Below are 57,671 nucleotides of genomic sequence, written 5' to 3' on the forward strand. Positions count from 1 at the left end.
AACCGATTCTACTTCTACTTTTACCTTATCTAATTGGAAATTACGTAAAATTTTTAAAGACAGAGATAGTATCTTTTCAGGGAGTAAAATAGATACTGTTTTTAACTTTACACCAAGAGATTTAATTTATAAATCTGCCTTAGCACAAGAAATGCCTTCTGGAGAATTACAAGAATTTATTGGTGTTTCTAAAAAGAGAGGTGTTAAAAACTTAAATGCATATCTAGTAGAGTTTTATAAAAGAACAAGCTTACCAATAGCTTCTTATATTTTAACAATTATTGCTGTTGCTTTGGCTTTTAGAAAAAGAAGAGGTGGTACTGGAGTCAATTTGGCTATAGGAATTGGGCTCATGTTTATGTACGTTTTCTTAATGAAAATAGCTGAGGTTTTAGGTGCTGTTGCTGGTGTTAACTCTCTACTTTATGTTTGGCTTCCGAATATTGTTTTTGGCTGCGTAGCTATTTATCTCTACTATAATGCAAGAAAATAAGTTAAACAATTATTTACAGTTACACCTTATCGTTTTTATTTGGGGGTTTACTGCAATTTTAGGCGCATTAATTAGCTTAGATGCCATACCGTTAGTTTGGTACAGAATGTCTTTAGCGGTACTTTTTATTGTACTTTATTTTATTATCAAAAAAAAATCATTTAAAGTTGACAAAAAAGGACTTTTAAAGTTCTTTGTAACAGGAGTTATCATTGCCCTACATTGGATTTTTTTCTTTAAAGCCATAAAGGTTTCTAATGTTTCTGTTGCGCTAGTAACTATAAGTACTGGTGCATTTTTTGCCGCTTTAATAGAACCTATTTTCTATAAAAGAAGAATTAATCCATTAGAAATGGTGTTGGGCTTAATTGTTATTTTGGGGCTTTATATCATCTTTAATTTTGAGAGTCAATATAAATTAGGAATTATCTATGCGTTAATTGCATCCTTTTTAAGTGCATTGTTCTCTGTGTTTAATGGTCTTTTTATTAAAGAATATGCTGCAAATACAATATCATTATATCAATTAGTTTTTGGGGTGCTTTTTATAACTGTTTATCTTTTAGTTACAAATGGTTTCTCTGTCTCTTTTTTTATAATTCCAACTTCAGATTGGATATACCTTTTAATTTTAAGTAGTATCTGTACTGCGTATGCATTTATAGCTTCTGTTAAAATAATGAAATATATATCGCCATATACGGTAATGCTAACCATTAATTTAGAACCTATTTATGCAATTGTTTTAGCATTATTTATATTTGGTGAAAAAGAAAAAATGAATCCAGAATTTTATTTTGGAGCATTTATAGTACTCTTTGTAGTTTTATTAAACGGAATTATAAAGAATAAAACGGTGATAAGAAATAAGATTAAAGCAAAGACTGTTAGAAAAAAGTAACTTCTTTTTAAAAAAAACAACTAATTTTATAGTATGTTTGTCTATTCAAACAACTAAAATCAAATAATTACAATATGGAATATTTAGATTTTGAAATGCCTATTAAAGAGCTTTTAGATCAACTAGATAAATGCCAAATAATTGGTAAAGAAAGTGATGTAGATGTAAGTGCTACTTGTAAGAAAATCGAAAAGAAATTAGACAAAGCTAAGAAAGATATATATAAGAATTTAACACCTTGGCAAAGAGTTCAATTATCTAGACACCCTAATAGACCTTATACTTTAGATTATATTAAAGCTATTTGCGGAAACACCTTTATGGAGCTTCATGGAGATAGGAATGTAAAGGATGATAAAGCCATGATTGGTGGTTTGGGTAAAATTGGAGATCAATCTTTTATGTTTATTGGTCAACAAAAAGGGTACAATACAAAAACGCGTCAGTATAGAAACTTTGGGATGGCAAACCCTGAAGGTTACAGAAAAGCGTTGCGTTTAATGAAAATGGCAGAGAAGTTTGGTATTCCTGTGGTTACTTTATTAGATACACCTGGTGCATATCCTGGTTTAGAAGCAGAAGAGCGTGGGCAAGGTGAAGCGATAGCTAGAAATATTTTAGAAATGACTCGTTTAAAAACACCAATTATTACCGTTGTTATTGGAGAAGGAGCTTCTGGTGGTGCTGTAGGTATTGGAGTAGGTGATAGAGTTTATATGATGGAAAATACTTGGTATACTGTTATTTCTCCGGAATCTTGTTCTTCTATTTTATGGAGAAGTTGGGAATATAAAGAACAAGCTGCTGCTGCATTAAAGTTAACAGGTACAGATATGAAGAAGTTAAAATTAATTGACGGAATTATAGCTGAACCAATAGGTGGAGCGCATACTGATAGAGAAGGAGCTTTTAAAGCGGTACAAGAACAAATTCTTACTGCATTTGATGAGTTAAAAGATTTAAATGATACGGATTTAGTTTCTCAAAGAATGGATAAATATGCTGCAATGGGAGTTTACAAAGAGTAATCTCTTATTACTAAGCACAAAAAAGGCGAAATCTACATGTAGATTTCGCCTTTTTTAGCAATTTATATTTAATTATATATTATCTAAAGACTCTAATAAAGATTTTAATCTAGGATCTGAAGGTCTTGGTGCATTTGCTTCTACAATATTTCCTTGTGGATCAATTAAAATAAATCTTGGAATACCAGAAATTTGATACGCTTGCTGAAAACTAAAATCTTGTCCTGCCCAAAGTTGAACACCACTTAATTCTTTGTCTTTTACAAAGTCTCTCCATTTTTTTTCTGCAGCTTCCCAAGAACCACCACTTCTTCTAGACTCATCAGTAGAAATACTAACAAATTCTATATTTTTATTATGAAATTCTTTTTCTATACTTTTTAAAGACGGTATTTCTCTAATACAAGGTCCGCACCAAGTTGCCCAAACATCTATATATACATATTTTCCTTTAAAAGAATCTAAAGATTTTTTACCTCCTTTAACATCTACATAATCTTCAAATTTAGGAGAAACGTTTCCTTTTCCCATACTTTTATTTGATACATACGTTTTTTCAAAGTACTCAAACATTTGTGTATTTTGTTTAGAAGCCATATCTACTAAAGAACTATCTAAATCATCATAAGACGATAAAATACTATCAAAATCTTTTTTTAATGAGGTCATTTTAGCTTCAAAAGCTTCTTGGTCTAAAGCAAAAAGATCTGCAGGGTTTCCTATATTCTCACTTTGTTCTAATTGTGCAATGATAAAATTAGAGTTAGAAGATCCAGCTCCTGAATACTTGAAACTTTTCATGAATTCTTCAGAATCACCTTTTACCGTAATGTCAAACCCATTTTTTAAATATAATGGAGCTCTTTTTTGAGCACTAGTTTGAAATGTATAAACATCTACTTTTGGCACTTTTAAGGAGTCTTTAAAAGAACCATCTTTATTAATTGTAATTGTTTTAAGGATACCTGTTCTACTAGAAATTGTTAGAATAGAATCTGTGTTATTTTCTAATTTACCAGATAAAGAAACGTATTCTTTAGAATGTTCTTTTGTACAAGAAGCAATTGCTAATAGTGTAAAAAGTGCAAGTGTTAATTTTTTCATTTTTTTTATGCTTAAATTTAATTACAAATATATGGTATATGTGTAAATAAAATAGTTAAATAATTTACAAGAATGCAATCGAAATTACTTTTAGAATAGCAATTAAAAAAATTAGCAACCTTTTTATTTAAATTCTCTTCTATTAGATTTTACTAAAATTAAAGAATTTTTTCTTCGGATAAAAAAGTTGGCACTTTTGAATACTGAAATGAAAAGAATAAAAAAAAACTCTAGTTCTTATTTAGGTGATAAGATCTAGAGTTTTATAGTAGAAGAAAAGGTGCTTTATAATATGATATTATTGCAATTTCTTAATTTGTTGCTTTTTTAATTATTGGTTTAAGGCAATTGCTTAAGTAAAACTTTAAACTATTTATTTTTTACAAAAATTAATTTGTGTCTGCTCTTAGAATTTTCTCTTTGGTCTAAGTCAAATTTACCAATAGACTTAATAAGCGGAGTTAATTTGTCAAAACCATAATTTCTTGAATCGAAATTAGGTTGTTTTTTCTGAAGTAAACTACCTACATCACCAAGAAATGCCCAACCTTCTTCATCAGATAAATCTGAAATAGTAGAAGAGATTAGTTTAATTACTTTTGACGTTATTTTGTCAACGCTATCTTTTTCATTTTCTTTTGTGCTAACACTTTCTTTCTTTTCGGTTTGCTTTCTAAGAATTTCTATATAGATAAATTTATCACAAGCAACAATAAAGGGAGTTGGGGTTTTTTTCTCTCCAATACCAATAACTTGCTGACCTGCTTCTCTTAATCGAGTTGCTAGTTTTGTGAAATCGCTATCACTAGAAACTAAGCAAAAACCATTTACCTTTTCTGAATATAGAATATCCATCGCATCAATGATCATGGCAGAGTCGGTGGCATTTTTTCCGGTAGTATATGCGTATTGCTGTATAGGAGTAATCGCATTTTGTAACAGTAAATTTTTCCATTTAGACAAATGCGGACTCGTCCAATCTCCATAAATTCTTTTAATAGTTGGGTTGCCATACTTTGCAATTTCTTCCATCATTTCCTTAACGTGAGCAGACGGTATGTTGTCTCCGTCTATAAGTACTGCTAAATTTATATTGTTTTGGGCCATTTTTTTGTTTTGTAATTGTAGCGAACAAAAGTATGTTCGGCGTCTTCAATTCTATTAATTATAATTTAAAAAGTAAAGTTAGTTTTTTGGTTTCATAAAATCAACAAGTACTAAATATTTGTTTTTTATCAAAATTGAATAATCAAACTAATTTAATGCTTTCATTTTTACTTTAAACATTTTTGCTGCAGATGTGTAGCCTCCTTCTGTACCATCTACAAAGTGTGCATGTTTTGTTTTTCTATCTAACACGTAACAAGACATTACGGAAGCGTGTGTTACATGGATGCCATAAATAATTTTATTTTCTTTTTCTAGTTGATTTAGGTAGGTTGTAAAAAGATCTATTTTAGGTTGTTCTGCTGTAAATATTGTATTAATCATGCCGTCTAACATAAAAGTATGTGATAATTGACCAATTTGATTTAAGTATTGCTTTCCATCTTCAGACATGTTAAAGTACCATTTACCAATCAAAGTTTTAAACCAATTTTTTAATAAATATTTTAAGTTATTATTGGCAAGTGTAACTTTCATTTCTTCCCATATTTTAGAAATGCTAAAATTTAATTTTAAATTTTTCGATTTTATAGGTTGCCTATTGTTGAAGGTGCCAAAAATAGTATCCATTTTTATAAGTACATCTCTATAAATAGCTCTTTGATTATTTTCGTTTACCGTATCTAACAATAAACAAATCACTTTCTTTTGGGTTTGTCTTGGGTTTATTTCTTTCCACCTACATTCCATTCCTTCTAAGTTTAAAAGGTCTTTTTTAAAATCAATATCTTCTATTTTTGTAAAAGTACTTTTAATGATTTCTTCTGCTTTTTTTAAACCGTTTCCTAAAATAATAGGAATTGCTAATTGATCTGTTAGTTGGTGTTTTACTATTTTTAGATTAGCTTTTTTTTCTGATAATTCTTCTATAGAAATATGTCCAACCCTAAGTATTAAATCGATGTTTTTTTTAATATGAAGACTGTAATTTTCTAAAACCAAGGTAATTTTATTTAGAAGTAACGCTGGTATAATAAAAGTAGCGCCATCTCCTCCAAAAAAATATGGGATTTCTATGTTTTTCTTCTCTTTTCTAATCGTGTTTAATACAGAAATTATTGCTCCGGTTGCTGTTAAGTTTATTTGATGATGTTTTCCTTCATCAACAGCTTTGGTAGAATTTTTAATATCAACAACTACTACATGCCAAGTATTTGGTAATTCTGAGAAATCAGATTCATCTGCTAATAAATCAACGAGTGTTTTACTAGAACTTTTTAATTGGGTGTAATATTTTATATTTTCCATTATTGTAAATACAGATTAATGAGATATATGTGTCGTTTGCTAAGTTAGTTTTTTTTAAAATAAATAAGAAGTTAAATAAGATGTGGGTTTGTTATTATAATGAAAAGGTTGAAACAAAAAAAACTCAAAATGTATATTTTGAGTTTTTTTGAAACTAATTTTATGTTTTAAAAAAGGAACGTTTTTATTCTTTAATTATTTTCTTAGAGATATGTAATCCGTTTGCAAACGTAAAGTTGATAAAATATACTCCAGAATGCAATGTACCTATTCGAATGTTTTGATTTTCGCCTACGTTATTCATTTTTTTCTGAATCAATTGCTTTCCAGAAATATCACTAATAAACACGTTATAGTCTTCATTATTGTTGGTAACATCAAAATATAAAATATCCTGAGTTGGGTTTGGAAATAGTTTGATGTCAAAATTGTTTGTAGAGATATCATCGATACTTAAAGTACTAGAATTGATATTCCAAAGTGTCGTAGAAAAATGTACGGTTTCATGATTGTCAACTTTAAGTAATGTAGTTTTATCTTCAATAGTTGCTAGTAGTTGATTATTTCCACTCGTTAAATCTTCTTTTGAAATAGAGACCGTATAGTCTTCACTATTTATTACTGTTCCGTTTAAAGTCCATGAAATGTCTAAGGTGTTTGGAAGTGGATTTATAGTGTTTATTGTAAAATCTATAGGTGTAGATAAATCTATAGAACCTGTATTTTGTGGTGAATAGTTTTCTATTACCGAAGTTAAAGAGTGTATTTGCTCTATAGTTCCCTCTGTACAAACTGAACAAAAAGGACTATTTAAAGATTCCATTTTACAATTTTGATGAGGCTTATACCAGCTTGCAGCCGTTCCGGATGTGCCATGCGGATAAATGCCAACTCCATTTAGGTTCATCCAATTTTTCCATTTTACATTTGTAGGGTTCGTCTCTTGGGTCATGTTTATGCCTTCTCTTACATAAATATCTCCGGGGTAATATTCATCAATAAGATTTGCAAAAGAGTGTCCTAGTTCATGTATAGCAATTTGGTTAGCTGACGCATGTAAGGATGCTACTGCAATTTCACCACCACTACCACCATAATACGGACTGTTTACTAACACTAAAACAATGTCGTAATTAGGGAAATTATTAGCTAAAACAGTGTTTACTTTAGCGTTGTTAGCAACCAAAAGTCGATGAACGCCATACGCATCAAAAGTCGATTCAAAATAATTGTCTACAGTAGCTGCAGGTTGATTGTTAGAAGTAGCTTCATCTGATGCTGTACGAGGATGTTTTGCGCCACTCTCATTAGATGGTACTTTTATGGCATGCACATTAAAATAATTTTTATATTCTTTATAAGGTGTTTCTGCAAATAGAGCATTTGAAAAATTAGTAGCATCTGTTATAAATTGATTCAGTTCCGTACTTTGATATCCGTCTGATAGAATTACAACATTAATTCTACTATCATTAGAGCCAGATTGTGTAATTGTTGTCACATCAAAAGTTTGTGCGTTAACAGATGCGCACAAAAATAGAATAGATAAGAGTAGAGTTTTTTTCATAATTGTATTTTTAATAGACTGTTATTGGTTTCTCTTAGTAATTTAAGTGTTATAAATTTTGTTTGTGGTTTTAAATCCATTCGAATAGATAGGGTAGTGCTATCTAATTCAATTGTTTTTCGACTTAATTTACCAGAATCATCTGCGTACTCGAAGTTTTTTATTAATGGATTTTCTATCTGAATACTATCAATAGCTACAGAATTTACATCTTGTTGAATACAGATTAAATCTCCAGGACTACTGCTAGTTCTTTTTTTGAAATTCTTTTTAAGACTTCCTACTGTAATTATTTTATCAATAAAAGTAAGTTCTATATTTTTATCCTTAGAAACTTTATAAGTTAAGAAAATAATTTGAGAGTCTATAGGTTTAGTTTCCTTAATGGTAGAATTGTTCGTAGTATTCTTTTTTATAGAAGTACAACTTGCTAAAACTAGAAATAAAAGTAAGTAAATAGATTTCATTTTAATTATAAATAAGCAAAGTTAGCCTATTTCAATTAAAAGACAATAGAGAGTAAAATGTTCTTTTATAGAAAAAAGAAATCCCAAACTTTCGTTTGGGATTTTTATAGTTTTTAAGATTCCTTTTCGGTCTCTGTCCTTGTTTCAGGTTTCTTTTCACCTTTTTCAATGGTAATGGTGAGTTTGTTTTCCTTCTCATCCAAATCCATATTTATAGTGTCACCTTCATAGAGTTTAGAGTTTACAATTTCTTCTGCTAAAGCATCTTCAATGTATTTCTGTATCGCTCTTTTAAGTGGTCTTGCTCCATATTTTTTATCAAAACCTTTGTCTGCAATGTAATCTTTTGCTTTTTCGCTTAAGTTTAAAGTGTAGCCTAAATCTGATATTCTATGTAATAATTTATCTAACTCGATATCTATAATTTTATGAATATCATCTCTTTCTAAAGCGTTAAATACAATTACGTCGTCTATTCTGTTTAAAAACTCCGGTGCAAAAGACTTCTTTAAAGCACCTTCTAGTACAGATTTTGCGTGTTCATCTGCTTGTGCTGCTTTAGTAGCTGTACCAAAACCTACACCACCACCAAAGTCTTTTAATTGACGTGCACCAATGTTAGAAGTCATAATAATTATGGTATTTCTAAAATCGATTTTTCTACCTAAACTATCGGTAATGTGACCGTCATCTAAAATTTGTAGCAACATATTAAACACATCTGGATGCGCTTTTTCTATCTCGTCTAACAAAACTACAGAATATGGTTTTCTTCTCACTTTTTCAGTTAACTGTCCGCCTTCTTCATAACCAACATATCCTGGAGGCGCTCCAATTAAACGAGAGATAGCAAACTTCTCCATGTATTCACTCATGTCAATTCTAATTAAAGAATCGTCAGAATCAAATAATTCACGAGCTAAAACTTTAGCTAATTGTGTTTTACCAACACCAGTTTGTCCTAAGAAAATAAAAGAACCAATTGGTTTGTTAGGGTCTTTTAACCCAACTCTATTACGCTGTATTGCTTTTACTACTTTGGTAACCGCTTCATTTTGTCCAATTACTTTTCCTTTAATTAAGGCAGGTAATTCGTGTAATCTATTAGTTTCTGCTTCTGCAACTCTATTTACAGGAATTCCTGTCATCATAGAAACAACTTCTGCAACATTATCTTCAGTTACAATTTCTCTATTTAATTTAGAATCTTCTTCCCATTGGTTTTGAGCAGAATTTAAAGCAGCTTCCATGTTTTTTTCATCGTCACGTAACTTAGCAGCTTCTTCATATTTCTGTCCGTTTACAGCTTTGGTTTTTTGATCTCTAATAATTTCTAACTTAGATTCTAACTCTAAAACTTGTTGCGGAACAACGATGTTTGTAATATGAATTCTAGATCCGGCCTCATCTAAAGCATCAATAGCTTTGTCTGGTAGGTATCTATCGGTCATGTATCTGTTTGTTAATTTTACACAAGCTTCAATAGCATCATCTGTATAATTTACATGGTGATGTTCTTCGTATTTATTTTTTATATTTTGTAAAATCTGTATCGTTTCTTCAACTGAAGTTGGATCTACAATTACCTTTTGAAAACGACGTTCTAACGCGCCGTCTTTTTCGATATTCGTTCTAAATTCATCCAACGTAGTTGCACCAATACATTGTATTTCTCCTCTAGCTAAAGCAGGTTTTAGCATATTAGATGCATCTAAAGAACCGGTTGCTCCACCAGCACCAACAATGGTGTGAATTTCATCTATAAAAAGAATGATATCATCATTTTTTTCAAGTTCATTCATTAAGGCTTTCATGCGTTCTTCAAACTGACCACGGTATTTTGTGCCAGCAACTAAGCTTGCTAAATCTAAAGAAACAATACGTTTGTCGAATAAAATTCTTGACACTTTTCTTTCAATAATTCGCAAAGCTAAACCTTCTGCAATGGCAGATTTACCAACACCTGGTTCTCCAATTAACATTGGATTGTTTTTCTTTCTACGACTTAAAATTTGAGAAACTCGTTCTATTTCTTTTTGTCTACCAACTACCGGATCTAATTTTCCTTTTTCTGCTAAATCTGTTAAATCTCTACCGAAATTATCTAATACCGGAGTCTTCGATTTTTTTACAGTTTTTCCCTTTTGAGGTTGGTCAAAAGGATTCGATCTTTCTGAAGCAAATTCATCATCAGAAGGCGTTTCTGCAATAGGGTTTGTCGGTAAATCTATATCATCTACATGTAGTTGTTTGTAAAGCGTTTTAGCTTCATCATAATTTACATGGTATTTGTGAATTAACTTTGTAGTTGGGTCGTTTTCATTTCTTAAAATACAAAGTAATAAATGTGCCGTATCTATAGATTCGCTCTGATATAATTTAGCTTCTAAAAAAGTTGTTTTTAAGGCTTTTTCAGCTTGTCTTGTTAATCGTAAACTCGGCTTATCTGTGCTTTCTGTAAACGTTGGGGTTACAGGGTTTAATTGTTCTAATTTTTTACGCAATAAAACAAAATCAACATCAAATGCTGTTAATATTTCTATTGCTTTTCCTTCTCCTTGTCTTATTAAACCTAGTAAAAGATGTTCTGTTCCAATAAATTCTTGCCCTAAACGTAGCGCTTCTTCTTTACTGAAAGTAATTACATCTCTAACCTTTGGTGAAAAATTATCGTCCATATTTCTATCTGTCTATTATTGATGTGTTGTAAATTTAGTCCTTTTTTTTGTAGATAATTACAAAAAAGATGCCAATGCTAAAAAAACTGACAGTTTGACTAAGATACCAAGGTAGAAAACTCTTGTAAATCAAGCAAATAAATTCTTGTTAAAAATTATGAAATAATGTTGATAACTCTACTGAATTACAAGTGCTAAAACCTTTGTAAAAACAAGTAAAAATAGTAACTTGCCTTGTTTTAAAAAAATGACGTAAAATTAATCAAATATAAATATGGCAGACGGAGAAAAGTTAATTCCGATTAACATTGAAGAACAGATGAAAGCTGCGTACATCGATTACTCGATGTCAGTAATTGTTTCAAGAGCATTACCAGATGTAAGAGATGGTTTAAAGCCAGTTCATAGAAGGGTTTTGTTTGGTATGCACGAGTTAGGGATTAAAGCTACAGGTTCATATAAGAAATCCGCAAGAATTGTTGGGGAAGTTTTAGGTAAGTATCACCCACATGGAGATACTTCTGTATATGATTCTATGGTACGTATGGCACAAAGTTGGAGTGTACGTTATATGATGGTAGATGGTCAAGGGAACTTTGGTTCTGTAGATGGAGATTCGCCAGCAGCAATGCGTTATACTGAGGTTCGAATGCAAAAAATATCAGAAGACATGTTGGCTGATATTGAAAAAGAAACTGTAGATCATCGATTAAATTTTGATGATACTTTGCAAGAACCAACCGTTTTACCAACTCGTATTCCTAATTTATTAGTAAACGGAGCTTCTGGTATTGCAGTAGGTATGGCAACAAATATGGCACCACATAACTTAACAGAAGTTATAAATGGTACCATGGCATATATTGATAATAGAGATATTGAGATCGATGAATTAATGCAGCACATTACCGCACCAGATTTTCCTACAGGAGGAATTATCTATGGTTATGATGGTGTAAGAGATGCATTTCATACAGGTCGTGGACGTATTGTAATGCGTGCTAAAGCTATTATTGAAGAGGTTAAAGGACGTGAGTGCATTGTTGTTACAGAAATCCCTTACCAAGTGAATAAAGCAGAAATGATTAAAAAAACTGCTGATCTTGTAAATGAAAAAAAATTAGAAGGAATTGCGAATATTCGTGATGAGTCTGATAGAAACGGAATGCGTATTGTGTACATTTTAAAACGTGATGCAATACCTAACATCGTTTTAAATAAATTATTTAAGTACACACAATTACAAACTTCTTTTAGTGTAAATAATATTGCTTTGGTTAATGGTAGACCAGAACAATTAAACTTAAAAGAGTTAATTCATTATTTTGTAGAACATAGACATGAAGTAATTGTTCGTAGAACTGAGTTTTTACTTAAAAAAGCAGAAGCTAGAGCACATATCTTAGAAGGATTAATTATTGCTTCGGATAATATAGATGAAGTAATTAAAATTATTAGAGCTTCTAATAATGCAGATGAAGCTAGAGAAAGTTTAATTGAGCGTTTTGAGTTATCTGAAATTCAGGCGAAAGCAATTGTAGAAATGCGTTTGCGTCAATTAACAGGACTAGAGCAAGATAAATTACGTGCAGAGTATGATGAAATTATGTTAACCATCACTGATTTAAAAGATATTTTAGCAAACGAACCAAGACGATACGATATTATAAAAGAAGAATTAGCACTTATTAAAGATAAATATGGTGATGAGCGTAGATCTGTAATAGAGTTTGCTGGTGGAGATATGCGTATAGAAGATATGATACCTGATACGAAAGTTGTGGTTACTATTTCTAACGCAGGATATTTAAAACGTACAAACTTAGAAGAATATAAGGTTCAGAATAGAGGAGGTAGAGGTCAAAAAGGAGCAACTACAAGAAATGAAGATTTCTTAGAGCATTTATTTGTTGGTACAAACCACCAATATATGATGTTCTTTACTCAAAAAGGAAAAGTATTCTGGATGCGAGTATATGAAATTCCAGAAGGTGGTAAAAACACCAAAGGTAGAGCAATGCAAAACCTTATTAATATAGAGCAAGATGATAGTGTAAAGGCATTTTTAGTAACTCAAGATTTAAAAGATGAAGAGTATGTAAATAACCATTATGTTATTATGGCAACAAAGAAAGGTCAGGTTAAAAAGACTTCTTTAGAGCAGTATTCTAGACCTAGAACAAATGGTATTAATGCAATTACTATTAAGGAAGGAGATGAATTATTAGAAGCGAAGTTAACTACTGGAGACAGTCAAGTAATGTTAGCATTAGCGTCTGGTAAATCTATTCGTTTCGAAGAAGCAAAAACGCGCCCAATGGGAAGAACTGCTTCTGGAGTAAGAGGTATTACTTTACAGCATGAAAATGATGAAGTAATAGGTATGGTTGCTGTAAATGATATGGAGAGCAATATACTTGTAGTTTCTGAAAAAGGGTACGGTAAACGTTCTAAATTAGAAGATTATAGAATTACCAATAGAGGTGGTAAAGGTGTTAAAACTTTAAATATTTCTGAAAAAACAGGTAATTTAGTAGCTATTAAAAATGTAGATGATTCTAACGATTTAATGATTATCAATAAATCTGGATTAACGATTAGAATGGCTGTAGAAGATTTAAGAGTAATGGGACGTGCAACGCAAGGAGTTCGTTTAATTAATATTAAAGATTCAGATAGTATTGCTGCAGTTGCTAAAGTTGCTCATGAAGAAGAGGTCGTAGAAGAGCTTGAAGGAGATGAGCTTGAAGACGAAACAGAAAATGGCACGGAAATTGAAAATGATTCAAATGAAAATCAAGAATAACAATAAATTAATAATTAGTAAAATGAAAAATCAAATATTAGCGTTAACAGTTGGTTTCTTATCAATAGCTTCTTTTGCGCAAAAAGATGAAATTAAAGCTGCTGAAAAGGCAATAAAAAAAGGTCAATTTAAAGAAGCAAAAGCAGCATTGGCTGGTTTAGAGGCTACAGAAGATTCAATGGATTCAAAATATAAAGCAAAATATTTCTTTTTAAAGGGATCTGCTTATGGTAAATCGAATGCAGAGAAAGCGGCGGCAGCTTATAATAAATTAATTGCTTACGAAAAGGAAATAGGGAAGCAGAAATACACTAAGGAAGCAGAGCCTAAGTTAAATGAATTGGTGCAGTTTGTTTCTAAAAATGCAATTAAGGCATATAACGAGCAAGACTATAAAAATGCAACAAGTGATTTTTATTTAACATACAAATTAAGTCCTAAAGATACTTCTTTCTTATACAATGCGGCTTTAAGTTCTTCTTTAGCTAAGGATTATGATGGGGCTTTAAAGTATTATAAAGAGTTACAAGATATTAACTATACAGGTATTTCAACTCAATATATTGCTGTTAATAAAGAAACAGGTGAAGAGGAAGATTTAGGAACTAAGGCTAATAGAGATGCAATGATTAAGTTTGGGAAATATACAAACCCAAGTGATAAAAATACCGAATCTAAGCAAGCAGAAATCATTAAAAATATTGGTTACATATACGTAAATCAAGGTAAACCAGAATTGGCTGTTGAAGCTTTAGAAGAAGCTAGAAAATCTAATCCTAAAGACATCAATTTATTATTAAACCAAGCTCAAATGTACATTGAACTTGAAAAAATGGATAAATTTGGAGAGTTAATGAAAGAGGCTGTAGAAATTGATCCTACAAACCCAACGTTGTTTTTTAACTTAGGTGTTGTAAATGCTCAGGAAGATCATATTGAAGAAGCAATTGGATTTTATGAAAAAGCGATTGAATTAGATCCAGAATACGGAGATGCTTATTTAAATTTAGGAGTTACTATTTTAAATAAAAGAATAGCTGTTATTAATGAGATGAATGAGAATTTATCGAATGAAAAGAAATATACAGAATTAGAAGGTGAGTTAAAAGTTATTTGTAAAGAAGCTTTACCTTACATTATTAAAGCAGATAAGCTTGATAGAACAGAAGGAACTGTAAGTTCTTTATTAAATATTTATGATACTTTAGAGATGACTGCTGAAGCAGATGCTTTAAGACCAGTTTATAAAGAGATGAGAGGTCAATAATTAAGACTTTTAATTTTATAAAAAAAAACCGAAACTAATTTTAGTTTCGGTTTTTTTTATATCATTTTTTTTATGATTCTTAACTTATGTGTATGTTTTTGAAGTTCGGCATTAAAAATACCACTATGATCTAAAGTGTCTATTCTTACTTTGCCATGGGCGTGTATAATATGGTAGTCACTTAAAATAATACCAACATGAATAATTTCTCCTTCTTCATTATCAAAAAAAGCCAAATCACCAGCTTCACTTTCTTCTATAAAACTTAAAACTTCACCTTGTGTAGCTTGTTGATTAGCATCTCTTAAAAGTCGGTATCCACAAAGCTTATATACCATTTGTGTAAAACCAGAACAATCAATACCAAAAGGTGTTTTTCCTCCCCATAAAAAAGGAGTGTTTAAATAATTAAAAGCAGTTTGTGCAATTTTATGTTTAGATTCTTCTTCTGATAAAATAGCACCTTCATATGTGTATAATTCTGAGTTTATTTGAAGCTTACCTGCATTGTAGAAAGGCAAATTAGATCCTAAAGGGATGGTGGTTAACTCATTTTTACTATTGGTGATAAAATCAATCATTTCACCTGAAAAATATTGTTTTTCAGTTTTTAGTTTTGAATAGAAATCAGCAGAGATTTCTGTATACTGTTTATTGTCTATAAATCCTTCATAGTTGTCAAAAGTCAAACGAATTTTACTCCATTCTTTCTGTTTTTCAGTCACTTCAAAAACTTCACCAAATAAAACTTGGCTAGTCATTTCTGATTGGTTTGATTCTTCTGCTCTTAAAGGAACAATGCTTAAATTACAAATGCCGTATAACAAGTTCTGGGTTTTGGTTTTTAATGTTAAATTAAATTTTTTACGAAATTCGCTCTATAACAAATGCACTTGCTCCACCACCACCATTACAAATAGCTGCAGCTCCAATTTTAGCATTATTTTGTTTTAATATAGAAGTTAAAGCAATTACTATTCTAGCTCCAGAAACTCCTAACGGATGTCCTAAGGAAACAGCACCACCATTTACATTTACCTTATCATCTGTAATACCTAAAATTTTCATATTTGCTAAACCAACAATAGAAAAAGCTTCGTTTAATTCAAAATAATCTACATCATCTATAGAAATATTTGCTTTCGCTAAGGCTTTTGGAAGTGCTTTGGCTGGTGCAGTTGTAAACCAATCTGGCTCATGTGCCGCATCTGCATAACTAATTACTTTTGCTAGAGGTGTAATGTTTAATTCTTTTGCTTTTTCTGCAGACATTAATACTAGTGCAGCTCCACCATCATTAATGGTAGAGGCATTGGCTGCAGTAACAGTTCCGTCTTTTGTAAAAGCAGCTCTTAAGGTTGGAATTTTATCCATTCTTACATTGCTGTATTCTTCATCCTCAGAAAAAATAATTGGTTCTCCTCGTCTTTGAGGAATTTCAACAGATACAATTTCATCAGCATATTTTCCATCACTCCAAGCTTTTGCAGAACGGTTATAAGATTGTATCGCAAATGCATCTTGATCTTCTCTAGAGAAACTATATTCAGTAGCACAAGTATCTGCGCAAACACCCATTGCAACATTGTTATAAGCATCTACTAAACCATCTTTTTGAAGTCCATCCTCCATTGTTATAGCTCCAAACTTAGATCCTCTTCTTGCATGTTGGTAGTGCGGAATAGAACTCATGTTTTCCATACCACCTGCAACAACAATATCAGAATCACCTAAAGCAATGGTTTGTGCTGCTAACATAATAGATTTCATACCAGAAGCACATACTTTATTTACGGTAGTACAAGGCACTGTATTAGGTATTCCTGCAAAAATGGCCGCTTGTCTTGCAGGCGCCTGACCTAAGCCAGCAGAAACGACATTACCCATAAAAACTTCTTCAACCAAATTAGGGTTTAAGTTTATTTTCTCTAAAGCTCCTTTTATAGCAATTGCCCCTAATTTAGGAGCAGGAATGGTAGATAAACTTCCCATAAAGCTTCCAATTGGAGTTCTAGCTACAGATACAATTACGACTTCTTTCATAAATATAGTGTTTATTTTGAGTAAGATTTGTTGTGCTAAATTAACTATTTTTAATCAATTTAAGTTTTATTATTCAACTTGAATTTTTGAGCTTAACTTTTTTATGGTAAGTTTGTAGTAAGAAGATATGTTCTATGAGTAATATAGTTAATAAACTGTACCAAAACAATGCCATTATTTATAAGGTAATTTTGTTTTTAGTTGCCACTATTGCAATTGTTTATTTGTTTCCAAAAGGAGGACAATTTAAATACGATTTTAATAATGGGCAACTTTGGAAATATGATAATTTATATGCGCCTTTTGATTTTTCTATTCAAAAAACTGCAGAAGAAATTGCATTAGAAAAGAAACAAATTTCAGAGAACTCAAAAGTTTATTTTTTACAAGATTTTGATGTTGAAAAGAGTGTAAAATCAAATTATAAAAGAAGGATTTCGCTATTAAAACAATCCGATTCTTTAAGTTCAGATGAAATTGTAAACATATCTAAAATTGGTCAAAATGTTATAGATAATATCTATAAACGAGGTTTTTTAGAGGTAGTAAGTCAAGAAAAGGTATCAAATAAAAACGAAATAGTTGCGCTTAGAAAAGGGAATGAGGTAGAAGATATATTGTTTAAAAACCTGTTAACGTCTAAAGAGGTTTTAGAAATAATTAGGAGTAATTTAGAAGCAGAAAGATCTTTTTATGGTAAAAAAATATTATTAGATTTATTATCAGAAATTATAAAACCCAACATCTATTTAGATACAATTTATACCGATAAAGTAAATGAAAATGCCATAAAAAATATTTCTTATACGAAAGGAATTGTAGAGGCTGGTAAACTAATTATCTTAAAAGGAGATATTGTAGAGGGAAAAAAATTAGCCATCCTAAATTCTTTAAAAACTGAATCTGAATCTCAGGTTTGGACGGACTCAAATTATAATTGGATTATTTTAGGGTATACAATCTTGGTTTCTCTTGCTTTATTGATGCTTTTATTATTCTTAAAAAAGTATAGAGTAGAAATATATGACAATAATAACCAGGTAACCTTTATCTTTTTCAATGTTTTTTTGATGATTTTTATACAAACGTTGGTTATTAAATATAATGCAGATTATTTGTATGTTGTTCCTTTAAGTGTACTTCCTATAGTTTTAAAAGCTTTTTTTGATGCGCGTTTAGGCTTGTTTACACACGTTTTAACAGTATTGCTTTTAGGGTATATTGTACCAAATAGTTTTGAGTTTATATATTTACATATCATTGCAGGTATGGTTACGATACTTACGGTTTCTGAGTTATATAAAAGAGGTAATTTGTTTATTTCTGTAGCGCAAATTACACTTATCTATATGGTAACTTATTTTGCTTTTTCTATTATTAAAGAAGGGAATGCTTCTCAAATAAACTGGAATTACTTTATGCTTTTTGCTGCCAATGGTTTGTTGTCCTTTTTGTCAATAATTATTATATATATGTATGAAAAGGTTTTTGGTTTGGTGTCTGATATTACTTTACTAGAGCTTTCTAATACAAATGCAAAGCTTTTAAGAGAGTTAAATGAAAAAGCCCCAGGTACGTTTCAGCATTCCATGCAAGTAGCTAATTTAGCAGAAGCAGCAGCTAATGAAATAGGAGCGAACTCTATGTTGGTTAGAACAGGTGCTTTGTATCATGATATTGGTAAAATATTAAACCCAATGTATTTTACAGAGAATCAATCTACAGGAGTTAATCCTCACAACGATTTATCTGCAAGAGATAGTTCTAAAATAATTACAGATCACGTTATTAAAGGAGTAGAGCTGGCTAAAAAGTATAAGTTACCAGATCGAATAATCGATTTTATAAGAACGCATCATGGTACAAGTTCTACCTATTACTTTTATAAGAAGGAACAAGAATTGAATCCAGATACAAAAGTAGATATAAAGAAGTTTCAATACCAAGGACCTATTCCTTTTTCAAAAGAGACAGCGATCTTAATGATGTGTGATGCATCGGAAGCAGCGTCTAAAAGTTTAACTAAACCAACAGCTTTGTCTATTAGTAATTTGATAGATAAAATTATAAGTAAACAAATGGCTGATAATCAGTTTTTGAACTCTAATATAACCTTTAGGGAGATAGAGATTATAAAGAAAGTGATCAAGAAAAAGCTGATGAATATCTATCATTTAAGGGTAGAATATCCAGAATAAAAAAAATAATTTAAAAAAAAATCAAAAAAGGCTTGTGTAATCCTTTTAATGTCTTAAATTTGCACTCGCAATTTCAAGGTTATGTTTTTAATGTAACGCCGAAAGGAGAGATGGCAGAGTGGTAATGCAGCAGATTGCTAATCTGTCGACCTTAGGGTCGCCAGGGTTCGAGTCCCTGTCTCTCCGCTAAGAAATTGCACTCGGGGTGTAGCGTAGCCCGGTCATCGCGCCTCGTTTGGGACGAGGAGGTCGCAGGTTCGAATCCTGCCACCCCGACACAGTTGGTCGTAACAACTTAAAAATTACGGGCTCTTAGCTCAGCTGGATAGAGCACCTCCCTTCTAAGGAGGCGGTCGAAGGTTCGAATCCTTCAGGGCTCACTTAAACCTTACTAGAAATAGTAAGGTTTTTTGTTTTATATAGGTTTTGTGTAATTATAGGATCCACTTAATATTTTAGGATGAAACTTCAAATAAAAGGATTATTATAATTAATAGCTTAGCCTTCAATAACTAAGAATACAACCTTATTTTTATCATCAATTATAGCAACTATTTCATCAAGATTAAACAACGAAAAGTATATATTCGCACTCCATTTTTTTAATTTACTAACCTAGAATTCTAAATATATACATGAGCAACGTAAAAAACTGGTTAAATTATTATAAAAACAGTTTAACAGACAGTGAAAACTTAGCAGTAGACATTTCTAGAATTAAAAACTTATTTCATCAAAATTATTGCGATTTAAGCAAAGCAACCATTAGTGCTAAAAATGCTGCTGAAATGCTTGATGTAGAAGAGAAAAGAATTAATAGGTTAAAAGGAGTTACTAAAAAAGATAGCGATAATTGGCATCAAGTATTTGATGCCGAAATTATTATAGCACCTTTTCAGTTAGATTTTCAAACAGACGATCCTAATTTTAAACAAAAAACAATTCACCCCTTTTGGATTACGGCAAGAGTAAACCGTTTAGGTCAATTATCTGCCCCAAGAGAAATATTTCCATTAATAGTTCGTAATTATTTAGACCCGATAGCGGAGGTTGGTAACGATTTTATTTTTTCATCCATAGAAACAATAGCAGAAGCTAGAGATTTAGAACAACCAGAAGTAGAGGAGGAAGAAGAATTAGATTGGGCTTCTTATTGGGAGTATATTAGTTTAGTTTTTTCAGAAATTACTGGTATCGGTATAGAGGATTATAGGGCAGAAGGATATAAAACCAATAACAAAGTCACTTATTTTGCACGAAGTTCTAAAATATCAGCAGCAAAAAGCATTCTGTTTCTGTATGAGAATTTAATAAATGAAACAGAAGAACTTCCGTTAATTTCAAAAATAATAAACCCAAGAAACAGAGAGCGAAGAGATCCAATTACCGATAAAGGCTTTTTAGATTACAATCATTTGCATTTAGGGCAAATGTCTAACGAATTTCCGCTTTCTATTAGTCAGCGTAAAACTTTGTTGTCTTATTTAACAGCAGAAGAAAATGGAATTACAGCTGTAAACGGACCTCCAGGAACCGGAAAAACTACTTTATTGCAAAGTTTGGTGGCCACGGAAGTGGTGCGAGCTGCAATTAATGGAGAAGAAGCTCCTGTTATTTTGGCATGTTCAACAAATAACCAGGCGGTAACCAATATTATAGATAGTTTTATAAATTCTAAAAGTACTATGGGGAATTTAGCCGAACGCTGGATTCCTGGTTTTAATGGCTATGCTACGTATTTGCCATCAAGCTCTAAAAGTGAAAAATCTTTAAAAGATATTAATTATCTTAAAGGAAACATGTTTGGTAATGAAGGTACTTTGTGTGATTTAGAAAATGAGAATTATATACACGATGCCAAGAATTTCTTTTATAGTAGATATTTAGATTATTTTGGTTTCGGTGCTAATTCATTAGAAGATATCTGTAATCACCTGCAAGAAGAAATTTCAGTGATAGAAGATAATTTAATGGAGGGCGTTCAAATCTCTCAAGATTATTTATCCTCTATAGAAAAGGTGAATAATTTACTACTGAATAGGGAGAATCACATTAAAAAAAATGTAATTAAAATCTCAAAATTACAAGAGTGGAGAGATATTATTGTCAAGATAAAGTCGCTAGCTAAAGAAGGTAATTTTATCAACGAAATAAAACGTTATTTTAAAGTAGATTCAGAAGAAAATAGTAAAGACCAAGAGCATCTTTTTATTATAAGTAAAGAAACTCTTACAGATGATAAAACAGCACTAGCCTTTATAAAAAAATGTATTACAGATTTTAACTTAGCGTTGTCGTCAAACTTAAGATTAAAAAACTGGAAACACTTAAATGAGATTACAGGCTATCCCTTTATTTCAGAAGAACAAATGTGGGAGTTCGAATATGAAAAAATGGAGTCTAAAGATAAAACACATCGATTTTTTTATGATGAAATAGATTTAAGTTTACGTCACAAAGCGTTTTTATTAGCAACGCATTATTGGGAGGCAAGGTGGATTCTAGAAACAGAAGATGTTTTAGAAAATGAAACAGAAAAGGGAACTGGAGAAAAAACGGTCATTGCAAAATGGAAACGAAGAGCAATGTTAACGCCTTGTTTTGTGGCAACGTTATATACAGCACCAACACATTTTTTATTCAGCCAATTTCAAGGAGAGAATGAAAACGGAAAACCCATTTTCGAATACCTGCCGTTATTTAATTTTTTAGATTTATTAATTATTGATGAAGCTGGTCAAGTAACACCAGAAGTCAGTATTCCAATATTTTCATTAGCTCAAAAAGCAATTGTAGTAGGAGATTTAAAACAAATAGAACCAATTTGGTCTATTCCTCCAAAAATCGATTACGGAAATTTAACCGATCAAAATATTGTTACAGATCTAGCGCAAAAAGAATATCTAAATAACATTGGATTTTTAGCATCAAGCGGTAGTATCATGAAAATGGCTCAAAATGCCTGCGAATATGAAACTCCATTAGTTACTACAAAAGAAAATGGATTATTGTTGTTAGAGCACAGAAGGTGTAATGATGAGATAATAGGATTTTGTAATGAACTAGCCTATGATGGTATTTTAAAACCGATGAAAGGGAAAGCGCATGAGGATCAGGTTTTTGCATCCATGATGGCGTACCATGTAGAAGGTTATAGCGAGCGAAAGTTTAACAGTCGTCATAATATGAATGAGGTAAAAGCCATCATTTTATGGATCAATAGACACAAAGAAGATATACAAAAAGCGTATAATGTAGATAAAATAGAAAGTGTTTTAGGAATCATTACGCCTTTTGCTAGTCAGAAAACAGAACTTTCAAAAGCATTAATAGAATCTGGTTTTAAGGTAAACGAGATAAAACTAGGAACCGTTCATGCTTTGCAAGGAGCAGAGCGCAACATTGTCTTATTTAGTTCTGTATATACTAATGAAGACGAAGGTGTCCTGTTTTTCGATAGAGACAATAAACCAAACATGTTAAATGTAGCGGTATCCAGAGCAAGAGATAGTTTTATTCTCTTTGGAGATACCAGAATTTTTGATGAAACAAAAAGCACACCATCCGGAATTTTGAAAAAGCATTTAAATATGTTCGAAATGCCTACTTAAATTAATGTTTAATTACTTTTGTAGAGTAAGCTGTCTTGTTAAAGAAAAATAGTAAGTTTTTAGTGTTATAATAATATTTAGAATGAAAAAAGAAGTTGTAATTCTGTTTATACTTTTGATTACTAGTTCATATAACTTCGGTCAATCTTCAATAAGATATTTTGTAAAAGGAGGTTTAAACCTTTCCAATACAAATTTTAAAGTGATTGAAAAAGGAGTGTCCTCAAGTAGAGAATTCGATAATCGAAAATCTTTTTATGTGGCAGCGGGAATTAATTTTCCATTAACAGAAGAAAAAGACAATATTTTATTACAAGTTCAATTGGCGTATTCAGAACAAGGATGGGTTTATAATTATACAGAACCAGGAGATTTTACCACGCACGAAATCAATCAAATTAATTTACCTATTTATTTAAAAGCAAGAGTTCATCATAATTTTTATTTTAACATCGGAACTTATTTAGGGTATGTTGTACATTCGAAAGAGAAAAGCAGCCATAACCCTAATAGATTTGAAGTGGATGACTATAAAAATTTTGATTCGGGTTTACTGGCAGGTTTAGAATATCATTTTAATTTTGGATTATTTTTAGAAACTAAATATATGTTTGGTCTATCAGATATCTCTAAGGTCGCTTATCCTTCTTCGTTTATAGAGCATTCATATAAAAATAGAGTACTACAAATAGGTTTAGGTTACACGTTTTAAATTTTAATATTACATTTTTAGAGTGATTTTTTTGGGGTGTTCCCACGCCGAAAAAAGCGTGGTCGGGCTTTGCACTATATCTTTTTGTATGCTTATTTCTGCTATCGCATCAATAATCATATAAAAAGGATGCCGTTTCAATCCCTAACACAACAAATTTGCAGAATGAAGTTCCTTTTGAAGGTTTCCTCTTTAATATAAGTACTGGCTTAATACGCAAGAAACATTATAGATTACTTTTGCAATATTTAAGCAGAACTATTACCAGGACCTCACAGTTTTTAAAACCTGTGAGGTCTATTAGTTTTAATGAACTGACAATAAGTGTTTTCTTTTTAGGAGCTGTTAGTTTTCATATAGATTATATATAAGTCTCAACCAAATTCATCTTATTCGATACTATTTACCCAAACAAAATACCATAAACTACGTTCCTATGTATTAAAAAAACTTGCTTAATCGTTTTTTTAGAGTAGTAAGATGATAATAATCCTTTTTTTACCATTTGTAAAGCACCCAATTTGTCGAATTCATCCTATTTATAAATATGCACCTATATATAAGAGCACATATTATTCAGGTTTTCTGAATTACTTTGTGGGAATTCTCATTTCAAATATTTCCAGGGTTGTCAGCCCGAGTACTTTTTTACAAAAAGAATCATACCAAGAACTATTATTGCGCCAGAAATGACGTAATTCTTAACTAACTGAACACATTTCAACCACGCTATTTCATAGAGCAACGCACATTTCAACAAGTCTCAAACAATAAAAATGTCTATTTCCACTAAAATAGACCTTCCAACGATCTTATGTTTTCTCTGTTCCTCTGCGTTAAAAACAAGCATCCACTTCCAAAACCACCCTAAAACCTCCAAAAATACCCTCAAAAAAACTTTCTTCATAAACAGTTAAAAACAAGTGTCTTAAAACGCATTGTAAAATTAAATTAAAATAAAGGTAAAAAAATAGTTGTTAGATTAAAAATGAGTTGTAAGTTTGCACCCGCTAACAGTAATATCACACAGTTAGCAACGTTCATTGAGGAGTTGTAAGTAGGGTGAGGATTAGTAGTTTATCTAAATAAAGTGTCAAAATTTTATTAAAAATAAAATAACAATTTCCTTAGGTTTATAATTAAAAAGAGTTGTATGTTTGCAGTCCGAAATTTTCGGCAAAAACGTTCAAGAGTTTTTTAGTTTTAGAGCAAACACAAAAAAAAAATAAAAAAAAGTTTAATTTTTTATTGTCAGATTAGAAATAGTTTGTATGTTTGCAGCCGCTAAGAAATACAGCGAAAACGATCAGAGAAAATTTGGAATGACTCTTAAAAGAGTCAGTTAGTTCGAGTCTAACATTTCTACAAAGTTTTATTTAGGGAGTAGCTTTTAAGTTGCTTTTTAAGATTAAAACAAAGTTCATTGAAAATATTGAAATTGACAGCGTAATTAAAGAGTAGAATAACCATGTTTAGATTTATTTAAACAAATTCTTTTGAAACTTATTCATTAAAATATTTAAAATATACAATGAAGAGTTTGATCCTGGCTCAGGATGAACGCTAGCGGCAGGCTTAACACATGCAAGTCGAGGGGTAACATTGTGCTTGCACAGATGACGACCGGCGCACGGGTGCGTAACGCGTATAGAACCTACCTTTTACTGGAGAATAGCCTTTAGAAATGAAGATTAATGCTCCATGGTATTGAGTTTTGGCATCAAGACTTAATTAAAGATTTATTGGTAAAAGATGGCTATGCGTCCTATTAGTTAGATGGTAAGGTAACGGCTTACCATGACTTTGATAGGTAGGGGTCCTGAGAGGGAGATCCCCCACACTGGTACTGAGACACGGACCAGACTCCTACGGGAGGCAGCAGTGAGGAATATTGGGCAATGGAGGCAACTCTGACCCAGCCATGCCGCGTGAAGGATGACTGCCCTATGGGTTGTAAACTTCTTTTATACAGGAAGAAACACTGGTATGTATACCAGCTTGACGGTACTGTAAGAATAAGGACCGGCTAACTCCGTGCCAGCAGCCGCGGTAATACGGAGGGTCCGAGCGTTATCCGGAATCATTGGGTTTAAAGGGTCCGCAGGCGGTCGATTAAGTCAGAGGTGAAATCCCATAGCTCAACTATGGAACTGCCTTTGATACTGGTTGACTTGAGTCATATGGAAGTAGATAGAATGTGTAGTGTAGCGGTGAAATGCATAGATATTACACAGAATACCGATTGCGAAGGCAGTCTACTACGTATGTACTGACGCTGAGGGACGAAAGCGTGGGGAGCGAACAGGATTAGATACCCTGGTAGTCCACGCCGTAAACGATGGATACTAGTTGTTGGGCATTAGCTCAGTGACTAAGCGAAAGTGATAAGTATCCCACCTGGGGAGTACGGTCGCAAGACTGAAACTCAAAGGAATTGACGGGGGCCCGCACAAGCGGTGGAGCATGTGGTTTAATTCGATGATACGCGAGGAACCTTACCAGGGCTTAAATGTAGTCTGACAGCTTTAGAGATAGAGTTTTCTTCGGACAGATTACAAGGTGCTGCATGGTTGTCGTCAGCTCGTGCCGTGAGGTGTCAGGTTAAGTCCTATAACGAGCGCAACCCCTGTCGTTAGTTGCCATCAAGTAAAGTTGGGGACTCTAACGAGACTGCCTACGCAAGTAGTGAGGAAGGTGGGGATGACGTCAAATCATCACGGCCCTTACGTCCTGGGCCACACACGTGCTACAATGGTATGGACAATGAGCAGCCATCTGGCAACAGAGAGCGAATCTATAAACCATATCACAGTTCGGATCGGAGTCTGCAACTCGACTCCGTGAAGCTGGAATCGCTAGTAATCGGATATCAGCCATGATCCGGTGAATACGTTCCCGGGCCTTGTACACACCGCCCGTCAAGCCATGGAAGCTGGGAGTGCCTGAAGTCGGTCACCGCAAGGAGCCGCCTAGGGTAAAACTGGTAACTAGGGCTAAGTCGTAACAAGGTAGCCGTACCGGAAGGTGCGGCTGGAACACCTCCTTTCTAGAGAAAGATGGTGAGTTACAAAAAAAGGTCATTTTTACTCTTTGCTGTTAATTTTATAATATAAGTATTTTAAGCTATTATAGTCTCGTAGCTCAGCTGGTTAGAGCGCTACACTGATAATGTAGAGGTCGGCAGTTCGAGTCTGCCCGGGACTACAAATAACTAAATACTAAGGAAATTCTGGAAGTAAGAGGATTCTACATTCATAATTTAGGATTTATTCTGAATTTCATAATGGGGGATTAGCTCAGCTGGCTAGAGCGCTTGCCTTGCACGCAAGAGGTCATCGGTTCGACTCCGATATTCTCCACAACGGTCAATTTCAAGTAAATAGACCACAAGTTCATTGACATATTGGTAAAATGATATCGTAAGAATCAAATAGATAGAGAACGATTAGAGCAATCTAATCAAAAATTTTTTTATAAAAATATAAAAGAGTTCATTATAGTATGGAAACATACTGTAGCAAAAAGTACAATAAGTTAAGTAAGGGCGTATGGCGGATGCCTAGGCTCTCAGAGACGACGAAGGACGTGATAAGCTGCGAAAAGCTACGGGGAGGGGCACATACCTTTTGATCCGTAGATATCCGAATGGGGCAACCCGGCATGTTGAAGACATGTCACCTAGCAATAGGGGTAAACCCGGTGAACTGAAACATCTAAGTAACCGGAGGAAGAGAAAACAATAGTGATTCCGTTAGTAGTGGCGAGCGAACGCGGATTAGCCCAAACCTATTTTGTTACGGCAAAATAGGGGTTGTAGGGCCACGATATTCGAAGATAAGTGAATTAGAACAGTTTGGAAAGACTGACCATAGAGGGTGATAGTCCCGTAAAAGTAAGCAAATTTAAGATAGTGGTACCCTGAGTAGTGCGGGACACGAGTAATCCTGTATGAATCCACCGGGACCATCCGGTAAGGCTAAATACTCCTGAGAGACCGATAGTGAACTAGTACCGTGAGGGAAAGGTGAAAAGAACCCTAAGTAAGGGAGTGAAATAGAACCTGAAACCGTACGCCTACAAGCGGTCGGAGCATCATTTATGGTGTGACGGCGTGCCTTTTGCATAATGAGCCTACGAGTTACTGTTTCTAGCAAGGTTAATTGATTAAGTCAAGGAGCCGTAGCGAAAGCGAGTCTGAATAGGGCGCTTTAGTTAGTAGTAGTAGACGCGAAACCGAGTGATCTACCCATGGGCAGGTTGAAGCTGTGGTAACACACAGTGGAGGACCGAACCAGTTGACGTTGAAAAGTCTTTGGATGACCTGTGGGTAGGGGTGAAAGGCCAATCAAACTCGGAAATAGCTCGTACTCCCCGAAATGCATTTAGGTGCAGCGTTGAGTAAAAGTTTTATAGAGGTAGAGCTACTGATTGGATGCGGGGGCTTCACCGCCTACCAATTCCTGACAAACTCCGAATGCTATAAAATGTTTCTCAGCAGTGAGGGCATGGGTGCTAAGGTCCATGTCCGAGAGGGAAAGAACCCAGACCATCAGCTAAGGTCCCCAAATATATGTTAAGTTGAAAAAACGAGGTGAAATTGCTTAGACAGCTAGGATGTTGGCTTGGAAGCAGCCATTCATTTAAAGAGTGCGTAACAGCTCACTAGTCGAGCGATTTCGCATGGATAATAATCGGGCATAAACATATTACCGAAGCTATGGATTAACGTTGAAAGACACGTTAGTGGTAGGGGAGCATTGTAATCAGCGTAGAAGGTGTACTGTGAGGTATGCTGGAGTGTTTACAAAAGAAAATGTAGGCATAAGTAACGATAATGGGGGCGAGAAACCCCCACACCGAAAGACTAAGGTTTCCTCAGCGATGCTAATCAGCTGAGGGTTAGTCGGGTCCTAAGGCGAATCCGAAGGGAGTAGTCGATGGATAACAGGTTAATATTCCTGTACTTCTTATAATTGCGATGGGGTGACGGAGTAATGAAAGCACCGCGAACTGACGGAATAGTTCGTTGAAACATGTAGCTATTGGCACTGTAGGTAAATCCGCAGAGTTAGGTGAAATGTGATAGTACCAAGCGTCTTCGGACAATTGGATAGTGTGCCTAAGGGCTTCCAAGAAAAACCTCTAAGCTTCAGATTATAAGAACCCGTACCGTAAACCGACACAGGTAGTTGGGATGAGAATTCTAAGGTGCTCGAGAGATTCATGGCTAAGGAACTAGGCAAAATAGACCCGTAACTTCGGGAGAAGGGTCGCCCATCTTCGGATGGGCCGCAGTGAAAAGGTCCAGGCGACTGTTTATCAAAAACACAGGGCTTTGCTAAATTGAAAGATGATGTATAAGGCCTGACACCTGCCCGGTGCTGGAAGGTTAAGTGGAGGGTTTAGCTTCGGCGAAGATCTGAAATGAAGCCCCAGTAAACGGCGGCCGTAACTATAACGGTCCTAAGGTAGCGAAATTCCTTGTCGGGTAAGTTCCGACCTGCACGAATGGTGCAACGATCTGGACACTGTCTCAGCCATGAGCTCGGTGAAATTGTAGTATCGGTGAAGATGCCGATTACCCGCAGCGGGACGAAAAGACCCCGTGAACCTTTACTATAGCTTAGTATTGGCTTTGGATAAGTAATGTGTAGGATAGGTGGGAGACATTGAAGCGGCGTCGCTAGGCGTTGTGGAGTCGTCCTTGAAATACCACCCTTTGCTTATCTAGAGTCTAACTCAGAGATGAGGACAGTGCTTGGTGGGTAGTTTGACTGGGGTGGTCGCCTCCAAAAGAGTAACGGAGGCTTCTAAAGGTACCCTCAGTACGCTTGGTAACCGTACGTAGAGTGCAATGGCATAAGGGTGCTTGACTGAGAGACATACAGGTCGATCAGGTTGGAAACAAGAGCATAGTGATCCGGTGGTTCCGCATGGAAGGGCCATCGCTCAAAGGATAAAAGGTACTCCGGGGATAACAGGCTGATCTCCCCCAAGAGCTCATATCGACGGGGGGGTTTGGCACCTCGATGTCGGCTCGTCACATCCTGGGGCTGGAGAAGGTCCCAAGGGTTGGGCTGTTCGCCCATTAAAGTGGCACGCGAGCTGGGTTCAGAACGTCGTGAGACAGTTCGGTCTCTATCTGCTGTGGGCGTTAGAAATTTGCGTGGATCTGACTCTAGTACGAGAGGACCGAGTTGGACTGACCTCTAGTGTACCTGTTGTTTCGCCAGAAGCATAGCAGGGTAGCTACGTCGGGAAGGGATAAGCGCTGAAAGCATATAAGCGCGAAACCCACCACAAGATGAGATTTCTTTAAAGGGTCGTTGGAGATTACAACGTTGATAGGTCATAGGTGTAAAGGCAGTAATGTCATAGCCAAGTGATACTAATAACCCATAGACTTATGTACGCTTCCCGCCGAAAGGCGGGAGCAGAACCTCTTTATTTATTAGACGATTTAGATATTATTTTACCATATGTTAACTTATACAGTTAAAATTATTTAGCTGAAAATTTTAGGGTGGTTATAGCATTGGGGCTCACCTCTTCCCATCTCGAACAGAGAAGTTAAGCCCAATCGCGCCGATGGTACTGCATTTATGTGGGAGAGTAGGTCGCCGCCTTTCTTTAATCTTGAATATTCAAGATCCTAAACCTCAATTCTTATGAATTGAGGTTTTTTTTGTCCTAAACTCAAATCATAGTCACTTTTTGTAATCTATGAATTACATAATATCATTTAACATGGGATTTTGTTAAGAAAAATCTTATACTCTTGATCATACACTACTTTATATTGTTAGGTGATTCCTTACAAAAGGGCGAAAAGACAAACTGGGTGTAAATATCTTAATCTATGACTGTTGGCGTTACAAATGAGCACTAGCCTTGGGAATTTTTATTGTTATTTTGTCAATCTGAATTTACTTCAATTTCTTTGTTGCATTAAGTCTATGCAAGGCGAGATGCTGAATCAAGTTCAGCATGACAAATTTTTATTCTCTCTTGATAATTTTTTTTGACTTTCTGTGGTTTATTCTGCTAATCTTTGTCGATACTGTTACAAACAATGGGAGCCTTTAATTAGTAATTGTTATTTTATCAACCGGAATTTTTTTCAGAGTTTTATGAGTGTAGGCATTAAGCAAGTACAGATGCTCATATAAGTTGAGTTTTACAAGGTATCGTTTTTTAGTTCCCCTTTGCTTTGATTTAGTATTGATATCTATCTTCGTTTAAAGTCTCTTATTGAAGTTAATTCAAATTAGATTATCCTTTTATGATTTTCGGATTTTTTTAAAAAGGTACAAATGACAAATTATTTTAAACAAACTTGTAATTTCTAAATAATAATAAGTCTTTTGATATTTATAAGACGTTAATCAGAAATGTGCATTAATTACTATCTATTTTTTTATATAACTGAATGTTTTTGCGTGAAGGATAGTAGCAAAAAGCCCACAGTGAGGTACGAGCGAGGACTTGTAGAGTATAGCCTGACCATGCTTTTTTCATGGGCACGCCCTTAATTAGATTAACTTTTGCTTATATTGTCTTAAATAATTTATATAAGCATAAAAAGAATAAAGCCAGTTCTAAAGTAAATTAGAACTGGCTTTAATTTATACAAATTTGAAATTATTTACAATGCAGTATATTGATATACTCTACCGTAATAAGATGAGTTACCTACGCGGTATCTAGAAAGAATATGTTGTCTATAACTACCAACATAACCTGTCCAATAATCACTGTAATCATTCAAACTCCATCTAAAAACCTGTAGGCTTCCTTGATCAGATCCATCATCTCCAATTACTCTAATACGGTAATAATTATATCCATAACCAGAAGATATTTCTATTCGTTTATTTACTGTTACTGGTTCCCATCCCGTTGCTTCTCCAAATAATACAGGTTCTCCAACATTAAACCATTCACTTCTTTCTCCGGTATCGTTATCTAAAATATATTGATATTGGTATTGAAGTCTTAGACTAGTGGGTACTCCTGGTGTTTCATAAAGGGAATTATGAAATTTAATCCATGTTGTTTCACCTGTGTTTTCTGTTGTTATTTTTGGATATTCTCCATAATCTACTATAGTTGGATCTTTATCAAAATCATGCACAATTAGAGTCGTTTTTCCTGCAGGCATTTCAATATTCTTGTCATACACTAATGTTAAATCATCTACAGCTCCTATATATAGTTTTAGATTTATTAATCCAGATTCTGTAGTATAAAATTTACCACCCGTAGCAGATCTAGGTATAAAGCTATTAATAGGTAATGAATAAGTTTCATTGCTTAATAACTCATCATTTAATTCTATCCTATTTATGGTGCTAGCGGTTCCACTTGCAAGGGGAACTACATAATGTATTTGGAATTGTGCTGTTGTTTCTGTATCAATTTCTGTTGTGTCATATTCTACAACGTGTTCTTCACAAGCTGTAATTAAAAATGCACAAACTAGAAAGAGTCCTATTTTAGTTATATTTTTCATGTTTTTTAGATTTCTTAAGTTGAACATATACTTTATTGAGGTAAATCTCCTGGATAGACAAACCACGGAATAGACGTGTGATAATTCTCTGCTGTTCCCGATATAGGTTTAAGTATCTCTAAAGAAGGTATATTCCACATATATTCTGAATTAAATCGAGGTCTTATTCGGTAACTTGGTGAACCTTCATTTTGTGTATAATAAGATCCTTTTCTACCTTCCACTTGCGCAGGTGCTAAATAAAAACCTTTGTATACTTTAGTATCGTCTGTGTCTTTTTTCTGATCTACTAGTCCGTGTATAAAACCATTACCTGTGCTAGGAACATCTCCTGTATAGTCAATATCATAATTATATTTACGCATATCAACCCAAGCTTCTGAAGCTCCCCATGGATATAAAGAAACCCATTTTTGCATCATAATATGTGACAATGTAAATTCGTTTAATGGTAATGCTCCTGCATAAGGTCCGTTTAAGTATTCTGATGCAAGTGAATTAAAAACACTTGTTGTAATTTTGTCACCTCCACTAGCACTTCCTTCACTTCCTGTACTTATATAACGAGCTGTTGTTTGCATATCTGCACTAACCCCTCTTTTGAAGGCTTCAAAAGCATCTGTTTTTTGACCCAACTTCCAATAGGTTTCTGCTAAACAAAATTGAATTTCAGAGTACGTGGTTAATATATATGGTGCATCATCTCTATAAATCCATCTACCAGTACCATCATGAACTGTACCTTGGTATTGAGAAGATAAGGTTCTACCGTAAAATGATGGAGCTTGTCCTATAGGTCCTGTACTACCTGTAAAAGAACCTCCATAATATTGATACGCTTTTATACTGTCTGTATTATTTAAATTTAAATATGTTGGGTTACTTTCTGTAGCCAATTTAACAGCAACTCTAGGATCATAATGACCTAATTCATTTGTTAACGTATCAGTTATAATTTGTTTATCCGCAAGTTCAACCGGATGATAATAGTTTGTCGTATTTATAATATGAATTTTATCTCCTGTTGCATCCTCATATTTAGGAACTGTACCTGTAAATACTTGTACTGCATAATCATGTTGAAAATAGCTGTAACTTAAATTACCTCTTGCCGTTCCCCAAAAATTATTATAGCTACTGTATGGTGCAGATTGTGATCCACCACCTACAGTAACAGTAGCGTCATCACTAGGACGTTGGAAAGATTTACCTGCTGCATTAATTAATTCTTGAGCGTATGTTCCTGAAAAGTCTGATTTATTACTTAAAGAAGCTAAGTTACGGACAATAATGGCGTATGAAAATTTCTTCCACATTTCTTTATCACCACCATAAATAAAATCATTATTAGTTAATTTATCACCATACGATTGATCGTCAGTTTTTTCTAACATTTCAATTGCTTCATAAGCCCATTCACGAACTTGGGTGTAGACATCTTTTTGATAATCATAATCATGCTGTAGTAAACTAGGTACAAACGCATCATTCATTGGTACTTCTCCATGAACTTTTGTCAATAAATCCCAACTGTAAGCTTTCATTGCTAAACCAATTCCAGCTAAAGTCCAATCTTCTGCTTCTATAGATTGATTGATTAAGTTTTCTAGATTTTGACCTTGACTCCAATAAGTCATTCTCCAAATTTCTCCTCCAGCATCGCTCCCTAAATTATAGTAATTGCTAGCAAAACTAGTGTAACTACTTGTACCCATCATTTGTGTCATGGGAGCAATTGCTCTTAGATCATAATAAATACCTTGATATTGTTGGGTAATTCCTGCTAGGTATAAATATCCTTCTACTTCAGCAGGTGCATCTATATTATTATTTACATCAAGATATTCTTCACAGCTAGTAAAACTGAAAAAAGCTATAAGTATGTATATTAATTTATTTTTCATGATTTTTTAATTTAAGGTTAAACTGATTCCTACTGAATAGCTACGTGGATTTGGAATAGACCAAATATCAATACCTTCACCACCCGTACCTCCTGCAGCTGCAGAAACAGAGTTCCCCACAGCATCAATACCAGAATAATTTGTCCAAGTAAATAAGTCGTTTGCTACAAAATATAGGTTTACTTGAGAAAAAAGTTTAGATTTATTAAGTAAATCTTCATCTAGACGGTAAGAAAAACGTAATTCTTGCATACGTAAATAGTTTACATCTTTTTCTAGCCAATCTTCGTCTCCTCCTGTAAATATAGAAGAACCATACATACTATAATCTACTGCTATTGTATTTTGAGTTGGGTTAGCTGAATTCTCATTACCATCTTGAATAACACCATTAAATATTTGTGGACCACTTTCTCTTAAATCTACTGATTCCCAACTATTCCCTCTATACATCATATCTCGTTTTGTTCCATTTACAACAGTAGCTCCTAGGCGTCCAGCAAATAAACTAGATAATCTAAAGTTTTTATATTTAAAACTAGTACTCATTCCAAAACGTAATTTTGGTTCTCTGTCTCCAATAATAGACCATTCACTAGCGGTGATAGGTAATCCTGTAGTTGGACTAATTAAGATATCACCATTATCATTACGTTCGTATGCTCTACCTGTTATAGTTGAAATTGATTCACCTTGCATAATACCATTTCGTATGTTTCCAGAAGTCCAAGTATAGGCATTATAGTATTCTGTTACATTTTCTGGCAGAGAAACAACTTCTGAAGTTCCTTGAGATCCATTGATACCAAAATTCCAAGTAAAGTCATTATTTCTTACAATATCAACATCAATATTTGCTTCCCATCCTTTTGTTTTAAATGTACCTACATTTAATGTGTTTAATACAAATCCTGTTGCATAACTTAATCTAAAACCTCTTACTATCTGATCTGAATTTTCCGTTGTAAAATAGGTAAAACTTGTTTTTACTCTATTTTTAAACAAACCTAAGTCTATACCAATTTCATTTGCAGTTGTAATTTCTGGTTTAAGTTCTGGGTTTGGACCTGTGTAGCCATATTTGAAGCCCCCACCTGTTAAATTAGTTTTTTCTAATTGTGGGTCTATTTGTAAAGGACTTGCATCTTTACCAACTTGAGCCCATGAACCACGTAGCTTAAAATGATTTATAGTTTCATTATCCTTTAAGAAATCTAAATCAGATACAATTAAAGCTCCTTCTACAGCAGGATAGAAATAACTGTTGTTTTCTACAGGCAATGTAGATGACCAGTCATTTCTAGCTCTTAATGTTATAAAAGCTAAATTATTATATCCAAATTCAAACGAACCAGAAATTCCTTGTACTCGTCTTTTGGTATTTCTTTGGCTAGATGTTTGTGTTAAAGGGTCTGTGTTGTTGATAGATTGAAAGTCTGTTGCAATAAAATTACTACCATAACTACTAGTTCTTGTTACTCCATTCTCTACTTGGTGATATCCTAATTGACCTGAAAATGAAAATTTGTCGTCAAAATATGTATTACTATAACCACCAAGTATATTAATGGTTGGATCAGAAAAATTTGACTGAGTTATGTTATAACTACCTTCACCAGCATTATCATACGCATAATAAGGATGCGTAGATGTTACATAGGTTTGCATGCCTACATCCCATCCAACTTGTGCCCTAACAAAAGTGTTTTTCATTGGCGTCATATTCAAAGAAATATTACTGATAAATCTATCTGATTCATCATAATACTTATTATTATTCATTCCAAAAAGAGGATTTAATAAATCTACATCAAGGTAATAATCAGGTGTTCTCATATGACTACCGTCTTCAGCAAGATAATTGCTCATATCATCTACTCTAGGCCATAACATAGCACGATATAACGGACCTGAAGTACCTGTTCTAACCTTGTTGTTTTCTGTATTAGTATATTGCAAAGCTCCTTCAAAAGTTAACCAGTCTGTAACTTCTGCTTTACCAGATAAACTTAAATTAGTTCTCTTGTATTTAGTAGTTTTTACAACACCAGTTTCGTTTAATTGAGAAAAACTACCACGAATAGTTGCTTTATCAGATCCTCCATCTACAGAAACATTGTATCGTTGTTGAACGCCTGTTTGAAGTATTGCATCAAGATTATCATAGATTTTTGTATCTTCTGGATACAACCCTCCAAATTTACTTGTGTAATAGTAGTTTGTTGTCCCTTTAGCTCCGTTAGAATATTTGTCTTGCATTTCTGGATAACCATAAGCATTACTAAATTTTAGAAAATTACTAAATCGAACAGTTCCTTTACCAGAAGTACCTTTTTTAGTGGTAATAATAATTGCTCCGTTAGATGCATCTGAACCGTATAATGCCGCAGCACCAGCTCCTTTTAAAATTGTTATAGATTCAACATCATCAGGGTTAAAATCGTTACCTCTAGAAGAAAAGTCCATGTCACGTACAGAAAATTCTCCACCAGCCATTCCGCTCGGATCAAAAGTAGAATTGTTCATAGGAATACCATCCACTACATAAAGCGGTTGATTATTACCCGATATAGAGGTAATGTTTCTAAGAACCACATTGGTAGAGGCACCAGGATTCCCACTTGTAGACCCTACATTAAGACCAGCAACTCGACCTGCTAATGCGGTAATAAAATTTTCTCTACCAGAATCTTCAATAGTTTTTCCATCAACATGCTGAACTGAAGAACCGATACTACGTTTTACACGTTTTAAACCGAATTCTGCAGTTATAACAACTTCACCAAGAACAGAAGTGTCTTCTTCTAAAACTACCTTGGCAGTTGTGCTATTAACAACAACTTCTTTTTTTTGAAAACCAATAGAAGAGAAAACTAGCGTTTTACCTTTTGCAACTGATATGTTATAATTTCCATAAAAATCAGTAGACGTTCCTTTATTACTACCTTTAATTACAATAGTAACCCCTGGTAAAGGCGTATCAATTTTATCAACAACGGTACCTTTCACAACTATGTTTTGTGAAAATAGTACGGAAAATGAAGTTGTAAAAAAAACCAGAAGTGTTACTTTAATTTTTTTAGTCATAGTTATTATTATTGATTAGTTAAGACAAACTTAACAATTTATTACAATAATCTTGCATTTTATTTATTTTTTTTGCGGCATTTTTGCGTTTTTAATGCATATTTACAGTTGGTTAGTGTTACTTTATTGCGGTATTTTATTTTTATTATATCTAAATATAAAGTATTGTTAATTTTACATACTTGTTTTTGTGAATAATATTCATGATTGTTTATAATTGCATTTAGATAAAAAAAATATTTTTTTTTCTCTTTTCTTAAATACTCAATTTGATGGGGAAGAAGTATATTATTTTTTTACTATTTCAAGTTTTTCGAAATAAGTAGAATATCATATAGTAAATATTTCTTTTAGAAGGTGGTGATTGTTAAAGCGGAAAATTGATGTCGTTAATAAACATTTTAAAAATGGAGTTTTTTTATTATTTTCTAGTAAACAGAATATTCCTTTTTTACTTATAAAAGCAAATATGTTACTTAACATTGTTATTACTTAGATAAAATTACTGTTAAATAAGATTATATTTTAAATACTCAGCTATTATACCGAGGTCTTAGAATAAAAAAAAGTATTTCTAAAGCTAGGTTACCTTACTGACTTAAATTTACAGTAATCGAACACATACAGAGAATTTTCTGGAAAAATATCAAATTTAAATATTTATCAAATAACTCTTAATGAGGTTTATATGACTATTATTTACAAAACCTTTGAATGGTTTCGTAAGTAGTAGTCATTGTTATGTTGATATTATTGTTTTGACTTCGTTTTTTAGAGAGATGTATTTGTTTTAAAGGATGAACATCGTACTGATTTATTTTTTATTAGCATTACTACTAATAAATATTTCGTTTTTTTCTTCGGAAATAATAGCTAAAAGCCTTTCGTAATGTTTGAGGACATCAGAAATTAGTTCATCTTTAGTAAAAAGACGTACGTCATATCCTTTTCTGTAATCACCAAAATAAGTTATAGGAAGGTACGAACAATCTTCTTCAAATCCTCCAAGGTTGTCTTCATCAATTAAGTATTGAGAAACTAATTTGGATTGATTTTTTACGCCATATACAAAATTATTAACGACATCATACTTAATTTCAATTTCTACGCTTTTGGGTTTTTCGGAAAAATGAACAGTTGCTTCAATTCCATTATTTACAAATTCTTGGTGTAGTTCTTTAAAGGCAGGTTTAACCGTGTTTTCAATAAATTCATCAACAGATTTTTGGTCATCGTATGAAATAATCTGTTTTAAACGTTCTTTCCAAAATAAACCAGACCAAGGGGTTACTTGAAAATCACGTTTGTAATAATCATTATCTATAGCGAGTGCTTTTACAAGGCTCACAACAAATAATAGAATAATTATAGAAAACGGTAGTGCTGTAATAAGTGTCATGCTTTGTAAGGCTTCAAGCCCTCCAGCGTTTAATAAAAATAGGGCTAGAATAGCAAGTAGAATTCCCCATCCTGCAGTTTGCCATTTAGGAGAATTTTGTGAGTTCTTACTAGAGATACTATTCATTACAAACATACCTGAGTCTGCAGATGTTACAAAGAAAATAAGAATGATAGAAATAGCTAATAAACTAATTACTTTAGTGAATGGTAGGTATTCTAAAAAATTAAACATCAAGGCATCAGGATTACTAGATAATTCACTAAGTAGACCATTTGCGACATTAATATCAAACCAAATAGCGCTATTTCCGAATACAGACATCCAAATAAAATTGAATAATGTTGGTATGATTAATACTGCCGAAATAAATTCTCGTATAGTTCTTCCTTTTGATATTTTAGCAATAAAAAGTCCAACATAAGGAGACCAAGAAATCCACCACGCCCAGTAAAGTATGGTCCAATCGTAAAACCAAGGCAGTGTTTCTTCTTCATAAATATGTGTATTAAATGTTAGTTTAAAAAAGTTATGAATATAACTTCCCATTCCTTCGGTAAAACTGCTTATTATATAAACAGTTGGTCCAAGAAATAAAACAAATAATAATAAAATAACAACACTAATAATATTAATATTACTCAGTATTTTAACACCTTTATCTACGCCGGTTACAGCAGAAAAAATGGAAATAGAAACCAATACACCTACTATTATAATTTGATAGATAAAACTACTCTCGGGTACTATGTTTAGGGTTTCTAATCCAGAATTGATTTGAACAACACCAAAACCAAGTGTGGTTGTTATTCCAAAAAAGGTACTGCAAAGAGCGAATACATCAATTGCGTTTCCCCATTTTCCTTTAACCTTATCTTTTAGTATTGGGTATAAACAGCTTCGTAATGAAAGTGGAAGTTTGTATCGATATGCGAAGTAGGATAATGATAGTCCTACAGTACCATAAATAGCCCAAGCATGAATTCCCCAATGGAAAAAAGTATATAATTGAGCATTTTTTGCAGGACTAATGGTACTGTTGCCCATTAATACTTCATTGGAGTAATGCTGCATAGGTTCTGCTACACTAAAATACATCAACCCAATTCCCATACCAGCGGAAAATAGCATTGAAACCCATGAAAAGAAAGAATAGTCTGGCTTGCTATCGTTACTTCCTAGCTTAATATTTCCGTACTTACTAAACATTAAATAAACCAAGAAAATAACAAATATTGTAACACACCAAACGTATACCCAATTAAAGTTAACAAATATGAAGTTTTTAACCTTATTCAGGAGGGTTTCTGTAAATTCAGGAAAAATAGCAGAAATTAGACAAATGGAGATTATAAAAATTAGACTAGGTATAGTTACGCCTTTATCTAAAGTGGTTTTGGTTCTAAAAGAATTACTCATATTGTAGTTTTCGTAAAATATTTAGGTTGATTAATTTAGTGTTCTGTTTAATACTGTTTTCAAAAGGTAAAATTTAATGTGCAGTGAAGATAAAGCTTAAAGACAAAGCTTATAAGAAAAAATAAAAGCAGAAAAACAGTTGCATGAACAAAATTACAATAAAAATAATCAATAGAAAGGATTTGGATAGCCAATGGCCTTTGTAGCTAATAAAGTGTAGTTGATTTTCTTAGCCTTGAAACCTTTAATTTAATATGTATTCAGAATAAGTAGAAGATTCAATTTTTTACTTTTGAAGTACCTTTTTAAGACAAAACCATGTATAATTGTATTCTTAGGAAATAGATGGTAGGAACTTAATAGCTTTTATATGTCTGTTGAGTATCAATATTAATTATTCAGAAAATATAAATATATTTCATGAATAATATTCAGGATTATCTTATAATGACATTTAAATGAAAATATTTTATAGTTTTAAATAGTAATTTTTATGATGCTACTACGTTATAAAGTATATTTGTAAATTGAAACTAAATTAGTTAATGATAAAATTATTTTTTATTTCTATTTTATTTTTTTCTATCTCCTTAACTGCTCAAGTTGGAGGAGGAGAAGTGTATCAGTTTTTAAATATTTCTACTTCTGCGAGACAAGTAGCTTTAGGTGGTGAGGTTTTAACGCTTTTAGATGATGTAAACCAGCCAATTTGGAATCCTTCTGTGATAAGTGTTGAAATTGATAATAAATTATCTGCAAATTACACGAGTTACTTAGCCGGTATAAATATTGGTTCTTTAGCATTTGCAAAAACGATTTCTAGAAGGTTTGGAACTATACATGGAAGTATTAAATATATAGATTATGGTTCTTTAATAGGAGCTGATGAGGAAGGAAATGAAACAGGTAATTTTAATGCAAGTGATATTGCCGTTTCAGCTGGGTATGCTCTAAATATACCAAGATCAAATTTTTTTATTGGAGCCAACATAAGGTTTATCAACTCTAATATTGATAGTTATAGCTCTGTTGGTGTTTCTGCAGATTTAGCAATTTTATATAATAGCCCTTATAAACCATATACATTTACTTTAGTTGCTAGAAATTTTGGTACTCAAATACAAACATATAATGGTGTAAAAGAAAAAATGCCCTTTAAAGTAGCTTTAGGAGGTTCTTATAAATTAGAACACGTACCTTTAAAATGGTATGCAACTATAGATAATTTACAAAAATGGGATATCTCTGTAGCTAATCCGTCTGATCAAACAACCGATTTAGAAGGTAATATTACTAATGAAGACGTAGGTTTTTTAGGAAATACTTTTAGACATTTTGTTATAGGTGGTGAATTGTTTCCAGAGAGTTTGATTAATCTAAGATTAGGCTATAATTTTAGAAGAGCAGCTGAATTAAAATTACAAAACGCAAGAACTTTTAGTGGTTTCTCTTATGGATTTGGAATTCAAATGAACAGATTAAAGTTCAATTATGCGTACTCTAAATTTCATTCTGCAGCAAATGCAAGTACTTTTAGTTTATTAATAGATTTAGATAGTAGAAGGTAATATGAATAAAAAAATTATAATAGCTATTGATGGTTTTTCATCAACAGGAAAAAGTACCATTGCTAAATTAGTAGCAAAAAAGTACAATTATATTTATGTAGATACAGGTGCAATGTATAGAGCAGTTACCTTATTTGCTATGAACAATAATTTTGTGAGTAAAACTCATTTAGATGAAAAAGGACTTATTTTAAATTTAAAACATATTTCTCTTACATTTAAGTTCAATGAAGATTTAGGTTTTGCTGAAATGTTTTTAAACGCTGATAATGTAGAAAAAGAGATTAGAACTTTAGCAGTTTCTCAATTAGTTAGTAAAGTTGCAGCGATTTCTGAAGTAAGAAAAAAGTTAGTAGCAGAACAGCAACTAATGGGAAAAAACAGCGGTATTGTTATGGACGGTAGAGATATTGGTACAGTTGTTTTTCCGGATGCCGAATTAAAGTTATTTATGACAGCTTCTGCAGATAAGAGAGCTAATAGACGCTATAAAGAACTGATTGATAGAGGTGATAAAGTAGATTTTAAAGACATACTTTTTAATGTAGAAGAAAGAGATAGAATAGATTCTACCAGAAAAGATTCTCCTTTAATGAAAGCAAAAGACGCTATTGAGTTTGATAATTCTGATATGGGTATTAATGAACAGTTTGAGCGTATTTGCTCTATAGTAGATAGAAGAATAGAGGGATAGTTTAAAGCTTACAAATAGTTTAGCCCTGATTGAAGCATTTGTCTGAGCTCTTTTTTGAGAGACGAAAAAAAAGCGAGTGCGGAAAGCAGGAAACAGCTTCTAATAAATATATAAAATACCTGAATATTATGGAATATTCAGGTATTTATGTGTTTGTAAAGAAATTTTCCACTTTGGATTTTTCATAACATAATCTACAATTTCTGCAGTCATCTTTTCTTTTTTACTCCATTCTGGCTGTAAATAAAGTTGACATTTAGCACCAACCTTAGCGGCTTCTTGTTCAGCAAAATCAAAATCAGATTTGTTATGAATAATCATTTTTAATTCATCTGCTTCAGGATAACATTCGGCTAAAGGCATTTTTGTTTTCTTAGGCGAAAGGCAAAACCAATTCCATTTTCCCGAAAAAGAATACGCTCCAGAAGTTTCTATATGCGTTCTAATATTGTTTTTCTGAAGGTTTTCTGTAATATAATCCATAGACCACATTAAAGGCTCTCCACCAGTTATAACAACGGTATTAGCATATTTTTTAACGTTGTCTACAATAGTATCTGCTAAAGTAGGTGGGTGCAATTCTGCGTTCCAACTTTCTTTAACATCACACCAATGGCAACCCACATCGCAACCACCAACCCTAATAAAATAAGCGGCAGTACCTGTATGAGCACCTTCTCCTTGTATGGTATAGAACTCTTCCATTAACGGAAGCATTATTCCTTTATCTACTAAATCTTTTGTATTTTTATCCATCTTCATTAAAATCTACCTAAAAGGTTTTAAGGGTGCAAAGGTAGTTTTTTGTATATCAACAATAAAAGGAATAATAAATTAATTGTAAAGTGTTATAAATCAAAACATTTTTGTAAATTTGCACTCCTTTTTACGAGAACAGATTTATAAAAGGAATATTTAAAACAATTTATAAAAACAACTCTTTGCGTTTATATCGTTAAAATCTGATAAACAATAAGATACAAAATTATTATTCAGAAATGTCTGAAGAAACAAAAAACACTGAAGAGCAGGTAGCTGCTACTGAAGTACAAGCAACAGCAACTCCAGCTGTAGATCCAACACAATTTTTAGCTGATTTTAACTGGCACAAATACGAACAAGGTATTGAAGCTGTTGATGAAGAAAAATTACAAGCATTTGAAAAAGCGTTAGAAGGAACTGTAGGTTTTGTAAACGAGCGTGACGTAATTGAAGGAACTGTAATCAGAATTACTGATAGAGATGCAATCATCGATATCAACTCTAAATCTGAAGGAGTTATTTCTTTAAACGAATTTCGTTACAACCAAGGTTTAAAAGAAGGAGATACTGTAGAAGTATTAGTTGACAAAAGAGAAGATTCTTCTGGTCAATTAGTATTATCTCACAAAAAAGCAAGAGTAATTAAAGCATGGGAACGTGTTAACAATGCTCATGAAACTGGTGAAGTAGTTAACGGTTTCGTTAAATGTAGAACTAGAGGTGGTATGATTGTAGATGTTTTCGGAATCGAAGCATTCTTACCAGGATCTCAAATTGACGTTAAGCCAATTAGAGATTACGATCAGTATGTTGAGAAAACAATGGAATTCAAAGTTGTTAAAATCAACCACGAATTTAAAAACGTTGTTGTATCTCATAAAGCTCTTATTGAAGCTGATATTGAATTACAGAAAAAAGAAATTATTGGTCAATTAGAAAAAGGACAAGTATTAGAAGGTATTGTTAAAAATATTACTTCTTATGGTGTCTTTGTTGATTTAGGTGGTGTAGACGGATTAGTACATATTACTGATTTATCTTGGTCTAGAATCAATCATCCAAATGAGGTTGTAGAATTAGATCAAAAATTAAACGTTGTAATTTTAGACTTTGATGATAACAAATCTAGAATTCAATTAGGATTAAAACAATTATCTGCTCATCCTTGGGAAGCTTTAAACAACGAATTAAAAGTTGGTGATAAAGTAAATGGTGAAGTTGTTGTTTTAGCTGATTATGGTGCGTTTGTAGAAGTAGAACAAGGAGTAGAAGGGTTAATTCACGTTTCTGAAATGTCTTGGTCAACTCACTTACGTTCTGCACAAGATTTCGTAAAAGTTGGAGATAAAGTTGAAGCTCAAATTTTAACTTTAGACCGTGAAGACCGTAAAATGTCTTTAGGTATCAAACAATTACATCCAGATCCTTGGACAGATATTACTACTAAATATCCTGTAGGTTCTACACACACTGGTACAGTTCGTAACTATACTAACTTTGGTGTATTCGTAGAATTAGAAGAAGGTATTGATGGTTTAGTTTATATCTCAGACTTATCTTGGACTAAGAAAGTGAAGCATCCTTCAGATTTTGTAACTGTTGGTGATAAACTAGAAGTACAAGTATTAGAATTAGATGTAGAGAACAGAAAGTTAAACTTAGGTCATAAGCAAACACAAGATAACCCTTGGGATGCACATGAAGCTACGTATGCAATCGGTTCTAAACATGAAGGAACAATCAAAGAAAAGAATGATAAAGGAGCAGTTGTAATTTTCGCTGATGGCGTAGAAGGATTTGCACCTACAAGATTCTTAGAAAAAGAAGATGGTTCTAAATTAGAAAAAGGAGACAAAATCGAATTTGTAGTTTTAGAATTCTCTAAAGAATACAGAAGAGTTGTTGTTTCTCATACATCTTTATTTAAAGAGCAAGAAAAAAGAAATGTGAAAGTTGCCGTTAAGAAAGCAGCAGAAGCAGAAAAAACTACCTTAGGAGATATTGGTGGTCTTGCAGCATTAAAGAAAAAAATGGAAGAAGGTAAATAATCATTTACATTTCTAATATATTTTAAAAGCCGATACAATTTGTATCGGCTTTTTTTGTGCTTTAGATTTTTAGTATTTAAAAATTTTAATTTTTGAATACTGAAAACTTTTTTTAGGGGCGTTCCTAAAAAGGTCGGGCTTTCCGCACTCGCTTTTTTTAAGAAAAATAAAAAAGAGCTCAAACAAATACTTCAATCCCTAACGCACATTTTTGCTAACAAATAGCTTACATAAAATTTACAGCTCACTAATTTATTTAATCATTTAATAGAATTATATTTGTTCCGCTTAAAAAGACAAGTATATATTATGACATTAATAAAATCAATTTCAGGAATTAGAGGAACCATTGGCGGAAAAACGGCTGATAATTTAACCCCAATAGACGCTGTAAAGTTTGCCTCTGCATACGGAGCTTTTATTAAAGCAAGAAATGCAGATAAGAAAAAAATTAAAGTAGTAGTTGGTAGAGATGCTCGTATTTCTGGTAAAATGATTTCTAGTTTAGTTGCTAATACTCTAGTTGGTTTAGGAATAGATGTAATCGATTTAGGTTTATCTACAACACCAACTGTAGAAGTTGCTGTACCTTTAGAGAAAGCAGATGGAGGAATCATCTTAACCGCTTCTCACAACCCAAAGCAATGGAATGCTTTAAAACTTTTAAATGAAAAAGGAGAATTTTTAAATGGAGAAGAAGGAGAGCAGATTTTAGCTTTAGCAGAAAGTGAAGACTTTTCATTTGCAGAAGTAGATGATTTAGGTTCTTATAAAAAGAATAAAAAATACTTAAAAAAGCATATTAAAGAAGTTTTAAATCTTGACTTAGTGGATGTAAAAGCCATTAAAAAAGCAAAATTTAAAGTAGTTGTAGATGGAGTAAATTCTACAGGAGGAATTTTTATTCCTGCTTTATTAAAAAAATTAGGTGTTAAATGTGTAGAGTTATATTGTACACCAAATGGTGAGTTTCCTCACAATCCAGAACCTTTAAAAGAACACTTAACAGATATTTCTGAATTGGTGGTTAAAGAAAAAGCAGATTTCGGAATTGTAGTAGATCCAGATGTAGATCGTTTGGCTTTAATTTCTGAAGACGGTTCTATGTTCGGAGAAGAGTATACATTAGTTGCTTGTGCAGATTACGTTTTAGGAAAATTAGGTGGCGGAAACACCGTTTCTAACTTATCTTCTTCTAGAGCATTAAGAGATGTAACAGAAAAGCATGGTGGAACGTATACAGCTTCAGCAGTTGGAGAAGTAAATGTGGTTATCAAAATGAAAGAAACCAATACAGTTATTGGTGGAGAAGGAAACGGAGGAATTATTTACCCTGCTTCTCATTATGGTAGAGATTCTCTAGTTGGTGTCGCTTTGTTTTTATCTCATTTAGCAAATAAAAAAATATCTTGTAAAGAATTAAGAGATTCGTACCCAAGTTATTTTATGAGTAAAAATAAAATTCAGTTAACACCAGAAATAGATGTTGACAAAATTTTAGAAACCATGGCGTCTACCTATTCTAACGAAGATGTAAATACTATAGATGGTGTAAAAATTGATTTTGCAGACGAATGGATTCACTTAAGAAAATCGAATACAGAGCCAATTATAAGAATTTATACAGAAGCAAAGTCACAGCAAGCTGCAGATGATTTAGCCGTAAGATTTATCAATGAAATTAAAGCAATAATAGCATAGTATTTTGAAAACAAAAGTAATAATAGGTTCATTTTTATTAATGAGCATCTGTTCTTTTTCACAAGAAAATAGTACAGAAAATATTGACAATTTAAAAAATGTAGAGAAAATAACCAATAAAGGAAAATTCTTTTTTTATTGGGGGTGGAACAGGGCTAATTACTCTGATTCAGATATTCACTTTACTGGTGATAATGGTAGTTATGATTTTACTTTACGTAATGTAAAAGCAAAAGACAGACAAACGCCATTTAGTTTCAACGATTATTTAAATCCGAGTAGAATTACCATTCCTCAAAACAATTATAGAATAGGATATTTTTTAAAAGAAAATTATACGATTTCTATAGGTGTAGACCACATGAAATATGTAATGGTTGCAGACCAAACGGTAAAAATTGACGGAGAGATAAATGCAGGAACTCCATTTGATGGTGTTTATAATAATGATAATCAAATATTATCTGAAGATTTTTTACAGCTAGAACATACCGATGGTTTAAATTATGTAAATGTTGAGTTTAGAAGATTTGATGAAATTGGTCACTTAATAGGTTTAAATCATAAGAATTTTCAAATAAACCTTACGGAAGGTTTAGGAGCTGGAATTTTGTATCCAAGAACAGATGTTAAGTTATTTGATCAAGAAAGACATGATGAGTTTCATATTGCAGGTTACGGTACTTCAGCTGTTATTGGACTAGATTTTACATTCTTTAAATATTTCTATATCCAATCAGATTTAAAGTTTGGTTATATTTATATGCCAGATGTTAAAACGACTTATAATCCAAATGATGGAGCTTCTCAAAGTTTTACTTTTTTCCAAAGAAATATACTTATTGGAGGAAGGTTTAATTTGTAAAAGAAATAAAAATCTACTAAAAGTGCCAAAAGGATTATAAAAATTCTTTTGGCACTTTGTCTTTATGTTTAAAACGTTTGTGAGACCATAAATATAATTCTGGTTGTAGCCTTATATTTTCTTCGGTTACTTTTGTGTATTTATCCGTAATTTGATAATCATCAAAATCTCTAGGCGTTTCCGTTATTAATTGAAATTCAATTTCATAATACCCTCTTTTTACTTTTCTTGCTACATAGTTAATTACAATAAAGTCGAACTTTTTTGCAAGCATTTCTGCACCAGTATGTATCGGTACTTTTACACCAAAAAACTCACTCCAATAATACGTTTTATGAGGTTGTGGAGATTGGTCACTTAGTAAAATATAAGCAGCTTGTAGGTTATTGTCAATGTTTTTTTGAATATTAAGAATTGTTTCAGAGGTTTTATAACCATCAATACCAAACCGTTTTCTACTCTTTTTAATCGCTTTCTCGTAATACTTGTTTTGTATTTTAGTATATGCGCCTAAAATTGTTGTTTCTAAAGCAAGTGGCATACTTGTAGACCATTCCCAGTTAGCTTGATGTGCTCCAACAATTATAATACCTCTTTTCTTTTTGCTATAATTATCTACTAATTCTGGATTTAAAAATTTGTAACGTTTTTTTATCTCCTTCTCACTAATAGAAAAGTATTTGACACTTTCTACAACCAAGTCTGTAAAATGTTTAAAGAATTTTTTAGAAATTAATGCTATTTCATCTTCAGATTTTTCAGGGAAAGCAAGATGTAAGTTTGCTAAAACGACTTCTTTTCTGTAGCGAAAAACATAATATACTAGAAAGAAAAAAAAGTCCGAAATAATATATAAAACTCTCATTGGTAATATAGAGAGCAGTAAAATTAATGGATATGTAAGTACAAAACTTAATAATTGCATATGGTTGTTATTTATGATGGTAATATCGGAACTTTATCTCTATGTTTAAAACGTTTGTGAGACCATAAATAAACTTCAGGTTGATTTCTAATATTTCTTTCAGTTATTTCGATAAATTTATCTGTAAGTTGGTAATTTTTATACTCTTTTGGATTTTCTGTAATCAATTCAAATTCAACTTCATAATAACCTCTTTTAATTTTTCTGGTCGTCCAGTATACAAAAGACATATCGTATCTTTTAGCTAGAGTTTCTGCACCTGTATGAATTGGTACTTTTATCCCCATAAATTCAGCCCAATAATGAGTATTCTTTATTTGTGGAGATTGATCGCTTAACAAAATATAAATACCTTGTTTTTTATTTACAAAATTTCGATGAAGGTTTCTAATAGTGTCTGAGGTTCTATATAAGGTACCACCAAATTTTGAACGAGACATTTTAATTACTTTTTCGAAGTGCTTGTTTTGTACTTTGGTATACGCAGCATAAAAATCTGGTTTTTTAATTTTTAAAGGTAAGCCTGTCAACCATTCCCAATTTGCTTGATGTATTCCTACTAAAGAAATACTTTTTCCGTTTTTAGCAACCTCTTTTAGTAAATCAATGTTTTTATATTTAATTCTTTTAGAAATTTCTTTTTCAGAAATTGTAAAAGTCTTTATACTTTCTACAATAAAATCGGTTAAATGTTTAAGAAAACTTTTACTAATTTTTATAATTTCTTCCTCACTTTTTTCAGGAAAAGCTAAATGTAAATTCTCTAAAACCACTTTTTTTCTATAGCCAATAATGTAATAGTTTAAGAGATATAGTCCATCCGAAATTATGTACAATATCTTCATAGGAAGTTTAGATATTAACCAAATAAACGGGTATATAAGACTAAAAACAATTAAATGCATGGAGTATTATTTTAAGTATGCAAATATCGGATATAAATTTAAAATGGAGTAGCATTAGTAAATCAGATTTCAGTAATTTTGCTTTATGATGAACAATATAAATCAAGCAGTATTAATACTGATTATTGCCAATGTTTTGGTTTCTATGAAAGGGTTTAATGATTACTCTTTTTTAGATAAATATAAGTTTCAAGTAGGTAAAGTTTTATCTGGTGAAAAAATAAGAACCTTAACTTCGGGTTTTTTACATGTAGACTGGCTGCATTTAGGTTTTAATATGTATGCTCTATATCTTTTTGGAGATATTGTTGCTCAGATTTTAGGGATTCCTGGTTTTTTAGTAATCTATTTTGGAAGTTTATTATCAGGTAGTTTGTACTCACTTAAATATCACAAAAATGAACCTTATTATAGTGCTGTAGGAGCTTCTGGAGCGGTTTCTGGGATTGTATATGCATCCATACTTTTATACCCTGCAATGGAATTGTATTTGTTTTTTATTCCAATACCAATTCCTGGTTATATTTTTGGAGTTGGGTATTTATTGTATTCAATTTACGGAATGAAAAAGCAATTGGGTAACGTTGGGCATTCAGCACATTTAGGTGGAGCTATTGGAGGTTTTGCAATTACACTTTTACTAAATCCGTCTTTATTTGAAACAAATAAGATTTTAGTAATAGCATTGGGAATTCCAATTATACTATTATTACTTTTTGGTGATAAATTAAAAAGTTTATAAAAAAGAAGTGATTGCTCACTATGATGAACTCCAAGTTTACTGAACTTGTTTCAGTATCTTAACGAGTTAAGTAATCAGAATTTATACCTATTTTAGAGAGAACCTTTTTTAGCTTGTTACTTTTGTAATAAATTTACTTTCTAAAAAAAACGATAATAAAATTAAGTCAAGATAAAGAATGAGTTTAAAAATTGGAAATAAAGTAGCTGTTTTAGATGATGTTCTAAAAGGAAATGTCATCGGTATTAATGGTGCTGAAATTTCTGTAGAAACTACCGATGGTATGATTTTTAAATTCAATGGATCAGAATTAGTTCGAATTGATGTAGAGCAACATGAGTTGTCTAAGTTTAGTGATATTAATAATTCACTATTAAAAGATAAAATTGCACAGAATAAACCAAAGAAAAGTTTATTTAAAAAAGAAAAGAAAGAAGTGATTTTAGAAGTCGATTTGCATATAAGTAAACTGACGAAGTCTACAAGAAACATGGATAATTACGATATGTTAAACCTACAATTAGACACTGCAAAAAGTAAAATTGAGTTTGCCATAGCTAAAAGAATCGCTAAAGTAGTTTTTATACATGGAGTTGGAGAAGGTGTTTTAAGATCTGAACTTTTAAGATTATTAAATAAATATCCAGTAAAATTTTATGATGCTTCTTATAAGAAATATGGCTTAGGAGCTACAGAAGTTTATATTTTTCAAAACCCTATTTAATTTTAAGTTATGAAAACCGTTTATTTAGATAACGCAGCAACCACTCAAATAGATGACCAAGTTATAGAGGTAATGCATACGTCTATGAAGAGTAATTATGGAAATCCATCATCTATTCATCAATTTGGTAGAAAAGCAAAATCTGCGGTAGAAACTGCTAGAAAGAATATTGCAAAGCATTTTAATGTAACGGCCAGCGAAATTATTTTTACTGCTGGTGGCACAGAAGCAGATAATTTAATATTGCACAATGCTGTTTTTAACCTTGGAGTTAAAAGAATTATTACGACTAAAATAGAGCATCATGCCGTTTTACATACGTGTTTTCATTTAGAAAAAAATCATAACATACTTGTAGATTATGTAAATCTTGATGAATTTGGAACTGTGGATACTGTTCATTTAGAGCAGCTTTTATCAGCATCAGAAGATAAAACGTTGGTAAGTTTAATGTTGATTAACAATGAAATAGGTAATATTTTAGATGTTGATGAAGTTACCGAGATTTGTAAAAAGAATAATGCCTTATTTCATTCGGATACCGTACAAGCGATAGGTCATTATAATATTGATTTACAGAAAATATCGTTAGATTTTATGGTATCGAGTGCACATAAGTTTCATGGCCCAAAAGGAGTAGGTTTTGCCTTTTTTAGAAAAGGATTTGGAATTTTACCAATGCTTCATGGTGGCGAACAAGAGATGGGTGCAAGGTCTAGTACAGAAAATGTACATGCTATTTTAGGGATGGAAAAAGCATTAGAAATTGCTGTTTCTAGTTTAGAGGAAGATAAAAATTACATTGAGAATTTAAAAAAGTATTTTATTTTTGAATTAAAGAGTATTTCAGAAGACATTCAATTTAACGGTCTTTCTTCAGACATAGAAAATAGCAGTTATACCATTTTAAATGTGCGTTTTCCTTTTACCAATGATATGCTTTTATTTAGTTTAGACATGGCTGGAATAGCTATTTCTGGAGGAAGTGCCTGCCAAAGTGGAAGTAATAAAGGTTCTCACGTATTACAAGAAATATTAAATGATACTGATGCAAATAAAACCTCAGTTCGTTTTTCTTTTTCTAAATATACAACCAAAGAAGAAATTGATTTTGTTGTTAAATATTTAGAAACTGCTATATAAGTAAAATACATTAAATCTATTAAATATATCAATAGCACTACTTAAATACATAGTTTAAGTAGTGCTATTTTTTTTTATTATTTCAATTTTAAAAAAGAGATGTTATACTTTAGACCAAGGTTGATAAATGGGCTGCTTAGTTCGCCTCCTCTTGCTTTTACATAACCTGCAGCTGCTCTTAAATTTAAGGTTTTAGAAAGCTCATAATCGAATCCTAAACTTGGTTTTATAATTAAACCTTGTCCTGTGGCAATACCACCACCACCTGCAGCACCACCTAATAGTTGTGCAAATAAAGAAGTAGAATCATTAAATAAAGGATTCGTTTTTAAACCAGCACCAACCAAACCTTCACCATAAGCACCTGCATTACCAAAATTTGCAAAAGAAGTTTGACCAGCAACATATACATTTTTATTTAAATCTAAATTTATTTGCAATGAAATTTGATGCATGTGTTCTGTAGGATCTTCCATTCTTTTAGCATTAAAATACATGTCTTGCTTTACAATGACTTCAAAGCCTTTAAATTTCCCTTTTGTAAAGGTTGTGTTGTCGGTATTTATTCCATTTCTCTCTATATAATATTTAATTCCGACACCAAAAGAAGAAGTGTAAAAATCTTTATTCGGAGTTAAGAGATAGCCTTTATTAACAGAGACATAAATGTCTTTAAATAATTGTTGTTCTATAGATAAATCAGGATAAAATAAGAAACCACCTTTACTATCTACACCACCACCACCACCAGCACCAATACCAAATTTTGCTAAAATATTGGTTCTGTTTTTGTTCATTGATAAATGATAACCTCCACCAAGTAAAACATCCATATAACCTGCTCTAATACCATCGTAAGCACCATCTACTTTTAAAAATGTAAACCAATTTTTGTTTAAGTAAGAAGTATATTCAAATCCGGCTAATTTTATGGTTTTACCTTCTAAAACTTGATCATCTGTAGATTTAGCCTTGCTTAAAACCTTTAAATTGTTAAAGTGAACCATTAAAGAATTTCTTTTTGGATTTTGATTCCAACTAGTATTACTAAAATGATCTAAATCTATTTCTTTTTCTGCTGATTTATAATCTGAATATTCAAAATCTAAAGGAATTTCTAAAGCTACATTTAGTTGATGCCCTTTAATTTCTCCACCATCAAAAAAGTTAACATAACTCCAACCTCCGTTTAATGAAAAGTTTTTAAAGTCATAACCTAAATTAAAATGAGGTAATATAAAAGCACCACCGCCATCAAGAGCACCTGCGCCACCACCGCCACCAAAGTGAAAACCGGTATCCACATATAATTTATTAGAAAAATATTTTTTAAGACCTGCGTTTACTCCCAAAGTAAAAAAACCACCTCGTATTCCTGCAATAGAACCATAGAGCCCAACACCTGTATAGAATTCATCACCTAAAAATAGATTATAATGAATCCCTGTTAGTCCCATATTGGGTTCTTTGGAAGTTTCTATATTAGGCATATCAATAGAAAGGAAATCTATTTTAGCAAACCCTTTTTGAGTAAGTTTCTTCGGAGTATTTTCTATTTGAGAAAATAATAGTTGGTTAGAAATTAGAACTACAAGTAAAAAAATAATCTTTTTCATAAGGTGATTTTTATCTTTTTTTAATGATGATAATTACTGTTTTGGAAGCTGGAGTATTGCTAATATCTGCTTTTCTGTTTTAAGACATAGCTTTTCGTTTTTTCAACAAATGAAGGATTTGAATAAATGGTCATTTTTTGTTCTCTTGTAAAACCGATTAAGCAAATACCAAATTCTTTTGCAAAATCTACAGCTAAAGAAGAGCAGGCAGAGACTGCTACAATAATTGGAATTTTTGCAATAAATGCTTTCGAAACAATTTCGTAAGAAACGCGTCCGCTTACCAATAAATATTTAGCATGCTTTAAATAGTCTTTTATCAATAAATCTCCAATTACTTTATCTACAGTATTATGTCTTCCAATATCTTCTTTAACGGTTAAAAACTCATGGTTTTTATTAAAAATTGCTGCTGCATGACTACCACCAGAGTTTTTAAAAGTATGCTGAAAACTATTCATTTTTAATAACATTTCATGTAAAACAGTACTAGAAAAAGTAGTTGTTTTAGTTCGTTTTTCTCCTTCAACATTATTGTCTTTTAGCTCATTTTTTTCACAAATTCCGCAAGAAGAAACCGAGAGCAATGTTCTTTTATTTAAATATCCTTTACCTAATACTTCTTTAGAAATAGTAACATTTATAATCGTCGGAATTTCATTTTCTTCCTTAACTATGTTAAAAATTAAAGTTTTGTCACTTTTATAAATATCTTCAGCAAAAAGCAATCCTCTTATTAATGCTTTGTCATTATCTGGTGTTCTCATAACTACAGTATAAGGCTCATCATTAATGTTAATTTGTAAAGCAGCTTCTACAAATAAAACATCCTGAATTGAAGTCTGTGCGTTTTGATTAATTTTTAGTGCTTTATAGGTGCTTGTTTGCATGTTTAGAAAGGTTAAGCCTTCCATACAAAATTACTGAAAAAAGTAGTGTAAAAAAACAAAAGTCTCGAAAGTGAATTCGAGACTTTTTATTTAAGTGTTTTAAGCCCCTAATCAAAAAACACTTAAAGTGTTTGTAAACTTAGTAATAAAACTTAATAAAATGTTAAAAAATGAGTTTAATTTATTAACATTTAGTTGTTTAGGATCTGTTTGTGTTGTTCTTTCTTACAAAGAATAACAATATACTCAGTAGTATTAAGTGTTGTAAAGAATAAATATGTATTTCCACCGTCTTTAATTTTGGTTTCTTTTCTAATTTGAGCGACCGTTTTTGGGAAATTTCTTGTGGTAATATTTGCTTTGTTTTCTACAACTAATTTTTTAAGTTTCTTTTTATCGTAACTTAAAACGTTTTCTATTTTAAAGACCCTTCCAGGAAAATCAATGATTTCATCAGAGGTATATAAATGAGAATGTTGTTGTAATTTAAAAACTTTCAATTGTTGTGAAACTTCATGAAAACCTCCAGATTTTAAAATAGCAGCATTGGGTTCATATAAATAGGAGCGTGGTTTAGAATATTCAGAATTTACTGCTTCTTTATAATTAAAGTTAAAAGTTTGTATCTCTTTTTTACCAATATTTACGGTTTTGATTTTTATTGGATCACTATACTCTTTTTCTAATAAAAATAACAATTCTTTCACCTCATTATTAAAGGCAATAATATGAATTTCTTTTACAAATTTTAATTCATTTATTGTACTTGTAATGTCTAAAATAGGTGAATTTTTAATGAGTATTTGATTGGTTTTAGTAAAAAGGAAATCGATGTTTTCTGGAACATTCGGTAAACAATCATTTAGTAAGAACACCTTTCCTTTTAGATCATTTCTTCTTGAGGGATCTATGTAAATACAATCAAAATTTGCTTTGTGATTTTTTAGATATTCAAGACCATCACCAGAAAAAGTAGTGATGTTCTTTACCTTTAATTGCAGGTAGTTATGTTTTACAATTTTAGATAAATCTTCATTAATTTCACAATGAATAACTTCTTTAAATTGTTTTGAAAAATAAAAGCAATCTACGCCAAAACCTCCTGTAATATCTATAATTGAATTGCCTGAAACTAGGTTGCTTTTATAAGCAGCCGTAATTTCTGAAGAGGTTTGTTCTATACTTATTTTAGGCGGATAATAAATATTTTCTGTAGAAAACCAGCTTTCAAGTTTGTGTTCAGATTTTTGCTTAGCTACAATTTGATTGGCTAATTCTTGTACAGAAATATCTTTAAATGGACTTCCTTTTAAAATCAGTTTTGTAATGTTTGATTTTAAATTATCAGTAATAAATTGCTGAATTTTTGGACTTAAAATGGCTTTGTTCAAAAGAAATTAGAGGTCTTTAGTTAATGATTTTACTATTTTATTATCAGCCAAAAACTCTTTTAAAATTACTTTTAACGCAGTGTATAAAGGTACAGCAGTAATCATACCTACAACACCAAAAAGTAGGCCTCCAATAATGATTATTAAGAAAATTTCTAACGGATGAGATTTTGTTGTCTTAGAAAATATAATTGGCTGACTCGCAAAATTGTCAATTAATTGTGCAATTAGATAACCAGTCATTACATACATGGTTGTTGGTAAAATTTCTGATTGAAAATCTAATCCAATATTACTTGTCATCGATAAAATAAACATAATTACGGCGCCAATTAAGGGACCAACATACGGAATTAGGTTTAACAAAGCACATAAAAAAGCAATGACGACGGCGTTATTAATTCCAAAAATTAGTAAGATAATAGTGTATATGATAAATAGGATTGTAATTTGAGAAATTAGTCCAATAAAATATCTAGACAGTAAATTGTTAATGGTGTCTAAAGATTTAGAAAACCTGCTTTCATTGCCTTCTGGGACTATTACCATCACGCCGTTTTTAAGCAAGTGACTATCTTTCATAAAAAAGAAAGAGATAAATAATACAGAAAATAAACCAACACTTATTGTACCTACAGCACCTAAAACAGCATTTAAGAAATCAGGGATTTCTTTAAATTGAGAAATAAAATCTACATTTTTTAATTCACCCAAAACATCTATTCCTCTAGAAGAAAAATAGCCTGTAATTTGGTTAAAAATTTCTTGAATATTTGCTTCTAGTTTATCCACCTCAAGCAAAGATAAATTTTGGCCTTGCTCAGTAATTAAAGGGATAAACATTAAAATTAAACCTGTTAATAGGCTTAACATAAAAATCATGGTAAATACAACAGCAAGCGTGTTGGGAAACTTTAATTTTGCTCTTAGAAAAATAATGATAGGTCTGGCAACCAACGATAAAATACTTGCAATTATAATATAGATAATTACAGATTGAATGGTGTATAAGAAATAACCAAGAAGAAAAATTCCTAAAAGTATTCCTATAGCCCTTAAAATTCCGCTGGCAATTGTTTTAGATTTCATTAATTATATCCTTTTACTTTACCCATACTTAAAATATTACCATTACCAAAAGTATGATTAGTTGGTAACAAAGTACCACTTTCTGTAGTGATCCAATCTTGCCAAGTAGCAGAAACACCATCCATTTTCATGCTTGCTACAAACATTTTATAGCTTTTAGGTACAAAATTAGAATCTAAAATCCACAAATAAGAATCACCAGGTGTAGAACCTCCTGTTGTATATTTTACTAACAACGCGTCTTTATGATCTACTTGCTGTATGCTTCTTATAATTCCGTTTTCAAATAATTTATGCGGAGCAACTAACCAAAAAGAATCATTGTTAAAAATATCCCAAGCTTTTTTTACAATAGTTGTATCTGCTTTTTCTTGTTTTTTGTTGTTGATAAACACACTGCTATTTTCTCTATTTCTAGGATATAAATGTACACGAATGCTATCCCAAGAAACGTCTACAATATGTTTTTCTTTGTCCCATTTAAAATGTCTTTTTTCTCCAAAGCTCCATTCTATAAAACGAGTGTTTTTGTATGCTTCATGTTTTATAGCTTTTAAAATATTATTAGCAAGAATATCTGCTTTACTATTTTCCGACGTTACTTCTCCCATACTTATTTCTAAACCAAATATAGATAGTTCATGTTTAGTTGGTAATTTGATACCCGTTTTGGTGTCTTTTAAATCAGACCAAGTTGCAGAAACGCCACCAATAGGTATTATTGAAGTCCACATTTTGAAAGAAGTTGGTAAATAGTTTTCATCTAAAAACCATAGATAAGAATCTCCAGGAGTAGAACCACCAGAAGTGTAGGTAATTAATAAGGCATCTTTATCATTGTATTTTACAAGGCGCCTTTCTGTTCCAGCATCAAAAACTTTGTAAGGAGCTACTAACCAAAAAGAATCGTTATTAAAATAGTCTTGTGCTTGTTTTATAATTTTTGGATCTGGATTTTCAACAGCAATTCCTTTAAAGTCTACAAGGCTTTTTTGCG

At 32.1% G+C, this 57,671-nt stretch carries 36 protein-coding genes, 5 tRNA genes and 3 rRNA genes (2 of these 44 running past the window's edge); 24 read left to right on the top strand and 20 right to left on the bottom strand.

Annotation, left to right across the window (positions count from 1 at the left end; translation table 11 throughout):
- The 3 genes from H0I28_RS01535 to H0I28_RS01545 form a co-directional block, all read left to right on the top strand.
- Positions 1 to 493: the 3' portion of an LptF/LptG family permease gene (locus tag H0I28_RS01535; RefSeq protein ID WP_218732935.1), read on the top strand. Its footprint begins 605 nt before the window's first position; the window shows 493 of its 1,098 coding nt (coding positions 606-1,098); its start codon lies beyond the left edge, outside the window; the stop codon is at positions 491 to 493.
- A complete protein-coding gene (locus H0I28_RS01540) occupies positions 480 to 1,394 on the top strand; it encodes a DMT family transporter (protein ID WP_218760201.1) in 915 nt (304 codons plus the stop codon). The genes H0I28_RS01535 and H0I28_RS01540 overlap by 14 nt, the downstream gene beginning before the upstream one ends.
- Before the next feature lie 74 nt (positions 1,395 to 1,468).
- A complete protein-coding gene (locus tag H0I28_RS01545; RefSeq protein ID WP_218732937.1) occupies positions 1,469 to 2,422 on the top strand; it encodes an acetyl-CoA carboxylase carboxyltransferase subunit alpha in 954 nt (317 codons plus the stop codon).
- Between the two features lie 72 nt (positions 2,423 to 2,494).
- On the opposite strand, the gene H0I28_RS01550 is transcribed toward H0I28_RS01545, so the two are convergent.
- The 6 genes from H0I28_RS01550 to H0I28_RS01575 all read right to left on the bottom strand — a co-directional run bounded on the left by H0I28_RS01550 (position 2,495) and on the right by H0I28_RS01575 (position 10,653).
- Complete coding sequence (locus H0I28_RS01550; RefSeq protein ID WP_218760202.1) at positions 2,495 to 3,526, bottom strand: TlpA disulfide reductase family protein; 1,032 nt, start codon at positions 3,524 to 3,526, stop codon at positions 2,495 to 2,497.
- Positions 3,527 to 3,895: 369 nt separating this feature from the next.
- Positions 3,896 to 4,633 (bottom strand): NYN domain-containing protein, encoded by a 738-nt coding sequence (locus tag H0I28_RS01555; protein WP_218732939.1) that lies wholly within the window; start codon positions 4,631 to 4,633, stop codon positions 3,896 to 3,898.
- Positions 4,634 to 4,780: 147 nt separating this feature from the next.
- The gene (locus tag H0I28_RS01560; RefSeq protein WP_218760203.1) at positions 4,781 to 5,941 is read right to left on the bottom strand and encodes a DUF3095 family protein; all 1,161 of its coding nucleotides are present in this window, start codon (positions 5,939 to 5,941) and stop codon (positions 4,781 to 4,783) included.
- Positions 5,942 to 6,125: 184 nt separating this feature from the next.
- Complete coding sequence (locus H0I28_RS01565; RefSeq protein WP_218760204.1) at positions 6,126 to 7,508, bottom strand: M64 family metallopeptidase; 1,383 nt, start codon at positions 7,506 to 7,508, stop codon at positions 6,126 to 6,128.
- Positions 7,505 to 7,975, bottom strand: coding sequence for a hypothetical protein (locus H0I28_RS01570; RefSeq protein ID WP_218752526.1), 471 nt, complete (start codon positions 7,973 to 7,975; stop codon positions 7,505 to 7,507). Before H0I28_RS01570 ends, H0I28_RS01565 begins: the two co-directional genes overlap by 4 nt.
- A 113-nt stretch (positions 7,976 to 8,088) precedes the next feature.
- Positions 8,089 to 10,653, bottom strand: a complete 2,565-nt coding sequence (locus H0I28_RS01575; RefSeq protein WP_218732943.1) for an ATP-dependent Clp protease ATP-binding subunit — start codon at positions 10,651 to 10,653, stop codon at positions 8,089 to 8,091.
- A gap of 274 nt (positions 10,654 to 10,927) precedes the next feature.
- On the opposite strand from H0I28_RS01575, the gene gyrA reads away from it, so the two are divergent.
- Both gyrA and H0I28_RS01585 read left to right on the top strand, forming a co-directional pair.
- The gene (gene gyrA, locus H0I28_RS01580) at positions 10,928 to 13,459 is read left to right on the top strand and encodes a DNA gyrase subunit A (protein ID WP_218760205.1); all 2,532 of its coding nucleotides are present in this window, start codon (positions 10,928 to 10,930) and stop codon (positions 13,457 to 13,459) included.
- Positions 13,460 to 13,481: 22 nt separating this feature from the next.
- Positions 13,482 to 14,726, top strand: coding sequence for a lipopolysaccharide assembly protein LapB (locus tag H0I28_RS01585; protein WP_218732945.1), 1,245 nt, complete (start codon positions 13,482 to 13,484; stop codon positions 14,724 to 14,726).
- A gap of 56 nt (positions 14,727 to 14,782) precedes the next feature.
- Here H0I28_RS01585 and H0I28_RS01590 read toward each other — a convergent pair whose 3' ends face one another.
- Both H0I28_RS01590 and H0I28_RS01595 read right to left on the bottom strand, forming a co-directional pair.
- The gene (locus H0I28_RS01590) at positions 14,783 to 15,553 is read right to left on the bottom strand and encodes a C40 family peptidase (RefSeq protein WP_218752528.1); all 771 of its coding nucleotides are present in this window, start codon (positions 15,551 to 15,553) and stop codon (positions 14,783 to 14,785) included.
- 37 nt (positions 15,554 to 15,590) lie between these two features.
- Positions 15,591 to 16,769, bottom strand: a complete 1,179-nt coding sequence (locus tag H0I28_RS01595) for an acetyl-CoA C-acyltransferase (protein ID WP_218760206.1) — start codon at positions 16,767 to 16,769, stop codon at positions 15,591 to 15,593.
- Positions 16,770 to 16,903: 134 nt separating this feature from the next.
- Between H0I28_RS01595 and H0I28_RS01600 the strand changes: the two genes are divergently transcribed.
- The 11 genes from H0I28_RS01600 (at position 16,904) to rrf (ending at position 29,919) form a co-directional block, all read left to right on the top strand.
- Positions 16,904 to 18,967, top strand: a complete 2,064-nt coding sequence (locus H0I28_RS01600; RefSeq protein WP_218732948.1) for an HD family phosphohydrolase — start codon at positions 16,904 to 16,906, stop codon at positions 18,965 to 18,967.
- Between the two features lie 104 nt (positions 18,968 to 19,071).
- Positions 19,072 to 19,153: transfer RNA gene (locus H0I28_RS01605), tRNA-Ser, on the top strand.
- Positions 19,154 to 19,168: 15 nt separating this feature from the next.
- Positions 19,169 to 19,243 (top strand) — tRNA-Pro (locus H0I28_RS01610).
- A gap of 30 nt (positions 19,244 to 19,273) precedes the next feature.
- Positions 19,274 to 19,347: transfer RNA gene (locus tag H0I28_RS01615), tRNA-Arg, on the top strand.
- Positions 19,348 to 19,602: 255 nt separating this feature from the next.
- Positions 19,603 to 22,578, top strand: coding sequence for an ATP-binding protein (locus H0I28_RS01620; RefSeq protein ID WP_218760208.1), 2,976 nt, complete (start codon positions 19,603 to 19,605; stop codon positions 22,576 to 22,578).
- Positions 22,579 to 22,660: 82 nt separating this feature from the next.
- Positions 22,661 to 23,290 carry a porin family protein gene (locus H0I28_RS01625; RefSeq protein ID WP_218732950.1) on the top strand — a complete coding sequence of 210 codons (630 nt, stop codon included), beginning with the start codon at positions 22,661 to 22,663 and terminating at the stop codon, positions 23,288 to 23,290.
- 1,528 nt (positions 23,291 to 24,818) lie between these two features.
- Positions 24,819 to 26,336 (top strand): 16S ribosomal RNA (locus H0I28_RS01630).
- 84 nt (positions 26,337 to 26,420) lie between these two features.
- Positions 26,421 to 26,494, top strand: a tRNA-Ile gene (locus H0I28_RS01635).
- An 81-nt stretch (positions 26,495 to 26,575) separates the two neighbouring features.
- Positions 26,576 to 26,649, top strand: a tRNA-Ala gene (locus H0I28_RS01640).
- Positions 26,650 to 26,817: 168 nt separating this feature from the next.
- Positions 26,818 to 29,702 (top strand): 23S ribosomal RNA (locus tag H0I28_RS01645).
- A gap of 107 nt (positions 29,703 to 29,809) precedes the next feature.
- Positions 29,810 to 29,919: ribosomal RNA gene (gene rrf / locus H0I28_RS01650) — 5S ribosomal RNA — on the top strand.
- The 16S, 23S and 5S rRNA genes sit together here with 2 tRNA genes alongside, the layout of an rRNA operon.
- 1,016 nt (positions 29,920 to 30,935) lie before the next feature.
- Here rrf and H0I28_RS01655 read toward each other — a convergent pair.
- The 4 genes from H0I28_RS01655 to H0I28_RS01670 form a co-directional block, all read right to left on the bottom strand.
- Positions 30,936 to 31,802, bottom strand: coding sequence for a hypothetical protein (locus H0I28_RS01655; protein ID WP_218760209.1), 867 nt, complete (start codon positions 31,800 to 31,802; stop codon positions 30,936 to 30,938).
- Between the two features lie 32 nt (positions 31,803 to 31,834).
- A complete protein-coding gene (locus H0I28_RS01660; RefSeq protein WP_218760210.1) occupies positions 31,835 to 33,706 on the bottom strand; it encodes a SusD/RagB family nutrient-binding outer membrane lipoprotein in 1,872 nt (623 codons plus the stop codon).
- 6 nt (positions 33,707 to 33,712) lie between these two features.
- Positions 33,713 to 36,793, bottom strand: coding sequence for a SusC/RagA family TonB-linked outer membrane protein (locus tag H0I28_RS01665; protein WP_218760211.1), 3,081 nt, complete (start codon positions 36,791 to 36,793; stop codon positions 33,713 to 33,715).
- Between the two features lie 814 nt (positions 36,794 to 37,607).
- Positions 37,608 to 39,611, bottom strand: a complete 2,004-nt coding sequence (locus tag H0I28_RS01670) for a BCCT family transporter (RefSeq protein ID WP_218760212.1) — start codon at positions 39,609 to 39,611, stop codon at positions 37,608 to 37,610.
- A gap of 545 nt (positions 39,612 to 40,156) precedes the next feature.
- Here H0I28_RS01670 and porQ point away from each other — a divergent pair.
- Entirely contained in the window at positions 40,157 to 41,179 is a 1,023-nt protein-coding gene (gene porQ / locus H0I28_RS01675; protein WP_218752557.1) for a type IX secretion system protein PorQ, read from the top strand.
- 1 nt (position 41,180) lies between these two features.
- Entirely contained in the window at positions 41,181 to 41,873 is a 693-nt protein-coding gene (cmk, locus tag H0I28_RS01680; protein ID WP_218760213.1) for a (d)CMP kinase, read from the top strand.
- Positions 41,874 to 41,999: 126 nt separating this feature from the next.
- Here the strand turns inward: cmk and H0I28_RS01685 are convergent, their stop codons facing one another.
- Complete coding sequence (locus tag H0I28_RS01685) at positions 42,000 to 42,629, bottom strand: 7-carboxy-7-deazaguanine synthase QueE (protein WP_208888786.1); 630 nt, start codon at positions 42,627 to 42,629, stop codon at positions 42,000 to 42,002.
- A gap of 242 nt (positions 42,630 to 42,871) precedes the next feature.
- On the opposite strand from H0I28_RS01685, the gene rpsA reads away from it, so the two are divergent.
- From rpsA to H0I28_RS01700, 3 genes are all read left to right on the top strand, one after another.
- On the top strand, positions 42,872 to 44,683 hold the full coding sequence (rpsA, locus tag H0I28_RS01690) for a 30S ribosomal protein S1 (protein ID WP_218732957.1): 1,812 nt from the start codon (positions 42,872 to 42,874) through the stop codon (positions 44,681 to 44,683).
- 309 nt (positions 44,684 to 44,992) lie between these two features.
- Positions 44,993 to 46,384, top strand: a complete 1,392-nt coding sequence (glmM, locus tag H0I28_RS01695) for a phosphoglucosamine mutase (RefSeq protein ID WP_218732958.1) — start codon at positions 44,993 to 44,995, stop codon at positions 46,382 to 46,384.
- A 4-nt stretch (positions 46,385 to 46,388) separates the two neighbouring features.
- The gene (locus H0I28_RS01700) at positions 46,389 to 47,249 is read left to right on the top strand and encodes a hypothetical protein (RefSeq protein ID WP_254712816.1); all 861 of its coding nucleotides are present in this window, start codon (positions 46,389 to 46,391) and stop codon (positions 47,247 to 47,249) included.
- Positions 47,250 to 47,283: 34 nt separating this feature from the next.
- Here H0I28_RS01700 and H0I28_RS01705 read toward each other — a convergent pair whose 3' ends face one another.
- Positions 47,284 to 48,174 (bottom strand): lysophospholipid acyltransferase family protein, encoded by an 891-nt coding sequence (locus H0I28_RS01705; protein ID WP_218760214.1) that lies wholly within the window; start codon positions 48,172 to 48,174, stop codon positions 47,284 to 47,286.
- A gap of 11 nt (positions 48,175 to 48,185) precedes the next feature.
- The gene (locus H0I28_RS01710; RefSeq protein WP_218760215.1) at positions 48,186 to 49,079 is read right to left on the bottom strand and encodes a lysophospholipid acyltransferase family protein; all 894 of its coding nucleotides are present in this window, start codon (positions 49,077 to 49,079) and stop codon (positions 48,186 to 48,188) included.
- 85 nt (positions 49,080 to 49,164) lie between these two features.
- Here H0I28_RS01710 and H0I28_RS01715 point away from each other — a divergent pair, with 85 nt between their 5' ends.
- The 3 genes from H0I28_RS01715 (at position 49,165) to H0I28_RS01725 (ending at position 51,688) form a co-directional block, all read left to right on the top strand.
- Positions 49,165 to 49,821 (top strand): rhomboid family intramembrane serine protease, encoded by a 657-nt coding sequence (locus H0I28_RS01715; protein WP_218760216.1) that lies wholly within the window; start codon positions 49,165 to 49,167, stop codon positions 49,819 to 49,821.
- Between the two features lie 178 nt (positions 49,822 to 49,999).
- Positions 50,000 to 50,545, top strand: coding sequence for a Smr/MutS family protein (locus H0I28_RS01720; protein ID WP_218760217.1), 546 nt, complete (start codon positions 50,000 to 50,002; stop codon positions 50,543 to 50,545).
- A gap of 9 nt (positions 50,546 to 50,554) precedes the next feature.
- Positions 50,555 to 51,688, top strand: a complete 1,134-nt coding sequence (locus H0I28_RS01725) for a cysteine desulfurase family protein (protein WP_218760218.1) — start codon at positions 50,555 to 50,557, stop codon at positions 51,686 to 51,688.
- Between the two features lie 77 nt (positions 51,689 to 51,765).
- Here H0I28_RS01725 and H0I28_RS01730 read toward each other — a convergent pair whose 3' ends face one another.
- The 5 genes from H0I28_RS01730 to H0I28_RS01750 all read right to left on the bottom strand — a co-directional run.
- Positions 51,766 to 53,304, bottom strand: a complete 1,539-nt coding sequence (locus tag H0I28_RS01730) for a hypothetical protein (RefSeq protein ID WP_218760219.1) — start codon at positions 53,302 to 53,304, stop codon at positions 51,766 to 51,768.
- A gap of 59 nt (positions 53,305 to 53,363) precedes the next feature.
- Entirely contained in the window at positions 53,364 to 54,194 is an 831-nt protein-coding gene (gene fdhD, locus H0I28_RS01735) for a formate dehydrogenase accessory sulfurtransferase FdhD (protein ID WP_218760220.1), read from the bottom strand.
- A 191-nt stretch (positions 54,195 to 54,385) separates the two neighbouring features.
- Positions 54,386 to 55,585, bottom strand: a complete 1,200-nt coding sequence (locus H0I28_RS01740) for a class I SAM-dependent methyltransferase (protein ID WP_218760221.1) — start codon at positions 55,583 to 55,585, stop codon at positions 54,386 to 54,388.
- Between the two features lie 6 nt (positions 55,586 to 55,591).
- Complete coding sequence (locus H0I28_RS01745; RefSeq protein WP_218752566.1) at positions 55,592 to 56,674, bottom strand: AI-2E family transporter; 1,083 nt, start codon at positions 56,672 to 56,674, stop codon at positions 55,592 to 55,594.
- Positions 56,674 to 57,671 carry the 3' portion of a hypothetical protein gene (locus H0I28_RS01750; RefSeq protein WP_218760222.1) on the bottom strand. 286 nt of this gene lie beyond the right edge of the window, so the window shows 998 of its 1,284 coding nt (coding positions 287-1,284); the start codon falls outside the window, past its right edge; its stop codon occupies positions 56,674 to 56,676. Before H0I28_RS01750 ends, H0I28_RS01745 begins: the two co-directional genes overlap by 1 nt.

This window comes from Polaribacter sp. AHE13PA (assembly GCF_019278505.1).
Classification (GTDB): Bacteria; Bacteroidota; Bacteroidia; order Flavobacteriales; family Flavobacteriaceae; genus Polaribacter.

Coding starts and splice junctions, on each gene's coding strand:
- H0I28_RS01670 (WP_218760212.1), bottom strand. CDS start 39,611: ATGAGTAATTCTTTTAGAACCAAAACCACTTTAGATAAAGGCGTAACT.
- H0I28_RS01540 (WP_218760201.1), top strand. CDS start 480: ATGCAAGAAAATAAGTTAAACAATTATTTACAGTTACACCTTATCGTT.
- H0I28_RS01710 (WP_218760215.1), bottom strand. CDS start 49,079: ATGCATTTAATTGTTTTTAGTCTTATATACCCGTTTATTTGGTTAATA.
- H0I28_RS01565 (WP_218760204.1), bottom strand. CDS start 7,508: ATGAAAAAAACTCTACTCTTATCTATTCTATTTTTGTGCGCATCTGTT.
- H0I28_RS01620 (WP_218760208.1), top strand. CDS start 19,603: ATGAGCAACGTAAAAAACTGGTTAAATTATTATAAAAACAGTTTAACA.
- glmM (WP_218732958.1), top strand. CDS start 44,993: ATGACATTAATAAAATCAATTTCAGGAATTAGAGGAACCATTGGCGGA.
- H0I28_RS01730 (WP_218760219.1), bottom strand. CDS start 53,304: ATGAAAAAGATTATTTTTTTACTTGTAGTTCTAATTTCTAACCAACTA.
- fdhD (WP_218760220.1), bottom strand. CDS start 54,194: ATGCAAACAAGCACCTATAAAGCACTAAAAATTAATCAAAACGCACAG.
- rpsA (WP_218732957.1), top strand. CDS start 42,872: ATGTCTGAAGAAACAAAAAACACTGAAGAGCAGGTAGCTGCTACTGAA.
- H0I28_RS01555 (WP_218732939.1), bottom strand. CDS start 4,633: ATGGCCCAAAACAATATAAATTTAGCAGTACTTATAGACGGAGACAAC.
- H0I28_RS01600 (WP_218732948.1), top strand. CDS start 16,904: ATGAGTAATATAGTTAATAAACTGTACCAAAACAATGCCATTATTTAT.
- H0I28_RS01705 (WP_218760214.1), bottom strand. CDS start 48,174: ATGCAATTATTAAGTTTTGTACTTACATATCCATTAATTTTACTGCTC.
- H0I28_RS01560 (WP_218760203.1), bottom strand. CDS start 5,941: ATGGAAAATATAAAATATTACACCCAATTAAAAAGTTCTAGTAAAACA.
- H0I28_RS01720 (WP_218760217.1), top strand. CDS start 50,000: ATGAGTTTAAAAATTGGAAATAAAGTAGCTGTTTTAGATGATGTTCTA.
- H0I28_RS01545 (WP_218732937.1), top strand. CDS start 1,469: ATGGAATATTTAGATTTTGAAATGCCTATTAAAGAGCTTTTAGATCAA.
- H0I28_RS01550 (WP_218760202.1), bottom strand. CDS start 3,526: ATGAAAAAATTAACACTTGCACTTTTTACACTATTAGCAATTGCTTCT.
- H0I28_RS01575 (WP_218732943.1), bottom strand. CDS start 10,653: ATGGACGATAATTTTTCACCAAAGGTTAGAGATGTAATTACTTTCAGT.
- H0I28_RS01665 (WP_218760211.1), bottom strand. CDS start 36,793: ATGACTAAAAAAATTAAAGTAACACTTCTGGTTTTTTTTACAACTTCA.
- H0I28_RS01745 (WP_218752566.1), bottom strand. CDS start 56,674: ATGAAATCTAAAACAATTGCCAGCGGAATTTTAAGGGCTATAGGAATA.
- H0I28_RS01655 (WP_218760209.1), bottom strand. CDS start 31,802: ATGAAAAATATAACTAAAATAGGACTCTTTCTAGTTTGTGCATTTTTA.
- H0I28_RS01715 (WP_218760216.1), top strand. CDS start 49,165: ATGATGAACAATATAAATCAAGCAGTATTAATACTGATTATTGCCAAT.
- H0I28_RS01585 (WP_218732945.1), top strand. CDS start 13,482: ATGAAAAATCAAATATTAGCGTTAACAGTTGGTTTCTTATCAATAGCT.
- cmk (WP_218760213.1), top strand. CDS start 41,181: ATGAATAAAAAAATTATAATAGCTATTGATGGTTTTTCATCAACAGGA.
- porQ (WP_218752557.1), top strand. CDS start 40,157: ATGATAAAATTATTTTTTATTTCTATTTTATTTTTTTCTATCTCCTTA.
- H0I28_RS01595 (WP_218760206.1), bottom strand. CDS start 16,769: ATGAAAGAAGTCGTAATTGTATCTGTAGCTAGAACTCCAATTGGAAGC.
- gyrA (WP_218760205.1), top strand. CDS start 10,928: ATGGCAGACGGAGAAAAGTTAATTCCGATTAACATTGAAGAACAGATG.
- H0I28_RS01570 (WP_218752526.1), bottom strand. CDS start 7,975: ATGAAATCTATTTACTTACTTTTATTTCTAGTTTTAGCAAGTTGTACT.
- H0I28_RS01685 (WP_208888786.1), bottom strand. CDS start 42,629: ATGGATAAAAATACAAAAGATTTAGTAGATAAAGGAATAATGCTTCCG.
- H0I28_RS01725 (WP_218760218.1), top strand. CDS start 50,555: ATGAAAACCGTTTATTTAGATAACGCAGCAACCACTCAAATAGATGAC.
- H0I28_RS01660 (WP_218760210.1), bottom strand. CDS start 33,706: ATGAAAAATAAATTAATATACATACTTATAGCTTTTTTCAGTTTTACT.
- H0I28_RS01625 (WP_218732950.1), top strand. CDS start 22,661: ATGAAAAAAGAAGTTGTAATTCTGTTTATACTTTTGATTACTAGTTCA.